The organism is Siculibacillus lacustris, from assembly GCF_004328075.1.
Lineage (GTDB): Bacteria > Pseudomonadota > Alphaproteobacteria > Rhizobiales > Ancalomicrobiaceae > Siculibacillus > Siculibacillus lacustris.
On sequence record NZ_SJFN01000017.1, the window covers coordinates 1 to 57,296 of the forward strand.

The window sequence follows — 57,296 nt, forward strand, 5'->3', positions numbered from 1 at the left end:
CGCTCGGCGGCCCGCCGCCGGCTGCCCGCTCGGCGGCCCGCCGCCGGCTGCCGCGCCGGTCGCCGCTGCGCCGAGCCCGGCCGCCGGGGCCTTCCGGACGGTCGCCGAAGCGGTCGGCGCCGCCCTCGACCGCGCCGTCCATGCGTCGCGCGAGGCCGGCCTCGAGACCATCGGCCTGCGCAACGGCACTCTCGAGGTGCTGCGCGCCGACGCCGCCGGCACCGTCCGCCACGTGTTCTTCGAGGAGATCGTCGCCGAGGGCGCAGTCGACGGCCCGGCCGGCGCCCTCGACGTCAACCTGTCGGCGCGCGGCGAGGTCGGCCGTTGGTCGCTGCATCTGGCGCTCGGCGACACCGCCGGCGGCGGCCGCCATCTGGTGTTTTCCGCCGACGACGTCACCCATCGCGACCTGTTCGGGCCGCGCGGGCCGGGCTTCGATCTCGGCATGCCGTTCTATCCGCGCGTCGCCTTCGACTACGATCGCACCGGCCGCCTCGTCGCCGCCGACCTCGACCTCAAGGCCGGGGCCGGCGTGTTCCGCTTCGGCAAGGAACCCGACGACGAGATCCTGGTCGACGAGGGTCAGGCGCGGGTGGTGTGGCGCCCCGATGCCGCCGCCTTCGAGGTGCCGCAGCTGTCGGTGGCGGTCGGCGACACCATCGTCGCTCTCAAAGGGCGAGTGACCCCGCCCGCCGCCGGAATCGGTCCCTGGGGCCTCGCCTTCGCGCTGGATCACGGCGCCCTCCACCCGCGCGACGTGCCGGGCGAAGCGATCCCCATCGATGTCGTCGACGTCGCCGCGACCTTCGATCCGCGCACCCGCTTCCTCGACCTCTTCGATGGACGCATCCGCTTCGGTTCCGCGGCGCTGCAGGCCGCCGGGCGGCTCGACGTGTCGGGGGTCGAGCCGAAGTTGAAGATGGATCTGGCCTTTTCGCCGCTCACCGTCGCCCAGGTCGCTCATGCCTGGCCGCACTGGGTGGCCTCGGACGCCCGCCGCTGGTTCGTCGCCAACGTCGAAGCCGGCCGGATCGCCGACATGACGATCCGTCTCGACATGCCGCGCTTCGACCAGTTCGAGACTTGGCCCGCCAACGCGGTGCAGGTCGCGGCGCGTTTCGACGGGGTGCGGTTCCGCATCTTCGGGGCTCTGCCGACCATTGCGGGCGCCGAAGGCCGCCTCGGCCTCGCCGAACGGCGCTTCGAGGTGGTGGTCGACCGCGGCGCGGTGGCGACCCGGGCGGTCAAACACCCGAGCGTCGACAATCTGCGCTTCTTCGTGCCCGACGTCTTCGTCAAGCCGCCCAAGGGATCGATCACCGCCAAGGTCTCGGGCGAGGTCCCGGCGCTCGCCGAGATCGCCAATGCCGACCCGCTGTTCGTGCTCGACCAGTCGGGCGTCCGGGCCGAGGGCCTCGCCGGCACCGCCTCGGTTTCCACCCAGATCGACGTGGTGTTCACCAAGCTCATCGATCCTGCGACGATCGAGTGGAAGGTCGACGCCCAGATCGACCGCTTCTCCAACCAACAGCCGATCCAGGGCCGGCGTTTCCAGGACGGCAAGTTCCGCGTCGTCGCCGATCCGCGCGGCCTCAAGGTCACCGGGCGGGCCCAGATCGACGGGGTCGGCACCGACATCGACCTCTATGATCCGCGCGGCGCGGCGCGGACCGGCGAAAAGCGCGAGTTCCGGATGGTCCTCGACGAGGCCGCCCGCCAGCGCATGGGCCTCGACCTCGGCGGCCTGGTCCAGGGCGCGGTGGCGCTGACCGTCTCGCAGCCGTCGCCGACCGACACCCGCCGCCACATCGAAGCCGACCTCGGCCCGGCCCGGTTGGTGCTCGCCCCCTTCGGCTGGACCAAGGGCAGCGGCGTTCCGGCCAAGGCGACATTCGATCAGATCGACGACGACAAGGGCAGCCGTATCGAAAATCTGACGATCGAATCCGAAGGTCTGTCGGTGCGCGGAACGCTGCAGTTCGACAAGGAGCACAAGCTCGCCGGCGCGGACATCACCAAATTCGCGCTGCGCAAGGGCGACGACGCCCGGTTCAAGGTCACGCGCAGCGGCGAGCAGACGCTGGTGGTCACCTTCGACGCCAGTTCCTTCGACCTGCGCGGCCTGATGCTCGCCCAGCGCAAACCGGGGGGCGGGTCGTCGGCTGACGGCGAGCGCGGCCCCGACATCAACCTGCGTCTGCGCGCCGCCCGGGTGATCGGCTTCAACGACACCAATCTCGGCGACGTCAGCGTCGACGGCCAGATCCGCAACGGCGTGCCGACGAGCCTCCAGGCCAGCGCGCGGGCCTCCGGCGGGCGCTCGGTGACCGCCTCGCTGAAGCCGGAGGGCGGCGGCCGGCGGCTGGTCTTCGGCTCCGACGATGCCGGCGCGGTGCTGAGCTTCCTCGACCTGTTCGACCGCATCAAAGGCGGGACTCTGGCCATGCAGGCGTCGCTGCCGGAGCCCGGGTCGTCCGCCGGCACGGTGCGGATCTCCGACTTCCAACTGGTCGAAGAGCCGAAGTCCGGGCGCCCGGTGGCCCCCGAGACCGCCTCGGACGGCACCCGCAAGATCCCGGTACGCCGCGTCGAGATCGACCGCTCGACCGACTTCGACCGCGCCTCGGTACGCTTTTCGCTGCACGACGGGGTCATCGACGTCGCCGAAGGCATCGCCAAGGGCAAATCGGTCGGCGCCACCGCCGCCGGCCAGCTCGACCTCGCCAGCCAGCGCATCGCCCTGTCGGGGACCTACATCCCGGCCTTCGGCCTCAACAACCTCGCCGGCCAGATCCCGATCCTCGGGGCGATCACCGGCGCCGGCTCCAACGGTGGCCTGCTCGGCGTGACCTTCCGCGTCTCCGGGCCGATCGAAGATCCGATTCTGCAGATCAATCCGCTGTCGGCGATCGCCCCGGGCATCTTCCGGCGGATCTTCGAGTTCCAGCCCGAGGAAGCCGGGCCGCGCGGCGATCCCAACGCGCCGACCAAGATCACCCCCTGAGACCGTCGCCCGCCGCTTCCGGGAGCGGGCAGGGGTCGGCCGCCTGCGGTCGCGCACAGGCCTCCGAGACCTTCGCATCCTCGGCGAGCCCGAGCCACGGCGCGATCACGTCGCGTTCGAAACCGACCGCCCGGCGCCCGCCGCTCTCCAGGAGCGGCCGGCGGATCAGCAGCGGGTCGGCGAGGAGCAGGGCATAGGCCGCCGCGGCGTCGAGGGTCTCGGGGACGATCTCGCCGGACTTGACCCGCGGACTCGCGCGGTTGAACCACGCCGCCGGCGGCCGGTCGCCGAAGAATGCGGCCAGCCGCTCCGCGGTCCAGGGCTCGGCGAGGAGGCTGCGGATCTCGAGGACGTGGCCGGCGCGTTCGAGTTGCCGGCGCTGTTCGGCGTTGCCGGCACAGCCTGGCTTCTCCCAGAAGGTCACCTGCGCCATCGCCGTCTCCCCGTCTTCGGTCCGCGCGCGCCGCGTCCGGGCCTGCCGCCCGTCGGTCGCCGATCGTCGCGACCGAGGGTAGCTCGTCGCGCGGGCCCGGCCGTGCCGATTTCCACGGCAGCGCGCGGATTCCTGCGGCAGACGACGTCGTCCCGGCGACCGCCGATCCTGCGGCGGTGCGCCATTCTCAAATTTCAATCAAACGTTTGACTGAATCTCCGAAGAGCGTAGGATCGCGCCATGACCGATCCGCACGATCCCACCGGCGCCGCGGCGTCCGCCGCCGATGCCCCCGCCACCACCGACGCCGGGGTGAACCCGCCCGCGTCGCCCGCCGCCGCCGCGCCGCCCGTCGCGGGGGTCGATCCGCCGCCGCCGTCGCCGGGGGAGGGGACGCGCGGCCAGTTGCTGCGCGCCGGGCTCGATCTGTTCGGCCGCCAGGGCTTCGACGGTACCTCGATCCGCGACATCGCCCGCGCCGCGGGGGCCAACGTCGCCGGCATCGCCTATCACTTCGGCGGCAAGACCGGCCTGCATCGCGCCTGTGCCGAGCTGATCGCCGCGACCCTCGGCGGCTTCTTCGCCCTGGCCGACACCGCGTCGGACGGTCCCGACGAGGCGCTCGATCCCGACGCGGCGCTCGCCCGCTTCACGGCGATCGGCGGCGGCTTCGCCCGCTTCCTTCTCGCCCGCCCCGAGGCCGAGGCCATCGCCCGCTTCATGGTGCGCGAGCAGATGGATCCGAGCCCGACCTTCACGATCATCTACGAGGCGCTGATCCGCCCCCGCCACGAACGCATGTGCCGGCTGTGGGGTCGGGCGGTCGGCGCCGATCCGGCGAGCGAGACGGTGATCCTCACCGTCTCGGCGATCCTCGGCCAGATCATGTTCTTCCGGGTCGGCCGCGCCACCGCGCTACGCCGGCTCGCCTGGGACACCATCGACGCCGATCGGGTCGAGCGCATCCTCGCCGTCGTCCGCACCACCATCGACGCCACCGCCGCGGCGCAACGCACTCGGAGTCGCACATCATGATGGACTGGGCCTGCACGGTCGCGCTCCTCGCCTCGCTGGTTCCCGGCTGTGCCCCCACGGTCGCGGTCTACGGCTACGTCGAAGGGGAATATGTGGCGATGGCACCGCTCGAGGTGGCGCGCATCGCCGCCGTCACGGTCAAGCGCGGTGACCGCGTCGAGGCCGGCGCGCCGATCGCCACCATGGAGGCGAGCGACGCCACCCTCGCCGTCGCCGATGCTCGCGCCCGCCTCGCCCAGGCCGAGAGCGAACTCGCCGACCTGCGCCGCGGCCGCCGCCCCGAGGAGATCGAGGTGATCGCCGCGGGCCTGCAGTCGGCCGAGACCCAGGTCGCCGACACCGAGCGGGCGCTCGCCCGCCGCCGCGATCTGTTCAACCGCGGCTTCGCCGCCCAGGCCGAGCTCGATCAGGCGCTGACCGCCCGCGACGTCGCCGCGGCGCGGGTGCGCGAGACCGCCGCCAATCTCGCCGTCGCCCGCCTGCCGGCCCGCGACGACGCCATCCGCGCCTCCGAGAGCCGGGTCGCCCAGGCGCGCACGGCGCTCGCCACCGCCGAATGGCGGCTCTCCGAGCGGTCGCTGACCGCCAAGGTCGCCGGCCGCATCACCGACCTCGTGCGTCGCCCCGGCGAGGTCGCCGGGCCCCAGGCGGCGGTTGCGACCCTGCTCCCCGACGGTGCGGTCAAGGTCAAGCTGTGGGTGCCCGAACGGCTGTTCTCGCGCTTTGCGCTCGGCGACGAGATCACCGTCGGCTGCGACGGCTGCGGCCCGGAGATGCGCGCCCGCATCACCTATGTCGCCGCCGAACCGGAGTTCACCCCGCCGGTGATCTATTCGGTCGAAACCCGCCAGAAACTCGTCCACCTCGTCGAGGCCCGGCCGATCGGCGCCGGCACGCGGCTCCAGCCCGGCCAGATCGTCGACGTGCGCGTTCCGGAGGGCCGCCGGTGAGCGTCGTCGCGGTCGAAGGACTGACCAAGCGCTTCGGCGACCGCACCGTCGTCGACGATGTCTCGATGACCATCGAGAAAGGCGAGATCGTCGGCTTCCTCGGCCCCAACGGCTCGGGCAAGACCACCACGATCCGCATGATCTGCGGGTTGCTCACCCCCGACGCCGGGTCCGGCACGGTGCTCGGCTTCGACGTGCTGAAGGACAGCCGCGAGATCAAGCGCCGGGTCGGCTACATGACGCAGAAGTTCTCGTTCTACGAGGACCTGACCATCGAGGAGAACCTCGACTTCGTCGCCCGCCTCTACGAGCTCTCGCCCCGCCGACTCTACGTCGACCGCACCCTCGATAGCCTCGGCCTGACCTCGCGCCGGGCGCAACTCGCCGGCACGCTTTCGGGCGGCTGGAAGCAGCGGGTGGCGCTCGCCGCCTGCATCATGCACGAGCCCGATCTGCTGCTGCTCGACGAGCCGACCGCCGGCGTCGATCCCAAGGCCCGGCGCGAGTTCTGGGACGAGATCCACCTGCTCGCCGCCGGCGGCCTGACCGTGCTGGTCTCGACCCATTACATGGACGAGGCCGAGCGCTGCCATCGCATCAACTACATCTCCTACGGCCGACTGCTCGCCTGCGGCACCGTCGACGAGGTGGTGGCCGGGGCAGGGCTCGCGACCTTCGTCGCCCGCGACGCCCCGCCGGAGCTGGTCGCCCGCATCGCGGGGCTGCCGGGCGTCTCCCAGGTCGCGCCCTTCGGCACCACGCTGCACGTCGTCGGCGCCGATCTGGGCCTGCTGACCGCCTCGCTCGCCGCGCTGACCGCCGAGACCGGGGTCGCCTTCACCCGCGGCGAAACCAGCCTCGAGGACGTGTTCATCCAGTTCATGTCGCGCGCCGAGGACAACATGGACGGCGCCGCGGCGAAGGCGAGGGCAAAGCCATGATCGACTTCTCGCTGTCGCGGCTGTGGGCGATCCTCGCCAAGGAAATGGTCCAGATGCGGCGCGACCGCATCACCTTCGCGATGATGCTCGGCGTGCCGATCATGCAGCTCCTGCTGTTCGGCTACGCCATCAACACCGACCCCAAGCGCCTGCCGGCGGCGATCGTCGCCGTCAGCCAGGATCGCTACACCCGCGCCGTGGTCACGGCGCTGGAGACCACCGGCTATTTCCGCTTCGAGGCTCAGCCGTCGAGCCTCGCCGAGGCCGATCTGCTGATCGAATCGGGCGCCGTCGCCTTCGTGGTGACCTTGCCGGCCGACTTCGGCACCCGGGTCGAACGCGGCGACCATCCCGAAATCCTGATCGAGGCCGACGCCACCGATCCCGCCGCCGCATCGGGGGCGATCGGCACGCTCGGCACCGTCGCCCAGCGGGCGCTGACCCGCGAGCAGGGCCAGGAGGCCGAGGTCGAGGCGCGCCAGGACAAGATGCTCTCCGTGGTCGTCCACCGCCGCTACAACCCGGAAGGCATCTCGCAATACAACATCGTCCCCGGCCTGCTCGGGGTGATCCTGCAGATGACCCTGGTGATGATGACCGGCATGGCGCTGACGCGAGAGACCGAGCGCGGCACCATGGAAAATCTGCTGGCGATGCCGGCGACGCCGATGGAGATCATGCTCGGCAAGATCCTGCCGTTCCTGGGTGTCGGCGGCGTCCAGGTGGTGGTGGTGCTGACCGCCGCCAAGATCCTGTTCGGCTTGCCCTTCCTCGGCTCGCTGACCCTGCTGATCTCGGCGGTGCTGACCTTCGTGCTGTCGTTGGTGCTGATGGGCTATTTCATCTCGACGTTCGCCCGCACCCAGATGCAGGCGATGCAGTTGACCTTCTTCTTCTTCCTGCCGTCGCTGATGCTGTCGGGCTTCATGTTCCCCTTCGCCGGCATGCCCGACTGGGCCCAGGCGATCGGCGAATGTTTCCCGCTCACCCATTTCCTGCGCATCGTCCGGGCGGTGATGCTGAAGGGCGCCGAGATGCCGGCGATCGCCTGGGAGATGGCGATGCTGGCGGTGTTCATCCTCGCCTATGGCGGCATCGCGCTCGCCCGCTTCCGCCGCACCCTCGACTGAGCGCCGCCGCCGTTCCCCCTGCACATCTGCATCGCTGCCGCAGCGATCGAACGGATGCGCGCCGCCTTGACGTGGCGTAGGCTCGCCCTCGCGCCCCGGCGCGACCCCGGACGACGTCCGGTGCTCGCTCGGGAGCCCGTCGAGGAGTCGTTGCCCGTGACCCACAGTCCCAATTCGCCCGAAGCCCGTGACGTCGCCCATCATCTCCACGGCTACACCGACGCCCGTCGCCACGAAGAGGTCGGACCGTTGGTGATCGACCGCGGCGAGGGCGTCCACGTCTTCGACATCCACGGCAAACGCTATCTGGAGGCGATGGCCGGGCTGTGGAGCGTCGGCGTGGGCTTCTCCGAGCCGCGCCTCGTCGCCGCCGCGACCAAGCAGATGAGCCGACTGCCATTCTACCATACCTTCGGCCACAAGGCGCAGGGCCCGGTGATCGACCTCGCCGAGCGCCTGATCGGCCTCGCACCGGTGCCGATGTCCAAGGTCCACTTCACCAATTCCGGGTCGGAAGCCAACGACACGGTGATGAAGCTGCTGCGCTACCGCTCGAACGCGCTGGGCGAGCCGGCGCGCAAGACCTTCATCGCCCGCGCCAAGGGCTACCATGGCGTGACCCTGGCCTCGGCGAGCCTGACCGGTCTGCCCAACAACCACCGCTCGTTCGATCTGCCGATCGCCGGCATCCGCCACACGATGTCGCCGCACTGGTGGCGCGAAGCCCTGCCCGGCGAGACCGAGGAGGCCTTCGCGACGCGCTGCGCCGACGAGCTCGAGGCGCTGATTCTCGCCGAGGGTCCGGAGACCGTCGCGGCCTTCTGGGCCGAGCCGGTGATGGGGGCCGGCGGCGTGATCGTGCCGCCGGCGACCTATTGGCCGAAGATCCAGACGGTGCTGCAGAAATACGGCGTGCTGCTGGTCGCCGACGAAGTGATCTGCGGCTTCGGCCGCACCGGCAACTGGTTCGGCTCGACCACCTACGGCATGAACCCCGACGTGATCGTGGTGTCCAAGCAGCTGTCCTCGTCCTATCTGCCGATCTCGGCGATCCTGATCAACGAGCGCGTCTACGGCCCGATCGCCGACGAGAGCAAGCGGATCGGCACCTTCGGCCACGGCTTCACCGCCTCGGGCCATCCGGTCGCCGCCGCGGTGGCCCTGGAGAATCTGGCGATCATCGAGGAGCGTGATCTGATCGGCAACGTCCGGCGGGTCGGCGCCCATCTGCGCGCCCGGCTCGATGCGCTCGCCGGCCATCCGATGATCGGCGAGATCCGCGGCGTCGGATTGATCGCCGCAGCCGAGCTGGTGATCGACAAGCCGGCCAAGACGGCGCTCGACGTGCCCGGCCGGCTCGGCGGGATGGTCGCGGGAATCATGCAGGACAAGGGGGTGATCAGTCGGGCGATGGGCGAGGCGATCGCCTTCTGCCCGCCGATGATCATCACCGAGCTCCAAGTCGACGAGATGGTCGCGGTCTTCGCGGCCAGCGTCGACGAGGCCAAGGTCCGCCTGGGCTTGTGAGGGAGCGGCGACGGCGGCGGGCTCAGTGCCGTTCGCCGTCGCGCAGCGCCAGCGTCTCGCCGATCGGCAGATCGGCCCAGGCCTCGTCGCGGGTCAGCGGCCGGGTGGCGATCACCGTGACGACGTCGTTCGGGGTGGTCTCGGCGGAGAAGTCGACGGCGAGATCGTCGTCGATCAGGGTGGCACGGCCGAAGGGCGCGCGTCGGGTGATCGCCGACAGGCGCTTGCCGCAATGGGCATAGAGCGAGCGGCCGTCGCTCATCAGGACGTTGAACACCCCGAGGTCGGCCAGACGCGCGAACAGGTCGGGCAGGGCCGCGTCGAGGCGGCGCGGCGGCGGCAGGGCGGTCCAGCGGTCGGCGATGGTGCCGAGGATCCAGCAGAAGGCATGTTCGCTGTCGGTGGTGCCGATCGGCCGGAAGCGCCCGAGCGGCAGCTTCTTGACGCCCTTGAGCTGGCCGTTGTGGGCGAAGCTCCACGACCGGCCCCACAATTCGCGGGTGAAGGGATGGGTGTTCTCCAGCGACACCGCGCCGCGATTGGCGCGGCGCACGTGCGCCACCACCACCCGCGAGCGAATCGGATAGGCCCGCAGCAGGCGGGCGAGGTCGGAGCGGGCGCTGGGTTCGGGATCGTGGAAGGTGCGGCAGCCGCGGCCTTCGTAGAAGGCGATGCCCCAGCCGTCGCTGTGCGGACCGGTGTCGCCGCCGCGCCGCGCGAGACCCGCGAAGGAGAAGCGGATGTCGGTCGGCACATTGGCGCTCATGCCGAGGAGTTCGCACATCGGATCGCAGTCCGTTCGGTCGAGGGGAGGGCGGGCCACCGGCCCGACACTAACTCACCCAAAGACCGACGTCTCGACCAGCAACGCCTTTGCGTAGTTCGCCGCAGAGGCGGAATATCGATGCGCGGACGACGGGGCTCCGGCGGCCGGAGGCGTCGTCCGAGCGGGCGCGCGAGACCGCGCGCCGGCGGTTTCAGTTCACCGCTTCGCGGGCGACCCGCGGGATGTCGTAGCGGTCGATGCCGAGATCGGCGAGTTCACGATCGTCGAGCAGCTGCAGCTCGGCGACGGTCTCGCGAATCAGACGGAAACGGGTCCAGCTGCGGGCGATCGATTCGGCGACACGGGCGACGGACATGGGAGGCTCCTTTCGGCGGGGTGACCCGCCAGCAGTTCTTGTCTCGATTGCAATTTCTGGCAGGAAACATACTTCGCGCCGCAACATGCCGGTAGAGCGGATCTCGGTGTTCTGTCATGCCAAGGTAGCATGACTAAAGTCTAAGACGGGCACGACGCGAGGTCAGGGGTCTTCCGGCCATCGTGTGGAACCGATTGGGATTTGTCCCGGTGCGGGCGAATCCGGACGGCGGTCGCGGCGGCGTTCGACGCAGCGATGCGGCGCAACATCAAAGTGCAATCGATGCCGATGGCGCGAGAGATCGCCGCTTCGACGCGGTCGATACGCGCGCCCGATCGGATGAAATTTGCCGAAGATGCGCCTCACCCGGAAGAACCTAGCGGAAATTGCGTAGACGGCGGTCGAATCAGGAAGCCTTTCGCCGCCGAGCCGGGAGATCCTGTTCGTCGGAGCGAGGCGCCGGGCCTCGCGCGGCGGAGGCGACGCCATGCTCTGGGTCCATCTCGCGGTGCTGTTTTCCGGGGCGATCGCCGCCGGGGCGATCAATGCCCTGGCCGGTGGCGGCTCGCTGGTCACCTTGCCGATTCTCCTGGCGCTCGGCCTGCCGCCGGCTGCCGCCAACGCCACCAACGCGGTCGCCGCCTGGACCGGCCTGATGGGCGGCGCCCTGCGCTATCGCGGCATGCTGCGGCCCCACCGCCGCGCCGTCGCCCACATGGCGGTGATCTCGGCGGTCGGCGGTCTGATCGGCGGCGGATTGATGCTGACCACCCCGGCGCCGTTGCTGGCGGGGTTGCTGCCCTGGCTGATTCTGATCGCCACCCTGTGCTTCCTCGTGTCGCCCTGGGTCGATCGCGCCCTGCGCCGCGACGGCGCTTGGGGTCTCGACCGCACCGCCGATCTCGCCGGCTGGCGCGGTGTCGTCCTCTTCGCGGTGTCGGTGGCGACCGGCTATTTCAACCCGTGCGGCGGCGTCGCCATGGTCGCGGCCTTCGCCACCTTCGGCATCGACGACCTGCGACTCGCCAACGGCCTCAAGATCGTCCTCGGCATGACCATGACCGGCGCCTCGGTGGCGCTGTTCGTGGCGGCGGACGCGGTCGTGTGGCCCTGGGCCCTGGTGATGGTCGCGGGCACGCTGCTCGGCGGCTGGCTCGGCGCGACGCTGGCGCTCAGGATCGACCGGCGCCTGTTGCGCGGCCTGATCCTGACCTGGGGCGGGGTGATGTCGGCGGTGTTCCTGGCCCCGAGCTGAGGGGCGCCGCAGGGCAGGGAAGAGGACCGCTAGAACGACGAAAGCCGCTGCGGCATGGTGCCGAGCGGCTTTTCGTGGGTCTTTCGTTTCACACTTCTTCTGGAGAGAAGAAGTGGCGGGAGTGACGGGGCTCGAACCCGCGACCTCCGGCGTGACAGGCCGGCACTCTAACCAACTGAGCTACACCCCCGCGGGTGCCGCGTCCGGAGCGAACCCCGTCGGCGATGGAGGGTCGTTTAAGGTGCGAGGCGAGGCCTGTCAAGCACATCGCGGAACGATGAACCGGTCGGGGCGGTCCCCCCCTGTGGAAAACCCCGAGGCGCTCGCACCCCCGATCGGGCGATCCGTGGCCGCCGGCCGCCCCGCCGCGCTGTCGGACGGGCGACCACGGGGGCCATCCGGCCTACGTCGTAGCGCGAAGCGGTTTCGCCCCGGTGTCGCGCACCGGGCGAACCGCGTGTCGCGACCGGTCCGCCGTCGAATCGATGAGATCCGCGCGAGGTCCGGGGATTCATTGGAATTTCTCTGATGAAAACGAAAAACGGCTTCTGTACGAAGCGGATGGACAGGTCGCCGGATGTGTCCACACCGACCAAAGACCGAACCGAGATGCTTGCGTCGGGGGATGGGCTGAGCTAAGCGTGCCACGGTGACGAACCGACGCAGCGCGTGTCGTCGTCGCGGCGCCGGGGGCTCCCGTCGTCCTGCGGCCGGGGGGCGCGGGACCGGACTGCGGTACCGATCGGGACGGGTTCGCACGGGCCCTGCTGGGGCCGCCCACGGCTCTCGCCGGGGCGGAGATGAGAACGAGGTCGCCATGCACGGCTTGCTCAGCGAATATCTGCCGATCATCGTGTTCATCGCCCTGGCGGCGGTGATCGGGATCGTGCTTCTCGTGGCGCCGTTCCTGGTCGCCTACAAGAGCCCCGACCCGGAAAAGCTGTCCGCCTACGAGTGCGGCTTCAACGCCTTCGACGACGCCCGCATGAAGTTCGACGTGCGCTTCTATCTGGTGTCGATCCTGTTCATCATCTTCGATCTCGAAGTGGCCTTCCTGTTCCCGTGGGCGGTCGCCTTCGGGACGATCGGCTGGTTCGGCTTCTGGTCGATGATGATCTTCCTCGGTGTCCTCACCGTCGGCTTCGTCTACGAGTGGAAGAAGGGAGCTCTGGAATGGGATTGATCCCGCAACCCGGTCCGCTCGTCGCCACCGCCCCGCGCGGCGTGATCGATCCGAACACCGGCAAGCCGGTCGGTGCGAACGACCCGTTTTTCCTGGAGGTCAACGAACAGTTGGCCGACAAGGGTTTCATCGTCACCGCCACCGACGAGCTGATCACCTGGGCCCGCACCGGTTCGCTGATGTGGATGACCTTCGGTCTCGCCTGCTGCGCGGTCGAGATGATCCAGATGGCCATGCCGCGTTACGACTGCGAGCGCTTCGGCTTCGCGCCGCGCGCCTCCCCGCGCCAGTCGGACGTGATGATCGTCGCCGGCACCTTGACCAACAAGATGGCCCCGGCGATGCGCAAGGTCTACGACCAGATGCCGGAGCCGCGCTACGTCATCTCGATGGGCAGCTGCGCCAACGGCGGTGGCTACTATCACTTCTCCTATTCGGTGGTGCGCGGCTGCGACCGGGTCGTCCCGGTCGACATCTACGTGCCGGGCTGCCCGCCCACCGCCGAGGCGCTGCTCTACGGCGTTCTTCTGCTCCAGAAGAAGATCCGCCGCACCGGGACCATCGAACGCTGACGTCGCCGGACGGCCGGCTCGCCCGACGGGCGGGGGCCTGACGGGAACGGATCAACGGTGCCGCGGTCCGCGGTGCCTTCGGGAAAGGGTCGAGGACGCCCATGGCTCACACGCTGCAATCCCTCGGCGAGTCGATCGCGGCCAAGCTCGGCGACAAGCTCTCCGGCTGGTCGATCGGCGTCGACATGGTGACGCTCGAGGCGACGCCCGAGACCCTGATCGACGTGCTCGCCCTGCTGCGCGACGACGGCGCCCTGCGCTTCGTCTCCTTCACCGACGTCTGCGGCGCCGACTATCCGGCCCGCGAGAAGCGCTTCGACGTGGTCTATCACCTGCTCTCGCCGACCCTGAACGAACGCGTCCGCATCCGCGTCCAGACCGACGAAGTGACGCCGGTGCCCTCGGCGACCGCGCTCTATCACGGCGCCGACTGGTTCGAACGCGAGGCCTACGATCTGTTCGGCATCCTGTTCACCGGGCACCACGACCTGCGCCGGATCCTCACCGACTACGGCTTCGACGGCCATCCGCTGCGCAAGGACTTCCCGACCACCGGTTTCGTCGAGGTTCGCTACGACGAAGTCGAGAAGCGGGTGATCTACGAGCCGGTCAAGCTCGTCCAGGAATTCCGCAACTTCGACTTCCTCAGCCCCTGGGAAGGGCCGGACGCCGTCCTGCCCGGCGACGAGAAGGCGAAGACCAACTGAGGCGCCGGACGGGCGGCGACGGACCTCGGGTCCGGCCTCGCCCAACCTGTGCCGCTCCGCGATCGGTCGCTTCGAGACCGAGGGAGCCGAAACGAAGGGTCGACCCGATGCCGTGACGGCGCCGGGGCGATCGGGTCGGTGGCCGAGCGATCGGCCGCCAGGGTCGGAACACTCCTCGTGTGACGGGGAGGGCGAAGGATCGAGGGACCGCGATGGGCGCCGAAGCGACCGTACGCAACTTCAACATCAACTTCGGTCCGCAGCACCCGTCTGCCCACGGCGTGCTGCGCCTGGTGCTGGAGCTCGACGGCGAAGTCGTGACCCGGGTCGATCCCCATATCGGGCTCCTCCATCGCGGCACCGAGAAGCTGATCGAGACCAAGACCTACGCCCAGGCGACGCCCTATTTCGACCGGCTCGACTACTGCGCGCCGATGAATCAGGAACACGCCTTCGCGCTGGCGGTCGAGAAGCTGCTCGGCATCACCGTGCCGAAGCGTGGCCAGTTGATCCGCGTGCTCTATTGCGAGATCGGCCGTCTCCTGTCGCATCTCCTCAACGTCACCTCGCAGGCGCTCGACGTCGGCGCGCTCACCCCGCCGCTGTGGGGTTACGAAGAGCGCGAGAAGCTGATGATCTTCTACGAGCGCGCCTGCGGCGCCCGCATGCACGCCAACTATTTCCGGGTCGGCGGCGTCCACCAGGACATTTCCGACCAGTTGGTCGAGGACATCGGCACCTTCTGCCAGACCTTCCCGAAGGTCCTCGACGATCTCGAAGGGCTGTTGACCGAGAACCGTATCTTCAAGCAGCGCAACGTCGACATCGGCGTGGTGACGCTCGAGGACGCCTGGAACTGGGGCTTCTCCGGCGTGATGGTGCGTGGCTCGGGCGCCAAGTGGGATCTGCGCAAGTCGCAGCCCTACGAGTGCTACGACGAGATGGATTTCGACATCGCGATCGGCAAGAACGGCGACTGCTACGACCGCTACCTGATCCGCATGTACGAGATGCGCCAGTCGACGCGGATCATGAAGCAGTGCGTCGAGCGGCTGCTCGGGCGCGAGCGGATCGGGCCGGTGTCGGCGACCACCCACAAGGTGGTGCCGCCCAAGCGCTCCGAGATGAAGCGCTCGATGGAGGCACTGATCCATCACTTCAAGCTGTTCACCGAAGGCTTCCACGTCCCCGCCGGCGAAGTCTATGCCGCGGTCGAGGCGCCCAAGGGCGAGTTCGGCGTCTATCTGGTCGCCGACGGCACCAACAAGCCCTATCGCTGCAAGATCCGGGCACCCGGTTTCGCCCATCTCCAGGCGATGGATCATCTCTGCCGCCATCACCTGCTCGCCGACGTGTCGGCGGTGCTCGGCTCCATCGACATCGTGTTCGGAGACGTCGATCGATGAGGATCCGCGGGTTCGCGCTCACCCTCGCCCTGATCGGTTCGGCCGGCGCCTGCGCTGCGCAGGCCCTGTCGGGTCCCGGGGCCACGCCGATCGCCGGCCTGCTCGGCGACGGGTTCACCGTCGCGGCGGCGTCGCCGAACGGTCGGGCCGGCGAGGTGGTGCTGATCCTGCGCAAGGACGCCAAGGTCTATGCCTGCGTCCTGTCCGACGTCCGCGCCGAACTCTACGGCGAGGCCAAGGCCAAACCCACCGCGCAGCCCTGTCTGCCGCTCGACTGAGGAAGGGAGATCGACCGATGACGCATCCGATGTTCGTCTCCACCGCCGCCGCGCGCGCCGCCGAGGGCCCGCGATGAAGGAGTTCGACTGTCCCAACCACGGCGCCCAGCGCGTCGCCATCGCCTGCACGGCCGTCAAGGCCACGCTGGTGCACGGCGAATCGCCCGGCTTCCACTGGTTCGAGGACGATCGCGAGATTCCGTGCGCCCTGTGTGACGACTGTCGGCAGGCGACGGAAGACGATACGCAACGGCCGCATGCCCTCGAAGTGATGTGTGGGGCCTGTTTCGAGTCGATCTGGAACATGAACGATCAGCCGCCGAGGATTTCATGAGCGTCCGCAGGCTCGCCGCCCCCGAGGTCCAACCGGCCTCCTTCGCGTTTTCGCCCGACAACGAGTCCTGGGCGGCCACGGTGATCGCCAAGTTCCCGGCCGGGAAGCAGGCCTCGGCCGTGATTCCCTTCCTGATGCGTGCGCAGGAACAAGAGGGCTGGGTGTCCAAGGCGGCGATCGAGTGGGTCGCCCAGCGCCTCGGCATGAAGCTGATCCGCGTCCTCGAGGTCGCGACCTTCTACACCCAGTTCCAGCTCGCGCCGGTGGGCTCTGTCGCCCACATCCAGGTCTGCGGCACCACGCCGTGCATGCTGCGCGGCTCCGACGAGATCATCAAGATCTGCAAGAACCGCATCGCCCATCACGCCCACGAACTGTCGGCCGACGGCAAGTTCTCGTGGGAAGAGGTCGAGTGCCTCGGCGCCTGCGTCAACGCGCCGATGATCGCGGTCGGCGCGGACACCTTCGAAGACCTGACCGCCGAGACCTTCACCGCGGTGCTCGACGCCTATGGCCGCGGCGAGACGCCGAAGTCGGGTCCGCAGAACGGCCGCATCGGCGGCGAGGCCGAGGGCGGCGCAACCACGCTCCTCGATCCCGGCCTCGACGACGGGTCCTTTCGCGTCAACATCCTGACGTCGTCCGACGCCACGCCGACCAACGGGTGAACGCCATGCTCCACGACAAGGACCGCATCTTCACCAACCTCTACGGCTTTCGGGACAAGAGCCTGAAGGGCGCGCAGGCGCGCGGGCTGTGGGACGGCACCAAGGCGATCATCGATCAGGGTCGCGACTGGATCATCGACCAGATGAAGGCCTCGGGCCTGCGCGGCCGCGGCGGCGCCGGCTTCCCGACCGGCCTGAAGTGGTCGTTCATGCCCAAGGTCAACGACGGCCGGCCGCATTATCTGGTGGTCAACGCCGACGAATCCGAGCCCGGCACCTGCAAGGATCGCGAGATCCTCAGGAACGATCCCCATCATCTGGTCGAAGGCTGCTTCCTCGCCTCCTTCGCGATGGGCGCCAACGTCGCCTACATCTACGTCCGCGGCGAGTTCATCCGCGAGCGCGAGGCGCTGCAGCGGGCGATCGACGAGGCCTACGAGGCCCGTCTGATCGGCAAGGACAACATCCACGGCTATCCCTTCGATCTCTACGTCCATCACGGTGCCGGCGCCTACATCTGTGGCGAAGAGACCGCGCTGCTCGAGAGCCTCGAAGGCAAGAAGGGCCAGCCGCGGCTGAAGCCGCCGTTCCCGGCCAATGTCGGTCTGTGGGGCTGCCCGACCACCGTCAACAACGTCGAATCGATCGCCGCCGCGCCGACCATCCTGCGCCGCGGCGGCGCCTGGTTCGCCGGCCTCGGCCGCGCCAACAACACCGGCACCAAGCTGTTCTGCGTCTCCGGCCACGTCAACAAACCGGCGACCTTCGAAGAAGAAATGGGCGTGCCGTTCCGCGAGCTGATCGACAAGCACTGCGGCGGCATCCGCGGCGGCTGGGACAATCTGCTCGCCGTGATCCCCGGCGGCTCGTCGGTGCCGGTGGTGCCGGCGGCCGACATCGTCGACGCGCCGATGGACTTCGATGGTCTCAGGACCGTCGGCTCCTCACTCGGCACCGCGGCGGTGATCGTCATGGACAAGTCGACCGACATCGTGCGGGCGATCGCCCGGCTCTCGGCCTTCTACAAGCACGAGAGCTGCGGCCAGTGCACGCCGTGCCGCGAAGGCACCGGCTGGATGTGGCGGGTGATGGAACGGCTGGTCGAAGGTCGGGCCGAGAAGGCCGAGATCGACATGCTGTTCCAGGTGACCAAACAGATCGAAGGCCACACCATCTGCGCGCTCGGCGACGCGGCGGCGTGGCCGATCCAGGGACTGATCAAGCATTTCCGACCCGTGATCGAAGCGCGCATCGATGCCTACAAGGCGTCCGGTGCCCGTGCTGCGGCGGAGTGAGGGGCACGGCATGGCCAAGATCAAGATCGACGGCAGAGAGATCGACGTCGCACCGGAAGCGAGCCTGCTCCAGGCCTGCGAGGCGGCCGGCGCCGAGGTGCCGCGCTTCTGCTTCCACGAACGCCTGTCGGTCGCCGGCAACTGCCGCATGTGCCTGGTCGAGGTGAAGGGCGGTCCGCCGAAGCCGCAGGCCTCCTGCGCCATGTCGGTCAAGGACCTGCGCCCCGGCCCCAACGGCGAGCCGCCGGAAGTGTTCACGACCACGCCGATGGTCAAGCGCGCCCGTGAGGGCGTGATGGAATTCCTGTTGATCAACCATCCGCTCGACTGCCCGATCTGCGATCAGGGCGGCGAATGCGATCTGCAGGACCAGTCGATGGCCTATGGCGTCGACGCCTCGCGCTTTTCCGAGAACAAGCGCGCCGTCGAAGACAAGTACATCGGCCCGCTGGTCAAGACGGTGATGACCCGCTGCATCCAGTGCACGCGCTGCGTCCGCTTCACCGCGGAAGTCGCCGGCGTCGGCGATCTCGGGCTGATCTCGCGCGGCGAAGACGTCGAGATCACCACCTATCTCGAAACCGCGATGACCTCGGAGCTCCAGGGCAACGTCGTCGACCTGTGCCCGGTCGGCGCCCTGACCTCCTTGCCCTACGAATTCAAGGCGCGGCCCTGGGAACTGACCAAGACCGAATCGATCGACGTGATGGACGCCCTCGGCTCCAACATCCGCGTCGACAGCCGCGGGCGTGAGGTGCTGCGCATCCTGCCGCGTCTGAACGAGGACGTGAACGAGGAGTGGATCTCCGACAAGACCCGCCATGTGGTCGACGGGCTCAAGGTCCAGCGTCTCGATCGGCCCTATGTGCGCACCGCCGGCAAGCTCAAGCCCGCCACCTGGCCCGAGGCTCTCGGGGTCGTCGCCGCCCGGATCAAGGCCGCGCCGAAGAAGACGGCGATCCTCGTCGGCGACTTCGCCACTGCCGAAGAGCTGTTCGCGATCAAAACGCTCGCCACCAACCTCGGCATCGCCGACGTCGACGCCCGCGCCGACGGTTCGGTGATCGATCCCGCCTGGGGGGCGGCCGCCTATCGCTTCAACGCCACGGTCGCCGGTATCGAGAGCGCCGATGCACTGCTGATCGTCGGTTCCGACCCGCGGCTCGAGGCGCCGGTGCTCAACGCCCGGATCCGCAAGCGCTGGCGCAAGGGCGGGTTCCCGATCGGGGTGATCGGCGACGAGGCCGACCTGACCTATGCCTACAACTATCTCGGCGCCGGGCCGGACTCGCTCGCCCGTCTCGCCTCCGGCGAGAACGGCTTCCTCGAGGTCCTGAAGGGTGCCAAGCGGCCGCTGATCCTGGTCGGCAACGCCGTCACCACCCGTCCCGACGGCGCGGCGATCCTCGGCACGGTGGCCAAGCTCGCGGTCGACGTCGGCGCGGTCGGACCCGACTGGAACGGCTTCTCGGTGCTCCACACCGCGGCCAGCCGCGTCGCGGCGCTCGATCTCGGCGTGGTCCCGGGGGAGGGTGGTCGCTCGACCGCCGCGATCCTCGCCGCCGCCGAAAAGGGCGAGATCGACACGCTGATCCTGTTCGGCGCCGACGAGATCGACACCTCGCGGCTCGGTTCGACCTTCGTGGTCTATGTCGGCACCCACGGCGACAAGGGGGCCTCCGTTGCCTCGGTGATCCTGCCGGGGGCGGCCTACACGGAAAAGAGCGGCACCTTCGTCAACACCGAAGGCCGGGTCCAGGTCGCCGATCGTGCGGTCTTCCCCGTCGGCGACGCCCGCGAGGACTGGGCGATCCTGCGCGCGCTCTCGGCGCTGGTCGGGGCGACGCTGCCCTTCGACAGCCTGACGGAACTGCGCGCCGCGCTCCACGCCGCGCATCCCACTTTCGCCGGGGTCGACGAGACCGCCCCCGGCCGCCATGAAGACGTCGTCGCACTCGCCGGCCTCGCGGGGGCGGCCGATCACGCGGCCTTCGTCAGCCCGATCGGGGACTTCTATCTGACCAACCCGATGACCCGGGCGTCGAAGGTACTGGCCCGGTGCTCGCAGCTGCGCTCGTCGCGGCTGGCGGCGGCAGCGGAATGAGGGGGAGAGCGTGATGTCCGTTTTCTGGGCCGACTATCTCTGGCCTCTCATCATCATCGTGGCGGAGTCGCTGCTGATGATGGTCGTGCTGCTGATCATCATCGCCTACATCCTCTATGCCGACCGCAAGATCTGGGCGGCGGTGCAGATGCGCCGCGGGCCGAACGTGGTCGGACCCTGGGGCCTGTTCCAGTCTTTCGCCGACTTCATCAAGTTCGCGCTGAAGGAAGCGGTGATCCCGGCCTCGGCCGACAAGGTGATCTTCCTCCTGGCGCCGCTGCTCAGCGTCACCGTGGCGATCTCCGCCTGGGCGGTGATCCCGGTGGCCAGCGGCTGGGTGATCTCCGACATCAACGTCGGCGTGCTCTACATCATGGCGATCTCGTCGCTCGGCGTGTACGGCACGATCATGGGCGGTTGGGCGTCGAACTCGAAATATCCCTTCCTGTCGGCCCTGCGCGCCGCGGCCCAGATGGTCAGCTACGAGGTCTCGATCGGCTTCGTGATCATCACCGTGCTGCTCTGCGCCGGCTCGCTGAACCTCTCCGACATCGTCAAGGCTCAGGCCCATCACGGGCTGGCGACGTCGCTCGGGGTGCCGTGGCTGGCCTTCCTGAACTGGTACTGGCTGCCGCTGTTCCCGATGTTCGTGATCTTCTTCATCTCGGCGCTGGCGGAGACCAATCGTCCGCCGTTCGATCTGGCGGAAGCGGAATCCGAACTGGTCGCCGGCTTCATGGTCGAATACGGCTCGACGCCCTATGTCATGTTCATGCTGTCGGAATATGTGGCGATCGCGCTGCAGTGTTCGATGGCGACGATCCTGTTCATGGGTGGATGGCTGCCGCCGTTCGATTTCGCACCCTTCACCTGGGTGCCGGGAATCGTGTGGTTCACGTTGAAGGCACTGCTGGTGTTCTTCATGGTGGCCATGGCGAAGGCGATGGTGCCGCGCTATCGCTACGACCAGCTGATGCGACTCGGGTGGAAGGTGTTCCTGCCGATCTCGCTGGGCATGGTGGTGGTGGTCGCGGGTGTGTTGAAGGTGACGGGGTGGGCGCCGTGAGCGGCGTGCCTCGGATCCTGCGGCGCGGCGCGATCGACGGCGCGCTTCCCGGGCCGGGGCAGACGACGGAACCGACCTCGCGCCAGCGGGGTCCTTCGAGGGCGGGTAGACCAAGATGACACTCGATCGGGCGGCGAAGTCCTTGTTCCTGAAGGAGTTCGTATCGGCGTTCTTCCTGTCGATGCGCTACTTCTTCGCGCCCAAGGCGACCCTCAACTATCCCTTCGAGAAGGGACCGCAGAGCCCGCGTTTCCGCGGCGAACATGCGCTGCGTCGCTATCCCAACGGGGAAGAGCGCTGCATCGCCTGCAAGCTGTGCGAGGCGATCTGTCCGGCCCAGGCGATCACCATCGAGGCGGCACCGCGCGGCAACGATCAGACGCGGCGCACCACCCGTTACGACATCGACATGGTCAAGTGCATCTACTGCGGCTTCTGCCAGGAAGCCTGCCCGGTCGATGCCATCGTCGAGGGACCGAACTTCGAGTTCGCCACCGAGACGCGCGAAGAACTGTTCTACGACAAGGCCAAGCTCTTGGCCAACGGCGAACGCTGGGAACGCGAGCTCGCCCGCAACATCCGCCTGGACGCGCCCTACCGCTGACGACTAAGGCGCCCTTCCGCCGACGCGAGAGCATCGGGGGAGCGGGCGATCGGGGATGACCGATGATCGTGCAAGCCATATTCTTCTATATCTTCGCGGCGGTGTTGGTCGGCTCGGCCTTCGCGGTGGTGTCGGCCCGCAACCCGGTCCATTCGGTGCTGTTCCTGATCCTCGCCTTCTTCAATGCGGCGGGTCTGTTCGTACTGATGGGCGCCGAGTTCCTGGCCATGCTGCTGGTCGTGGTCTACGTCGGCGCGGTCGCCGTGCTGTTCCTGTTCGTGGTGATGATGCTCGACGTCGATTTCGCCGAGCTGCGCCGCGGCGGCCTCGATTATCTGCCGATCGGCACGGTGATCGGCGGGCTGCTGCTGGTCGAGATGCTGATGGTGGTCGGCGGTTGGGTGCTCGACCCGACGCTGATCGGCAAGGGCGCCTCGCCGGTCGCGGCGGCTTCGACCAACGTGGCGGCGATCGGCGCGCTGCTCTACACCAAATACGTGTTCTTCTTCCAGGCGGCGGGTCTCGTCCTCCTGGTGGCGATGATCGGCGCGATCGTCCTGACGCTCAGGCACAAGCCGTTCGTCAAGCGCCAGAACGTCGCCGACCAGGTCGCGCGCGGACCGGCGACGTCGATCGAATTCGTCTCGGTGGAGACGGGCAAGGGCATCTGAGGTCCAGGACCGGCGCGAGCCGGACGGGCAGGGGCATCGCGCCTCGGACAAGACGGGGGAAGTCCATGGTAATCGGCTTGTCGCACTACCTGTCGGTGGCCGCGATCCTGTTCACGCTGGGGGTGTTCGGCATCTTCCTCAACAGGAAGAACGTCATCATCATCCTGATGTCGGTCGAGCTGATCCTCCTCGCCGTCAACATCAACCTCGTGGCCTTCTCGACCGCGATGGGTGACATGGTCGGTCAGGTGTTCGCGCTCCTGGTGTTGACCGTCGCCGCCGCAGAATCCGCCATCGGCCTGGCCATCCTGGTCGTGTTCTTCCGCAACCGCGGTTCCATCGCGGTGGAAGACGTCAACGTGATGAAGGGGTGAGCGTCATGTTCACGGCGATCGTCTTCCTCCCCCTGCTGGGCTTCCTGATCGCGGCCGCGATGACGCTGTTTCCGTATCCGGCCGCGCCCGTGGGCGCCGCGTCGGGCGGACACGGCGACCATGGCGCCGACGCCCACGCCCATGCGTCCGACGCCCATTCCGACGACCACGGCCACGGTCACGACGCCGATCACCGCGAGGCCCCCTTCGCGCGTCCGGCCGAACTGGTGACCTCCGGCTTCCTGCTGATCGCCGCGCTCCTGTCCTGGGTCGCCTTCGTGCAGATCGGCCTCGCCGAACATGCCGCGACGGTCAAGATCGCCGTCCTGCCGTGGATCCACACCGCCGGCCTGAACGTCGACTGGTCGCTGCGCATCGACACCCTGACCGCGGTGATGCTGGTGGTGGTGACCACCGTGTCGGCGCTGGTCCACGTCTATTCGATCGGCTACATGAGCCACGATCCCGACCGGCCGCGCTTCTTCGCCTATCTGTCGCTGTTCACCTTCGCCATGCTGATGCTGGTGACCGCCGACAATCTGGTGCAGATGTTCTTCGGCTGGGAAGGCGTCGGTCTCGCCTCCTATCTGCTGATCGGCTTCTGGTTCCAGAAGCCCTCGGCCAACGCCGCGGCGATCAAGGCCTTCGTGGTCAACCGGGTCGGCGACTTCGGCTTCATTCTCGGCATCTTCGGGGTGTTCTGGCTGTTCGGATCGATCGATCTCGACACCATCTTCGCCTCCGTCGGCACGATGAAGGGCAAGGAGATCGTCTTCCTCGGCGGTCACGTCGATGCCATGACGACGCTGTGCCTGCTGCTGTTCCTCGGCGCGATGGGCAAGTCGGCGCAGTTCCTGCTCCACACCTGGCTGCCCGACGCGATGGAAGGCCCGACCCCGGTCTCGGCCCTGATCCATGCCGCGACCATGGTCACCGCCGGCGTGTTCATGGTGGCGCGCCTGTCGCCGCTGTTCGAACAGGCCCCCGCGGCGCTCGCCGTGGTCACTCTGGTCGGCGCCGTCACCGCCTTCTTCGCGGCGACCGTCGGTCTGGTCCAGAACGACATCAAGCGGGTGATCGCCTATTCGACCTGCTCGCAGCTCGGCTACATGTTCGTGGCGCTCGGCGTCGGCGCCTACGGCCCCGGCATCTTCCACCTGTTCACCCACGCCTTCTTCAAGGCGCTGCTGTTCCTCGGCGCCGGCTCGGTGATCCACGCCGTGTCGGGCGAACAGGACATGCGCAAGATGGGCGGCCTCGGCCCCCACATCAAACTGACCTACGCGCTGATGATCATCGGCACGCTGGCGCTGACCGGCGTCGGCCTGCCGATGACCGAGATCGGCTTCGCCGGCTACAACTCCAAGGACGCGATCATCGAAGCGGCCTATGTCGGTGACAACATCTTCGCCAGCCTCGCCTTCGGCCTCCTGGTGATCGCCGCGCTGTTCACCTCGTTCTACTCCTGGCGGCTGATCTTCCTGACCTTCTGGGGCGCACCGCGCGCGCCGAAGGACGTCATGGATCACGTCCACGAGAGCCCCTCGGTAATGACCGTGCCGCTGATGGTCCTGGCGCTCGGCGCCGTGATCGCCGGCATGGTGTTCTCGAGCGTGTTCATCGGCCACGGCTACGGCGAGTTCTGGAAGGGGTCGATCTTCACGTCCGGCGGCAACCATGTGCTCGAGCACATGCATCACGTGCCGGTGGCGGTGAAGTTCGCGCCCTTCGTGGCGATGCTGCTCGGCCTCGGCACGGCCTACGTGTTCTACGTCGCCAAGCCGGAACTGCCGGGGCAGCTCGCCGCCAGCCAGCCCGGTCTCTACCGCTTCCTGCTCAACAAGTGGTACTTCGACGAGCTCTACGACTTCCTGTTCGTGAAGCCCGCCAAGGCCTTCGGTCGCTTCCTGTGGAAAGAGGGCGACGGGCGGGTGATCGACGGCTTCGGTCCGGACGGCGTGTCGGCGCGGGTGGTGCAGATCACCGGCCGGGTCGTGGCGCTGCAGTCGGGATATCTCTACCACTACGCCTTCGCCATGCTGATCGGCGTGGCGCTGCTGGCGACCATGGTGATGTTCGGGGGAGTTCGGTGATGGGCAACTGGCCGTTACTCACGATCGTCACCTTCCTGCCGCTGGTCGGCGCGGTGTTCCTCGGGCTGGTGCGCGGCGACGACGACGTCGCCAAGCGCAACATCCGCCGCATCACCCTGCTGACCACGGTGGTCACCTTCCTGCTCTCGCTGCTGGTCTGGGCGCGCTTCGATCCGTCGAACGCCGGCTTCCAGCTCGAAGAGAAGGCCGAGTGGCTGAAGGGCCTGTTCACCTACCACGTCGGCGTCGACGGCATTTCCGTCGCCTTCGTGATCCTGACCGCGTTCCTGATGCCGTTCTGCATCCTGGCGAGCTGGGAGAGCATCCAGAACCGCGTCAAGGAATACATGATCGCCTTCCTGATCCTGGAGACGCTGATGATCGGCGTCTTCACGGCGCTCGATCTGATGCTGTTCTACGTGTTCTTCGAGGCCGGCCTGATCCCGATGTTCATCATCATCGGCGTGTGGGGCGGACCGCGGCGGGTCTATGCGTCGATCAAGTTCTTCCTCTACACCCTGCTCGGCTCGGTGCTGATGCTGATCGCCATGCTCGCCATGTACTGGCAGGCCGGCACGTCGGACATCCCGGTGCTGCTCACCCACGACTTCCCGGGGACCCTGCAGACCTGGGCGTGGCTGGCCTTCTTCGCCTCCTTCGCGGTGAAGATGCCGATGTGGCCGGTCCACACCTGGTTGCCCGACGCTCACGTCGAAGCGCCGACCGCCGGTTCGGTGATCCTGGCGGGCATCCTCTTGAAGATGGGCGGGTACGGCTTCCTGCGCTTCTCGCTGCCGATGTTCCCTCTGGCCTCCGAGCACTTCGCGCCCTTCGTGTTCACCCTGTCGATCGTCGCCATCATCTACACCTCGCTGGTGGCGCTGGCGCAGGAGGACATGAAGAAGCTGATCGCCTATTCGTCGGTCGCCCACATGGGCTTCGTGACCATGGGCATCTTCTCGATGAACGCCGCCGGCGTGCAGGGCGCGGTGTTCCAGATGGTCAGCCACGGCTTCGTCTCGGCGGCGCTGTTCCTCTGCGTCGGGGTGATCTACGACCGCATGCACAGCCGCGAGATCGCCACCTACGGCGGGCTCGTCAACCGCATGCCCTGGTACGCCGTGGCCTTCATGGTGTTCACCATGGCCAATGTCGGCCTGCCCGGCACCTCCGGCTTCGTCGGCGAGTTCCTGACCCTGCTCGGCGCCTATCGCGCCAACACCTGGGTCGCGTTCTTCGCGGCGACCGGCGTCATCCTCTCGGCCTGCTATGCCCTGTGGCTGCTCGCCCGGGTGATGAACGGCAAGCTCGACAAGCCGTCGCTGGCCGGCATCCTCGATCTCGACTGGCGCGAGCGGATCGTCCTGATCCCCCTGGTGCTGGTGACGATCTTCTACGGCGTCTACCCGACGCCGATCCTGAACGCGTCCGAAGCGTCGGTCCAGGCGCTGGTGACCAAGGCGCAGGCGGCGATCGCCGCGGGGGCGAAGCTCGCCCTCGTGGTCGGCGCCAACTGAGCCGACGACCCTTCGCCGCGCGGCCTTCGGGTCGCTGCGGGGAGGGGTGAGAACGGAACCGAGGGTCGGATCAGGACGAGCGCCGCTCGTTCCGCCGGCTGAGACGACTGGGGCTGAGAGTCCGTGACCATGACACCCGATCTGTTGCCGGCCCTGCCGGAGATCCTCCTGGCGATCGGCGCCCTGGCGCTCCTCATGTACGGCGTCTTCGTCGGCGAGAAGTCGATCGGCACCGTCACCTGGGGCGCGGTCCTGCTGCTGGTCGCCGCGGCGATCGCGGTCCTCGCCGGGCCGAAGCTCGCCACCACCTTCGGCGGCGCCTGGGTGATCGATCCCTTCGCCCGCTTCATGAAGGTCCTGGCGCTCGGCGGCTCCGCCGTCGCCGTGGTCCTGGCGGCGCGACCGTCGGTCGCCGACCGCTATGCCCGCTTCGAGTATCCGGTGCTGGTGGTGCTCGCCACCGTCGGCATGATGATGATGATCTCGGCCGGCGACCTGATCTCGCTCTATCTCGGCCTGGAACTGCAGTCGCTGGCGCTCTACGTGCTCGCCGCGATCGATCGCGACAACCTCAAGTCGACCGAAGCCGGCTTGAAGTATTTCGTCCTCGGGGCGCTGTCCTCCGGCCTGCTGCTCTACGGCGCGTCGCTGACCTACGGTTTCACCGGGCATACCGGCTTCACCGACATCGCGGCCTATGTGAAGGCCCATGGTGCCTCGACCGGCGTGGTGTTCGGTCTGGTGTTCATCCTCGCCGGCCTGACCTTCAAGATCTCGGCGGTGCCGTTCCACATGTGGACGCCCGACGTCTACGAGGGCTCGCCGACCCCGATCACCGCCTTCTTCGCCTCGGCCCCCAAGGTCGCCGCCTTCGCCCTGGTGATCCGCGTCACCGCGGAAGCCTTCGGCCCGGCGGGACACTCCTGGCAGCAGATCATCGCCTTCGTGGCGCTGGCCTCGATGGTGCTCGGCGCCTTCGCCGGTATCGGGCAGAAGAACATCAAGCGCCTGATGGCCTATTCGTCGATCGGCCACATGGGCTACGCCCTGGTCGGGCTGGCCGCCGGTACCGCCGAAGGCGTACAGGGGGTGGCGATCTACCTCGCCATCTACGTGGTGACGACGCTCGGCACCTTCGCGATGATCCTGGCGATGCGGCGCGACGGCCATCCGGTCGAGGAGATCGGTGATCTCGCCGGCCTGTCGCGGTCGCGGCCGCTGGTCGCCGCCGGCTTCGCGCTCTTGCTGTTCTCGCTCGCCGGGATCCCGCCGCTCGCCGGCTTCTTCGGCAAGCTCTACGTGTTCATGGCCGCCGTCCATGCCGGCCTGATCCCGCTGGCCATCCTCGGCGTGATCGCCTCGGTGATCGGCGCCTACTACTACATCCGCATCGTCAAGGTGATCTACTTCGACGAACCGGTCGCCGGTCTCGATCCGCTGTCGATCGAGCAGTCGGTGGTGTTCGGCGTGGCGAGCCTGTTCGTGCTGGTGTTCATCGTGTTCGGCAACGGACTGGTGACCGCGGCCGACGCCGCCGCGAAGTCGCTGTTCTGATGGGGGAGCGAAAGTCCGCCGGCGATCGCTGGACGATCGCCGGGGGCAGAGGCTCCTGGCCCGTCCTACGCTTTCCCGAGATCGGCTCGACCAACGACGAAGCGCTCGCCCGCGCCCGAGCGGGCCTTTCCGGCGAGCGTTGGTTCGTCGCCGACCGCCAGACCTCCGGTCGCGGTCGGCGCGGGCGTGTCTGGACCTCGGAGATCGGCAATCTCTACGCCTCGGCGCTCTTGATCGACCCTTGCGCGCCCGAACATCTGCCGGAAATCCCCTTCGTGGCGGCGGTTGCGGTGCATGCCGCGGTCGCCGGCCGCAGTGCCGCCACCTTGCCGGCGCTCAAGTGGCCCAATGATCTGATGTTCGCCGGCCGCAAGGTCGCCGGGCTCCTGTTGGAATCGTCGCGGCTCGACGACGGCCGCATGGCGGTGGCGATCGGTTTCGGCGTAAACTGCATTTCTTTCCCGGCCGGCACCGAGACGCCGGCGACCTGTCTGCTCACCGAAGGCCTCACGATCTACCCCGAAGTGCTGCTCGCCGACCTCGATGCCACCCTGCGGGCGACCCTCGCGGACTGGGACCGGGGTCGTGATTTTGCGGCGATCCGTCGACGCTGGCTCGCAGCGGCGACCGGTCTCGGCGGTCCGATCCGGGTGCGGCTCGCCGACGGTGAACGAAACGGACTTTTCGAAGCGATCGACGAGACCGGTCGACTGGTACTCGTCGAGGAGGACGGTCGACGCCGCCTCGTCTCGGCGGGAGACGTGTTCTTCCCGCCCGTGGGCGGCAACGAGGTGAAATGATGGCGAAGCGGACCCGGATCAAGGGTGACGAATTGGTGTTCCTGCCGCTCGGCGGCGTCGGCGAAATCGGAATGAATCTGGCGCTCTACGGTTTCGGACCGGACGGCGACCGCAAATGGCTGATGGTCGACTGCGGCATCACCTTCGCCTCGGAATTCGACGAACCGGGCGTCGATCTGATCTTCCCCGACGTGCGCTTCGCCGAAGCCGAACGCAAGAACATCGTCGGCATCGTGATCACCCACGCCCACGAAGACCATTTCGGCGGACTGCTCGCGCTGTGGCCGAAGCTCAAGCTGCCGGTCTACATGACGCCCTTCGCCGCCGGCCTGCTCGAGGCCAAGGCGGCCGGCGAGAGCGGCGCGCCGACCATCCCGATCACCCGCTTCACTGCCGGGTCGCGGCTGCAGCTCGGCCCCTTCGCGATCGAGGCGATCGCCGTCGCCCATTCGATCCCGGAAGCCGTGGCGCTGGCGATCACCACGCCGCTCGGCACGGTGATCCACACCGGCGACTGGAAGATCGACCGTACGCCGGTCGGCACCTGGGCGACCGATCTCGCCCGCTTCGCCGAACTCGGCGACGCCGGCGTGCGCGCCCTGATCTGCGATTCGACCAATGTCCTGCGCGAGGGCTCGAGCCCGTCGGAGCGCGACGTCGCCGTGAGCCTGACGCGGCTGATCGCCGAGGCTCCCGGTCGGGTCGGGGTGACCACCTTCGCCTCCAACATCGGCCGCATCCGCGCCGTGGCCGAAGCCGCGGTCGCCAACGACCGCAGCGTCGTGGTGCTCGGCCGCGCCATGCAGCGGGCGATCGCGGTGGCCCGCGAGCTCGGCCTGCTCGACGGCCTGCCCGATTTCCACGACGATCAGGCCTACGGCTACCTGCCGCGCGAGAAGGTCGTGGCGCTGCTCACCGGCAGCCAGGGCGAGGCGCGCGCCGCGCTCGCCCGCATCGCCTCCGGCGAGCATCGCCATGTGGCGCTGTCGCCGGGCGACCGGATGATCTTCTCGTCGCGAACCATTCCCGGCAACGAGAAGGCGGTCAACGCCATCCAGAACGCGCTGGCCAAGGTCGGGGTCGAGATCCTCACCGACCGCGACGCCCTGGTCCACGTCTCCGGCCATCCCCGCCGCGGCGAGATGGCCGAGTTGTATGCGGCGGTCCGTCCCCAGGTGGCGGTGCCGGTCCATGGCGAAGCCCTGCATCTCTCGGTGCATTCGCGCTTCGCCAAGTCGCTCGGGGTGCCGGAGATCGGCAATGCCCTCAACGGCCGCATGCTGCGCCTCGCCCCCGGCCCGGTGGCGGAAGTCGACGTGGTCTATTCCGGGCGGCTGTTCCGGGACGGCACGCTGCTGGTCGAGCCCGACGAGTCGGGCGCCGAACAGCGGCGCAAGGCGTCGTTTGCCGGCGTCGTGGTGGTGACCCTGGTGGTCGACGAGAAGGGCTCGGCCCTGATCGATCCCCAGGCGGTGCTGGTCGGCCTGCCCGACGAGGACGCCCGCGGGACGACGTTCCTCAAGACCGTCGAGACGGCGGCCCGCACCACCCTCGAGGGCCTGCCGCGTCCGCGCCGGCGCGATCCCGATGCGGTCGCCGATTCGGTCCGGCGCGCCGTGCGCGGGGCGATTCACGAACGTTGGGGCAAGAAACCGATCGTCGAGGTGCTCATCTCGGTGGTCTGACGTGGTAGTGCGGATTGTCCCGCCGCGCCGGCGGGACTAATCCTCATGGCGTGAAATTCGACCAAATCGACGGACGGAGCAGCAAGATGATCGGACGCCTCAATCACGTGGCCATCGCCGTGAAGGATCTCGCGGCGGCGACGGCGGTCTACCGGGACACGCTCGGCGGCAAGGTCTCCGAGCCGCACGCGATCCCCGAGCACGGCGTCACGGTGGTCTTCGTCGAACTGCCCAACACCAAGATCGAGCTGTTGCAGCCGCTCGGCGAAGCCTCGCCGATCGCCGCCTTCCTCGAGAAGAACCCGGCCGGTGGCGTCCATCACGTCTGCTACGAAGTCGCCGACATCATCGCGGCGCGCGACCAGCTCAAGGCGGCCGGCGCGCGGGTGCTCGGCAACGGCGATCCCAAGATCGGTGCCCACGGCAAGCCGGTGCTGTTCCTGCACCCCAAGGACTTCCTCGGCACCCTGACCGAGCTCGAGCAGGCCTGAGGGCCGGCCGGTCTTTCGCCGACGACCCCAGGGCCGCCGGCATCTTCGGAGGAAACGACGCAGCGCCGCCTTGGCGGACGCTCGCGCGAGGGCCATGATGGGAGGCGCCGTCGGGAAACCGATCGGCGCCTTCGTCGTCGCGCGATCCCCGTGCGGCCGCCCCGTGAGGCCCGCGCATGCGCATCGGAACCGCCATCGCCGTCTATTTCGTGATCTGGTGGACGGTCTTGTTCCTGGTGCTGCCCTTCCGGGTGCGCACCCAGGGCGACGCCGGCGCCGTGGTGCCGGGCACGCCGTCTTCGGCGCCGGTCCGCCCGGCGCTGCTCGCCAAGGCGCTGTGGACCACGGTTCTGTCGGCGATCGTCTTCGCCGGCCTATGGGCGCTGCTCCACTCGGGTTTCTCGCTCGACGACGTGCCGTTCCTGCCGCGCTACGGCAACGGTTCCTGAGCCCCCGCGCGTCGCGGGCGGTCAGCCGAGCACGTGGTACTGGGCGTAGCCGCGATGAAGCTCGAGGCTTTCCAGCGTCCGGCCATGCGCCCGGGCCGCGCGGGCGAGTTCACGCGCCAGATCGAGCCGCGGCGTGACGTGGAACAGCCGCAGCCAGGCCCACAGCAGGCGCCGCAGCGGTCCCGGCAGACCGCGCCCCGCGCCGAAGTCGACGACATGGAGCCGCCCGCCGGGGCCGAGCAGGCGTACCGCCTCGTCGATCGCCGCCGTCCAGGCCGGCACCATCGACAGGGTGTAGGAGAAATAGATCCGCTCGTAGCCGCCGACCCCGAAGATCGTCGCGGCGTCGAAGGCGGTGGCGTCGCCCTGGGCGAGGGTGATGCGCTCACTCAATCCGGCGCGGGCGACGTTGGCGCGCGCCGTCTTGAGCATTTCCTCGGAGATGTCGAAGCCATGGAAGCGCGCGGCCGGGTGGCGGCGCGCCGCGGCGATCAGGTTGCGGGCGGTGCCGCAACCCATCTCCAGGACGGCCCCACCGGGCGGCGGCGCCAGATCGGCGATCAGCCGGTCGCGCCCGAGCAGGTAGTATTTGCGCGAAAGGTCATAGACGTGCCGCGTCAGGCGGTACATCCGATCCATCGCCTGCGCCTGAGGGCCGATCGCCGCCCCGCCCTTCGCCGCCGCGGTCATCGCCGTCAGGCCGCCCGATAGAGGTGGAAGGCGCCGTAGATCGACGAGCGATCGCGCGCGGTGTGGCCGATCGAGGCCTCGCGCTCGTAGGTCCAGCGCGCCATGATCTCCGGCGCCAGGGTCGTCTCGAGGGCGCTGTCGTCGCCGGCGGTGCGGAAGATCACCCGCGCGCCGGGCCGCGCGGTCCGGGTGATCTCGGCCCACAGCGCCCGCATCTGGTCGGGGGTCATCCAATCCTGGGCGTCGAGCAGCACGTAGCCGTCGAGGTCGTTCTCGGGCCGGGCGGCGAGATGCTCGGTCATCGAGGCATGGGTGACGGTGGCGCGGGCGGCGTTGGCCTTGACCGTCTCGTAATTGTCGCGGGCGAGATAGAGCGGCACCGCCACCCGGTTCTCGCGATCGTAGCCGCGGCCGAAGGCCTGCCAGGCGAAATAATTGTCTTCGACGGGGAAGTCGCAGGCGAGTTTCTCGAGACGCCCGCGCAGCAGCCCGGCCATGTCGCCGCCGGAGGCCGCCGAGAGATAGGCGAACTGCGCCGGGGGGATGCCGAGGCCGTAGAGCGAAACCGGCATGCGGGTCAGCCAACGCACCAGACGCGTCTCGAACACCGGAGCGAGGGTTTCCTCGAACAGGCGGCGCTGCTCTTCCAGGCTCTCGGCCTTCAGCATCAGGGCCGGATTCTTGCCGTAGATCCGGGCGAGGAGATGGACGGTGCCGATGAAGCGGCCGAGCAGGCCGAAGCGATAGACGTTGCGCGCGAAGAGATCGATGCGGCGGCCGCCGAAGGGGCGCCGGGCGTCCCAATAGGCGCGGCTGACCGGGTCGAGCGCCGGGGCGACGAAGCGATCGTAGAGCGCGACATTGGCCTTCTCGTCGGCGTGGCCGAAGAAGCGGAAGAACTGCTCGTGGCCGGGCAGGGCGACGATCGCCGCCAGCTTCAGCCGCAAGAGGGCGACATGCGCCGGGTTGAGGTCGACCGCGGTGATGTTCTCCGGATCGGCGGTCAGGTAGTTCATGACGTTGCAGCCGCCCGAGGCGATCGTCACGATCCGCTTGCCGGGGCCGAGATCGAGGGCGGCCATGTCGACCGCCGGATCTTCCCAGATCTGCGGATAGACGAGACCGGAGAAGGCCAGCGTGAAGAGGCGCTCGAGCAGCCCGCGCCCGGAGGCGAACGGGTTGGCATGGACGGCGTCGGAAAGCAGGTCGTTGGCCAATGCGGTCTCCCTGGGTCGAGGACCCGCGCGCGGCGGAGATTCGCCATCGCGAGGTTGGGGCGAGCACAGAGCACTCTTCGGCAACGGTTTTGCGACATCGCGGCGCGGCAGAGCATGGATTGGCCGAAGGTCGCGGAATTTCGGCTCCGTGTTGCGTCGCCGAGGCCCCGGGAATTTCTTCGCGCCGGTCCGGCCGCGACCGTCGCGGAGCGCGTTCGACTCTGAGATACTGCGCCTCCGTCCGGTTCGGCCCCGGGTCGGCCGGCGCCGTCGCGGCGCCGCGGATCTTCGGCCGAAACAGCGAGAACGACGCCCCATGAATCGTCCGTCGCCCGTGCGGGTCGCCCGCACCACCTGTCCGCACGACTGCCCGTCGACCTGTTCGCTGGAGGTCGAGGTGCTCGACGCCCACACCATCGGCCGGGTGCGCGGATCGACCGAGAACACCTATACCGCCGGGGTGATCTGCGCCAAGGTCGCCCGCTACGCCGAGCGGGTCCATTCCCCGAAGCGCCTGCTCAAGCCCCTGCTGCGCACCGGCCCCAAAGGCTCCGGCCAGTTCCGCGAGATCGGCTGGGAGGAGGCGCTCGACCGGGTCGCCGAGGCTTTCCTCGCCGCGGAAGCCGCCCATGGCGCGGAGAGCGTGTGGCCCTATTTCTACGCCGGGACGATGGGGCAGGTGCAGCGCGACGGCATCAACCGGCTGCGCCACGCCAAGAAATATTCCGAGGAATTCGGCTCGATCTGCACCAATCTCGCCTGGACCGGCTGGATCGCCGGCACCGGCCGGCTGACCGGCGTCGATCCGCGCGAGATGGCCAAGTCGGATCTGGTGGTGATCTGGGGCACCAATGCGGTCGCCACCCAGGTCAACGTCATGACCCACGCGATACGCGCCCGCAAGGAGCGCGGCGCCCGCATCGCGGTGATCGACGTCTACCGCACCGCCACCATGGATCAGGCCGACATCGGTCTGGTGCTGCGCCCCGGCACCGATGCGGCGCTGGCCTGCGCGGTGATGCACGTGCTGTTCCGCGACAACCTCGCCGATCGCGCGTTCCTCGCCAGCCATTCCGACGTGCCCGAAGAGCTCGAGGCCCATCTCGCCACCCGCACGCCGGAATGGGCGGCGGCGATCACCGGGCTCACGGTCGGAGAGATCGAGGGCTTCGCCCGCGCCATCGGCACCACGCCCAAGACCTTCTTCCGCCTCGGCTACGGGTTCTCGCGCCAGCGCAACGGCACGGTGGCGATGCATGCGGCGAGTTGCGTCCCGGTGGTCGCGGGCTCGTGGCGCCACGAGGGGGGAGGGGCCTTCCACAACAACGGCGCGATCTTCAAGATCGACAAGTCGCTGGTCGAGGGCTCGGACCTGCGCGATCCCTCGGTTCGCCGGCTCGACCAGTGCCGCATCGGGGCGATCCTGAACGGCGATTCCGTTTCGCTCAAGGGCGGCGCGCCGGTCAAAGCGATGCTGATCCAGAACACCAATCCGCTGTCGGTCGCGCCCGATCAGGAGAAGGTGCGCTCGGGCTTCGCCCGCGAGGATCTGTTCGTGGCGGTCCACGAGCAGTTCATGACCGACACCGCGAGAATGGCCGACGTGGTGCTGCCGGCCACCATGTTCCTCGAGCACGACGACCTCTATCGCGGCGGCGGCAACCAGTACCTGCTGCTCGGACCGAAGGTGATCGAGCCGCCGGGCGAAGCGCGGGAGAATCACCGGGTGATCTGCGATCTCGCCGGCCGGCTGGGGGCGAGCCATCCCGGCTTCGACATGACGGCGCGCGAGCACGTCGACTGGATGCTGCGCAAGGGCGGCTACGGCACCTTCGAAGGGCTGGTCGACCGGCCGCTGATCGATTGTCAGCCGGAATATGAGACGGCTCACTTTCTCGGTGGATTCGGCTATCCGGACGGACGGTTCCGCTTCGCGCCGAACTGGACCGAGGTCGCCGCCAGCAACGACGGGCCGATGGGGCCGTGGCGCGACATGCCGCGGCTGCCCGACCAGTGGGACGTGATCGAGACCGCCACCGACGCCCATCCGTTCCGTCTGGTGACCCCGCCGGCGCGCAATTTCCTCAATTCCTCCTTCGCCGAGACCGCGACCTCGGCCGCCAAGGAGGGCGCGCCGACGGTCAAGATGCATCCCGCCGACCTCGCCCGCCTCGGCCTCGCCGACGGCGAGACGGTGCGGCTGGTCAACGAGCGCGGCGCGGTGACGCTGGCGGTCAAGTCCTACGATGGCTTACAAATCGGCGTGCTGGTGGCCGAAGGGATCTTTCCCAACACCGCCTTCGTCGACGGCCGCGGCATCAACACCCTGACCGGCGCCGACCAGCCGGCGCCCTATGGCGGCGCCGCCTTCCATGACGTCAAAGTGAGGGTGGAGCGGGCGATTCCGGCCGAGGTGTTGCCGTTCGGCCCTTGAGCGGGACGGCGCACGCGGTTACCCAACGGACGAATTTCCAACCGTCGCCTCGGTGCGGACTCCCGCACCGTCTTTTCCGGAGTCTCGTCCCGATGTCCGCTCTCGCCGCCGCCCGTTCCGCCGTTCTCGCCGCCGTCCTCGCCTCGGTCGCCGCCCTGCCGGCCTTCGCCGCCGGAGCCTCGACGGAAGCCGAAGCGGCCCGCGATCAGGTCCGCCGTCTCGTCCTCGACAGCTGCGTCTATACCGAATCGGCCAAAGACGTGGTCAAGAAGGACAAGATCGTCGACGCCTGCCAGTGCGCCGCGACCCGCGCCCTGAAGGGGATCAAGACGGAAGAGTTCACGCCGATCGCCGAATCCAAGAACGTGCCCGATGCGTGGCTGACCGCCGCCGGCGAAGCCTACGCCGCCTGCCTGCGCTGAGGCACGGCGCATCCGCCATCGGTCTCGGCGTCACAGCGGCGCGATCAACGCGCCGTCGCCGCCGGCGCCGGTGGTGATGACCCGCTCGCGGCCCTCGCCGTCGACCACCACCCGCGCCGCGCCGCTCGCCACCCGGGCGAGCGCCAGGGGATAGATGCGGTGCTCCTGCACCAGCACCCGCGCGGCCAAAGTCTCGGGCGTATCGTCGTCGAGCACCGGCACCGCCGCCTGGACGATGATCGGCCCGACGTCCATCTCCGGCCGGACGAAATGCACCGTGCAGCCGGTGATCTTGACGCCGTCGGCGAGGGCGCGAGCATGGGTGTGCAGGCCCTTGTAGGCGGGCAGCAGCGCCGGGTGGATGTTGATCAGGCGATCGGGCCAGCGCTCGATGAACCACGGCGTGAGCAGCCGCAGGAAGCCGGCCAGCGCCACGATCTCGACGCCGTGCGCCTCGAGCACCGCCTGCACCGCCTCTTCGAATGACCGCCGGTCGGGGTAGGCCTTGTGATCGACCACCGCGGTGGCGATTCCGGCGGCCTGCGCCTTGGCGAGCCCGCCGGCGTCGGCGCGGTTCGACACCACCACGACGATCTCGGCCGGGTGATCGGGAGCGCGTGCCGCGGCGATCAGCGCCGCCATGTTGGAGCCGCCGCCGGAGATCAGCACGCCGACCCGTCGACGGGCCGGCGCCGGATCGCCCGCCCTCACGACGCCGACCAGGCGAGGTCGAGCTTGCCGCGGGTGTCGACCCAGGCGCGCTTGCCGTGTTCGACCGCGTCGCGGCCCGAGCCGTCCTGCAGCCAGCCGAGAGTCACGCAACGCTCGCCCATGCCGCGCAGCGCCTCGGAAATGTCGTGGGCCTTGTCGGCCTCGACCACCAGCACCATGCCGATGCCGCAGTTGAAGGTGCGCAGCATCTCCTGCGGCTCGATGTGGCCGATCGTCGCCATCCAGCGGAACACCGCCGGCACCGCACAGGCGTAGAGATCGATCTCGGCGACGCAGAGGTCGGGCAGCACCCGCGGCATGTTCTCGAGGAAGCCCCCGCCGGTGATGTGGGCCATCGCCTTGATGCCGCCGACGGTGCGGATCGTCTCGAGGATCGGCTTGACGTAGAGCTTGGTCGGGGTCAGCAGGGCGCGGGCGAGCGAGGTGCCCGGCTGGAACGGCGCCTCGTCGTCCCAGGCGAGCCCTGCCTCGCGGACCAGACGACGGACCAGCGAATAGCCGTTGGAATGGACGCCCGAGGAACCGATGCCGAGCAGCACGTCGCCGGGGCCGGTGTTCTTCTTCGGCAGCACGTCCTCGCGTTCGACCGCACCGACCGCGAAGCCCGCGAGGTCGTAGTCGCCGGCCGCGTACATGTCCGGCATCTCGGCGGTCTCGCCGCCGATCAGCGCGCAGCCGGACTGCCGGCAGCCCTCGGCGATGCCTTCGATGACCTTGGCCGCGACGTCGAGATCGAGCTTGCCGCAGGCAAAATAGTCGAGGAAGAACAAGGGCTCGGCGCCCTGGACGACGAGATCGTTGACGCTCATCGCGACGAGGTCGATGCCGATCGTCTCGTGCAGGCCGGTCTCGATGGCGATCTTCAGCTTGGTGCCGACGCCGTCGTTGGCGGCGACCAGCACCGGATCGCGATAGCCGCAGGCCTTGAGATCGAACAGACCGCCGAAGCCGCCGATGTCGCTGTCGGCGCCGAGCCGGCGCGTCGCCTTGACGATCGGTGCGATCCGCGACACCAGCGCGTTGCCGGCCCCGACGTCGACCCCCGCCTGAGCATAGGTCCAACCGTTCTTCGCATCGGTCATGGTGGCAGATCCCCGCACGTTGCCTCGACCGCGGGAATGGACGATCGGCCGCCGATTTGCAAGCCCACAACAGGTCGAGCGGCATCGGCGCCGCCGTCGATCGCCCCGCCCGGCGGCGCCCGGCGACGCGGAATTCGACCCGCCGGCGACACAAATCGTCGCCCCGCGGGCTTGCGGCCGCGTTGCCCCTTGGGTTCGGCCGTCCGAAGGGCCACATTGAGAGGCGAAGGGGGGCAAAGGGCGATCGGGAGGCGCCGCGATGCGATCCAACGTCACGATTCCCAACATGATCTCCCTGTTCCGGCTGGTGCTGGTGCCCGTCGCCATCGACGCGCTGGTCGCCGGGCGCTTCGACGTGGCGTTCTGGGTGTTCCTGATCGCCGGTCTGTCCGACGGGGTCGACGGTTGGATCGCCCGCTGCTTCGATCAACGGTCCGAACTCGGCGCCCATCTCGATCCGGTCGCCGACAAGGCGCTGCTCGTCTCGATCTTCGTCACCCTCGGCATCTTCGGCACCTTGCCGGGCTGGTTGGTGCTGGTGGTGGTGACCCGCGACGTGGCGATCGTCGGGGCGATCGTCTTGTCCTGGATGCTCGGCCGCCGGGTGCCGATCCGCCCCAGCCTGGTCTCCAAGGCCAACACCTCCGCCCAGATCGCCTTCGTCGCCCTGGTGCTCGGCTCGCGCGCCTTCCAGATCGACGTCGGCCGGCTGTGGGATGTGGGGGCGTTGGTGGTGGCGGTCTTGACCGTCGTCTCCGGGACCTCCTATGTCCTGGGCTGGTTGCGGATCATGTCGTCGAACCCGGGCGATCCCGGGCGCCCGGGCTGAGCCCGCGGCAGCCCCCCGAGCGGAGTGACGTAACGTGACACTCGGTCGCCAACTCGGATTCTGGCTCGGGACCCTCGCCGGGTTCCTCGCCTTTCTCTGGCTGTTCTCCGGCGTGCTTCTGCCCTTCGTCGCCGGCATCGCGCTCGCCTATCTGCTCGATCCGGTCGCCGATCGGCTCGAGCGCATCGGCGTGCCGCGCTGGGCCGCCGCCGCCGGCATCGTCCTCGGTCTGGTGGTCGCCCTGATCGTTCTGCTGATCCTGGTGGTGCCGCTGCTCGGCGCCCAGACCTCGGCGCTGATCGAGCGTGTCCCGAGCCTGATCGCCCGCGTCCAGGTGATGGTCGCGCCCTATTTCGACGGCCAGTTCGGCCGGCTGCTCGGCGGCGACACCAAGAACCTCTCCGGCGGCGTCACCGCTGCCCTGACCCAGGGCGCCAGCTGGGTCAGCGGCGTCGTCCAGTCGCTGTGGAACGGCGGTCAGGCGATCGTCTCGATCGTCTCGGTGCTGGTCATCTCGCCGGTGGTCGCCGCCTACATGCTGATCGACTGGGACCGCATGATCGCCCGCATCGACGGTTGGCTGCCGCGCCGCCATCGCGCCACGGTGCGCGGTCTCGCCGCCGAGATGAACGCCGCGGTGTCGGGCTTCGTCCGCGGTCAGGTCTCGGTGAGCGCCGCCATGGGCCTGTTCTACGGGCTCGGCCTCGCCCTGGTCGGGCTGGAGTTCGGCCTGCTGATCGGCCTGATGGCCGGCGTCCTCGGCATCATCCCCTATCTCGGTTTCGGCACCGGCCTGATCGTCGGGCTCGCCGTCGCGCTGGTGCAGTTCTGGCCGGATTGGCACGGCATCGCCCTGGTCGGCGCGGTCTTCGCCGCGGGACAGGCGCTCGAAGGCTGGGTGCTGACCCCCAACTGGGTCGGCCGCTCGGTCGGGCTGCATCCGGTCTGGCTGCTGTTCGCGCTGTTCGCCTTCGGCTCGCTGTTCGGCTTCGTCGGCATGCTGGTGGCGGTGCCGGCCGCCGCCTCGGTCGGCGTGCTCGCGCGGTTCGCCCTCGAGCAGTATCTGGCGAGCGGCCTCTACGCCGACGGCGACCCGGAGGGGATCCGCCACGATCCGGACGTGCCGCATGAGTGAGACGCCGGTGCAGTTGACCTTCGATCTGCCGCCGGCCACCCGGCGCGACCTCGCCGCCTGGGTGGTCTCGGAGGGCAACCGTGCCGCCTTCGAACTGGTGATGCGCTGGCCCGATTGGCCGAGCCGGGTGGTGCTGCTCATCGGTCCGGAGGGCGCCGGCAAGAGCCATCTCGCCGGCATCTTCGCCGAACGGGCGGGCGCCGCGGTGCTGGCGGCGTCGGATCTGTCGAGCGTCGATCCGCTCGGGCTCGCCGCTTCCGCCCCCCTGGTGATCGAGGACGCCGGCCCCGGGGTCGACGAACGCGCCCTGTTCCATCTCCTCAACGCCTTCGGGCAGGCCGACCGGGCGCTGCTGATCACCGCCCGCCGTCCGCCCGCCGGCTGGAACCTGAGCCTCGCCGATCTCGCCTCGCGGCTACGCGCCGCTACGCCGGTGGAACTCGCCGAGCCCGACGATCACCTGCTGGAAGCCGTGCTGGAGAAGCTCTTCGCCGATCGTCAGTGCGTGGTCGAGCCGGCGGTGGTGAATTTCCTGGCCCGGCGGATGGTACGCTCCTTCGCCGCCGCCCACCGGCTGGTCGACGCCCTCGATCGCGCGGCGCTCGCCGCCAAGGGGCCGATCACCCGCGCGGTCGCCGCCCGCGTCCTCGCCGAAGGCCACGACGGCGCTCCGCGACTGCCGGGACTGGACGAAGGCCGCGACGAAGAGAACAATCCGTCATGAAGCGCGCCTATGTAAGAGAATCGGTCGACCCGCCCATCGGCGAGAGGAGAATGCCCCGTGAACGTTCGTGCGCCGAAGCCCACTTTCGCCGAGGGTGAAGTCATTCCCGACATCGCCACGAGCCCCTATCGCTTCGTCAATCGCGAGCTCTCCTGGCTGGGTTTCAATCGCCGGGTGCTGGAGGAGACCGCCAACGCCGATCACCCCGTGCTCGAGCGCCTGCGCTTTCTGTCGATCTCGGCCAACAACCTCGACGAATTCTTCATGGTGCGCGTCTCCGGCCTGGTCGAGCAGCATCGCGCCGGCCTCCAGGCCCGCTCCGACGACGGGCTGACCCCGGCCGAGCAGCTCGCCGAGATCGACCATGCGGTCGCCTCGCTGACTGCCGAGCAGCAGCGCCTGTGGTGCGAATTGCGCGGCGATCTGACCGCCGCGGGGGTGACGCTGGTCGACGGCGACGGCCTCGAACCGGCCGAGCGTAGCTGGCTCGACGGCCATTTCCTCGCCCATATCTTCCCGATCCTGACGCCGCTCGCCTGCGATCCGGCCCATCCGTTCCCGTTCATCCCCAATCTCGGCTTCTCGCTGGTTCTCGACCTCGCCCGGGTCGGCGGCGGCGAGGGGATGACGGCGCTGATCCGCATGCCCTCGACGCTGACCCGCTTCATCGAACTGCCGACGCCGGAAGGCGCGCGCGGGGCCCGCCGCTTCATCGCCCTCGAGACGGTGGTGCGTCTGTGCATCGGCGGGTTGTTCCCCGGCTACGTGGTCAATGCCGAGGGTGCCTTCCGGGTGATCCGCGACAGCGACATCGAAATCGAGGAAGAGGCCGAAGACCTCGTCCGGGTGTTCGAGAGCATGCTGAAGCGCCGCCGCCGCGGTTCGGTGATCCGGCTGGAGATCGAATCGTCGACGCCGGAGAAGCTGCGCGCCTTCGTCGCCGAATCGCTGATGGTCGAACCCGACGGGATCTTCCTGGTCGACGGCCTGCTGGCGCTCAACGAGCTGTCGCAACTGGTCGGCGTCGATCGGCCGGAGCTGAAGTTCGTGCCCTACGAGCCGCGGTTTCCCGAGCGCATCCGCGAATTCGGCGGCGACTGTTTCGCGGCGATCAAGGCCAAGGACTTCGTCGTCCATCACCCCTACGAGAGCTTCGATGTCGTCGTGCAGTATCTGATGCAGGCGGCGCGCGACCCGGACGTGGTGGCGATCAAGCAGACGCTCTACCGCACCTCCAAGGACAGCCCGATCGTCAAGGCGCTGTCGGAAGCCGCGGAAGCCGGCAAGTCGGTGACTGCGGTCGTCGAGCTCAAGGCGCGCTTCGACGAAGAGGCCAACATCCGCTGGGCGCGCGACCTGGAGCGGGCCGGCGTGCAGGTGGTGTTCGGCTTCATGGAGCTGAAGACCCACGGCAAATTGTCGATGGTGGTGCGCCGCGAGCAGGGGCAATTGGCCACCTACTGCCACATCGGCACCGGCAACTACCACCCGATCACCGCGCGCATCTACACCGACCTCAGCTATTTCACCGCCGATCCGGCGATCGGCCGCGACGTCGCGCGGATCTTCAACTTCATCACCGGCTACGCCCAGCCGCAGGAGCTGGAGCGGCTGGCGGTCAGCCCGCTGTCGGTGCGCTCGCGCATCGTCGACCACATCGACGCCGAGATCGAACACGCCAAGGCCGGCCGCCCGGCCCAGATCTGGATGAAGATCAACAGCCTGGTCGATGCCCAGATCATCGACAAGCTCTACGAGGCGAGCCGTGCCGGGGTCTCGGTCGACATCATCGCCCGCGGCATCTGCTGCCTGCGGCCGGGGGTGCCGGGGCTTTCCGACAACATTCGCGCGAAGTCGATCGTCGGCCGTTTCCTCGAGCACAGCCGGGTGTTCTGCTTCGGCAACGGCCATGGCCTTCCCTCGGCCGAAGCGATCGTCTACATCGGGTCTGCGGACATGATGCCGCGCAATCTCGATCGCCGCGTGGAAGTGCTGGCGCCGCTCACCAACCCGACCGTCCACCAACAGGTCCTCGAACAGATCCTGGTCGCCAACCTGAAGGACAACCAGCAGAGCTGGCGCCTCCTTCCCGACGGTGGTCACGAGCGCATCCGCCCGGCGGAGGGGGAACAGCCCTTCAACGCCCACAAGTTCTTCATGACCAACCCGTCGTTGTCAGGCCGTGGAAAATCCTCCAAGTCCGTCCAGCCGCGTAACATCGTCCGTGCCCCGCGTTCGTGACGCGGGGTCGGAGACGCTCGTCTCCGACCCGCGCGCCGCCGGGCGACTGGCCGGTTACGGTCCGGTCGCGGTCATCGACATCGGCTCCAACTCGGTCCGCCTCGTGGTCTACGAGCGGCTGACCCGTTCGCCGACGGTGGTGTTCAACGAGAAGGTCCTGGCCGGGCTCGGCAAGGGCCTGTCCAAGACCGGCCATCTCGCCGAGGCCTCGCTGCGTCAGGCGCTGGCCGCGGTGAAGCGCTTCAAGCACATCGCCGATCAGGCCGGCGCCGTGTCGCTGCACGTGCTGGCCACCGCCGCCGCCCGCGAAGCCGCCAACGGCCCGCCCTTCGTCGCCGAATTGGAACGCATCTGCGGCGTGCCGATCTCGCTGCTGACCGGCGCCGACGAGGCGCGGCTCGCCGCGCTCGGCATCGTCTCCGGCATGTGGCAGACCGACGGGGTCGCCGGCGATCTCGGTGGCGGGTCGCTCGAACTGGTCGACATCCGCGGCGACGTGATCGGCGAGGGCCTGACCTATCCGCTCGGCGGCATCCGCCTGTCGGAATCCGCCGACGGCTCGATCCGCCGCGCCGAGCGCATCGCCCAGCAGGTGCTGGAGACCTCGCCGACCCTCGAGAATTTGGCCGGCCGGTCGTTCTACGCGGTCGGCGGCACCTGGCGGTCGCTCGCCAAGCTGCACATGCATCAGACCGACTATCCGCTGCACGTGATGCAGAACTACGCGATCCCGGCGGACGAGGCGCTCGAGCTGTGCCGGCTGGTCGGCCGCGGCGCCGTCGACGCCCTGCCGCGGATCGAGACGATCTCCAAACAGCGCCGCGACCTGTTGCCCTACGGCGCCGTGGTGCTCGCCCAGGTGATCCGCGCCGGCCGGCCGAAGGAGATCGTCCTGTCGGCCCTTGGGCTGCGCGAAGGCCATCTCTACGAGCTCCTCGACGGCACCGAGCGCGCCCGCGATCCGCTGATCGAGGCGGCGCGCGAGCTCGCCTTCCTGCGCTCGCGCTCGCCCGCTCACACTGCGGAGATGGGTCCCTGGACGGCCGGCGTGTTCGACGCCATGGGCATCGACGAGACCGTCGAGGAGGAACGTCTGCGGCTCGCCGCCTGCCATCTCGTCGACATCGGCTGGCGGGCGCATCCCGACTATCGCGGCGAGCAGAGCCTCAACATCATCGCCCATGCCGCCTTCATCGGCGTCGACCATCCCGGCCGCGCCTATCTGGCGCTCGCCAACTACTATCGCCACATGGGCCTGATCGACGACGCCCTGTCGCCGCGCATCGGCATGCTGGCGCCGCCGCGGCTGCGCGATCGCGCCCGCGCCCTCGGCGCCGCCTTCCGAGTCGCCTTCGTGCTGTCGGCGGCGATGCCCGGCATCGTGCCGACCACCACCATCGAACGCCGCGGCGACTTCCTGGTCCTCGACCTGCCCGGGCGGCTCGCCGATCTCGACGGCGAGGTGCTGCAGCGCCGCTTCCGGCAATTGGCCCGCCTCGCCGGGCTCGACGTCGCGATCCGCACCTCATGAGCCGCCGCGACGACCTGCGCCGGCCCGAAGAGCTGGTCGCGGCGGGACTGATCGATCCGACGCGGCTCACTGAGATCGCCCGGGTCGCCGAGCGCTTCGCCCTGGCGATCACCGCGCCGGTCCTCGACCTGATCGATCCCGACGATCCGAACGATCCGATCGCCCGCCAGTTCGTGCCGTCGGAGGAGGAGCTCGCCGCCGCGACGGACGAGGTCGCCGACCCGATCGGCGACGGCCCCTATACGGTGATGCCCGGGCTGACCCATCGCTATCCCGACCGGGTGCTGCTCAAGCCGACCCATCTCTGCCGGGTCTATTGCCGCTTCTGCTTCCGCCGCGAGACGGTCGGCCACGGCGAAACGACCCTGTCGGAGGCCGAAATCGACGCGGCGATCGCCCATGTCGCGGCTCGGCCCGAGATCTTCGAGGTGATCCTGACCGGCGGCGATCCGCTGGTGCTGTCCGACCGCCGGCTGGCGGCGATCCTCGATCGGCTGGAAGCGGTGCCCCATGTCGAGGTCGTGCGGTTCCATTCGCGGGTGCCGGTGGTCGACCCGGAGCGGATCACGCCGGAGACCGCCCGGTCGATGCGCCGGCGCTTCGCCACCTGGATGGTGATCCACGTCGATCATCCCCGCGAATTGACCCCCGGGGCGGCGGCGGCGATCGGCCGGCTGGTCGACGCCGGCGTTCCGGTCCTCGCCCAGACCACGCTGCTCGCCGGGGTCAACGACGATGCCGCGGTGCTGGAGGCGTTGTTCCGCCGCCTCGTGGCGCTGCGGGTCAAACCCTACTACCTCCATCATCTCGACCGCGCCGAGGGTACCGCCCGGTTCCGCACGCCGGTCGCCGCGGGCCAAGCGCTGATGCACGCCTTGCGCGGTCGACTGACCGGCATCGCCCAGCCGACCTATGTCCTCGACATCCCCGGCGGCGCCGGCAAGGTGCCGATCGGCCCGACCTGGATCGTCCCGGAACCGGCCGATCCCGCCGCTGATCCGGCCGTCGCGGCGCCCGAGGGCGCGCCTCGCCGCTGGTGCGTCGAAGACCCTGCGGGCCGGCACCACGACTACGAAGATTGATCGACATCGCGACACGGTGTCGCAGGGGCCTGTCCGAGGCCGAATCGGCTGTGCCCACCATGAGTTGGCTACGCGGCGGAAAGGCAAATACAAACTCGGCGAATCTGCCACATACGTAATACCCCGCTCCCTGGGGCCGACCCTGCTCGTTAAGGTCTCGTCAACGATCGCGAGGACCGCGCTTTCGGGCCGGCGACGATCGGTGGTTCTGGGGAGGATCACATGTTGCGTGCGCTGACGGTCGGTTTCCTGGTGGTGGGGCTGGGGGGAGCGGCCATCGCCGCCGATGTGCCGAGTGGCCCGCTCGCCGCTCCGGTGGCGGTTCCGGGCGGCTTCGACTGGACCGGTTTCTATTTCGGCGCCCAGGTGGGCGCGGGTTGGGGCTCCTCGTCCTGGACCACCCCGAGCACCCGCTATTCGATCGATTGGGACCAGCGTGGCTTCTTCGGCGGCCTCCATGCCGGTTACAACCGGCAGGTCGGCGCCTTCGTTCTCGGCGTCCAGGGTGACGTCGACTTCGCCGGTCTCGACGGCGACAAGCGCGACGTGAACTACAACGTGCGGTTCAAAACCGACCAGAACTGGCTCGCGTCGATCGACCTCAGGGCCGGCTGGGCGCTCGACCGCACCCTGATCTACGGCATCGGCGGCGCGGCCTTCACCACCGCGAGCCATTCGATCGCCAACCTCTCGGGTGTGCCCTCGCACCAATACGACGGCAACCGCATCGGCTGGAACCTCGGCGGCGGCGCCGAATATGCGCTCGATCCGAAATGGTCGTTGCGCGCCGAATATCGCTACACCGATTTCGGCAAGGCGGACTTCGCCCAGGTGCAGATGGGCAGCGGCGTGGTCTACGCCCACGACTATTCGGTTCGCGCCCAGACCGTCCGCGCCGGCGTCTCGTATCACTTCTGAACCGCCGGTGGTGCGGCTGCGACGTGCCGAGCCTCGGACCGATTTCGGCACGAGGCTCGGGAGGTCCACACGGGACGACCGCCGCAGATCACCGATCAGACGGCGCGGACCCGGGCGAGGAACCGTTCGACCTCGTCCTTCAGGCGATCGGATTGACCGTTCAGGGCGGTCGACGCCGTCAGAACGTGGTTCGCCGCGGCATCGGTGTCGCCGGCCGCACGCGTCACTTCGGCGATGTTGCTCGACACCTCCATGGTGCCGGTCGAGGCCTGCTGGACGTTGCGGGCGATCTCGCCGGTCGCGGTCAGCTGCTGCTTCACCGCGTCGCCGATCGATTCGCCGATCGTGTGCATCTCGCGGATGGTTTCGCCGATGCCGCGGATCGCCTCCACCGAGGCTTCGGTGGCGACCTGGATCTCGTTGATCTGCGAAGAGATCTCGGCGGTGGCGCGCGAGGTCTGCTCGGCGAGTTGTTTGACCTCGGATGCGACCACCGCGAAGCCGCGGCCGGCGACTCCGGCGCGGGCCGCCTCTATCGTCGCATTGAGGGCGAGGAGATTGGTCTGGGCCGCGATGTCGTTGATCAGGCCGGTGACCGCACCGATCTTCTGGGCCGACTGCACGAGCATTTGGACCTTGCCGTTGGTCGCGTCGGCATCGGTGACGGCGCGCGCCGCGAGGCCGCTCGACTGCGACACCCGGCGCCCGATCTCGCGCACCGATTGGGTCAGTTCCTCCGCCGCCGCGGCGACGGTGTTGACGTTGGCGGAGGCCTGTTCGGCCGCCGCCGAGACGGTCAGCGACTGACGCGCCGTCGCATCGGCATTGACCGTCAGGGTCTTCGCCGCGCCCTGCAACTGGCCGGAGGCCGAGGTCACCGTCGCGACGATGCCACCGACCGCCGCTTCGAAGCCGGCGGCGAGATCCTGCATGGTGGACCGCCGTTCGTGGGCGTTCAGTTCGACCGCCGCCGCGCGCTCCTCTTCGAGGCGCCGCTTGTCGATGCCGGCGGTGCGGAACACCAGCGCGGTGCGTGCCACGTCGCCGACCTCGTCCCGCCGTTCGGTCTCGGAGATCTCGACCTCGAAACGGCCGGCCGCCAGGGCCTGGAGCACCGCCGTGATGCGGCCGATCGGCCGGACGATGCCGAACTGGGCGACGGCCAGACCGATGAGCACGCCGCCGGCCACACCGAGCACCGAGACGATGGTCATCAGCCACGACGATTGCCGGTATTCGCCGGCCTGGGCCTGTGACAGAGCGGTGATGCGGGCGCCGACGTCGTCGGTGAGCCCCTTGATCGCGCGGCGCAACTTTTCCACCGCGGCGTCGCTGCGATCGGCGGAGGCGCGCGCCGCACTGCCGGCGCCCGTCGATCCGGCACTCGCGGTGACGGTCGCATCGAGCGAGCGGGCGTAGTCTTCCCAGATGCGGGCGACTTCGGCGACCTTGTCGCGACGGGAGTCGCCGACCAGGCCGGCGAGCAGATCGAGCCGTTGGCGGACCAGTTTGGTCTCCGACTCGATCATCTTGCGGGCCGCCGCAGTCTTTTCGGCGCGCGTGTCGGTGACGAGATCGATTTCGGCGCGGTTGATCGCCAACACGTTCGCGGCGACTCGCGTCGCCACCAGCGAGGCCTCGGACAGGCCCTCCATCTGCGTGCCGGTCTCGCTCAGGCTCCGCAGCGCGGCGATGCCGTGCCAGGTGACGAAGCCGTCGATGGCGCAGAGCAGCGCGATGATGGCCAGGATCTTGGGAAGGATACGAATGTTCGACAGAAAGGACATGGTCACCCTCGTGGAGCCTTCGGCACGGCGGGATCCCGGGCGCGACGTCCGGCGATCGCACTGCGCGGCAGACGCGGTCGGTACCGACCCCGTGCGTCGACGGAGCCCGGCTGTCGACGACGTGAAGTCAAACACGACGCGACTTGACGGTCGGTTAAAATATTTCGAGATCATCGATGATGATCTGTTCGGCAATTCTTGTATTTGAAAAAGCAATGACACCAAAAGCTGAGCTTATGGAAGTCGTCGGCACGACGCTCCCGACGCGGCACGAACCACCGCCGGCGTCGTCTCGGCGCGGCCACAGCGCCAGACCGCCGTGCTTGAGCTTCAGGGCTTCCGCCCCGAACAGCTCGCGCCGCCAACCCTTCAGCGCCGGCACGTCGGCCTCGTCGTCGGCGGCGATCGCCTCGAGCTCGTCGACGGTGGCGACCACCTTGGAGGCGACGGCGTTCTTCTCGCAGACCAGCTTGAGCAGCACCTTCATCAGATCGACCGCGGCGCCGGCGCCTTCCGGCACCGGTTTGCCGCGCGGGATCGACGGCAGCTGTTCCTTGGGGATTGCCAGCGCCCGGCGGACGCAGGCGAGGATCTCTTCGCCGGCCCGCGAGCGCTCATAGCCCTTGGACAGCGAACGCAGATTGGCCAGCGCCGAAGCCTCCTTGGGCTGATCGGCGGCGATCTCGAAGATCGTCTCGTCCTTCAGCACCCGCGAGCGCGGCACGTCGCGGGCCCGCGCCTCGGTCTCGCGCCAGGCGGCGAGCTCCTTGAGGATGGCGAGTTCGATCGGCTTGCGCACCCGGAGCTTCAGTCGTTCCCAGGCGTTCTCGGGCTTGAGGTCGTAGGTCTCCGGCGAGGTCAGGACCTCCATCTCCTCGGCGACCCAGTCGGCCCGGCCCTGCTCTTCGAGGCGCTTGGCGAGATGGTGGTAGACGTCGCGCAGATGGGTCACGTCGGAGAGCGCGTAGTCGAACTGCTTCTCGGTCAGCGGCCGCCGCGTCCAGTCGGTGAAGCGCGACGACTTGTCGATGTGGGCGCCGGTGATCCGCGCCACCAACTGGTCGTAGGAAATCGAATCGCCGAAGCCGCAGAYCATCGCCGCGACCTGGGTGTCGAACACCGGATGGGGGACGAAGCCGCCGAGGTTGTAGACGATCTCGATGTCCTGGCGTCCCGAATGGAACACCTTCATCACCGCCTCGTTGCGCATCAGGTCGAGGAACGGCGTCATGTCGAGCCCCTCGGCGAGGGCGTCGACGACCACCGCCGTGTCGGGTCCGGCGAGTTGGACGACACAGAGTTTCGGCCAGAAGGTGGTCTCCCGCAGGAACTCGGTGTCCACCGCCACATAGGGGTGGGCAGAAAGGCTGCGACAGGCGGCGGCGAGGTCTTCGGTCTTGGTGATCGGCTGCATGGGAAGGGTCTATAGCGCGCTTCGCGCGACTTGTCGCGGGGGCAGGGCTCACCGTTTCGTCGCCCCCGGCACGCGGCCCGGTCGGGGCCGAACGGCGCGACCCGCACCGGGCGGCGTCAGGCGAGGTGAAAGCCGATCTCGGCGAAGCGGCGCTTGACCGCCTCGCGGCGATTGGCGGCCGGTGTCGCGAGGTGGAGATCGCCGATCGGCAGCACGTATCCGAACGGCGCGCCCTCGTGGCCGCCGCGATCCTGCCAATAGCTGTCGTAGTCGGCGAGCTTGAGCAGGCGGCGGCGTTGGCGGCGGCGGTTGATGACGTGGGTGGCGTTGGAGACCGCGTAGAGCTCCTGAGCGCCCATCCGCGCCGCCAGCCCCTTGAGCACCAGGAGCAGGGCGTCCTTGGGCCGCAGCCCGCCGAGATCGCGGGTGGCGGCGACCATCGCCGCCTTGGCGTCGTCGAGGCCGGAGCCCTGGAGGCCGCCGATCACCACCGTCGAGCGGCCGCGACCGGAACGATAGAGGGTGAAGGTCACCCGGAACAGCGGCCGCGGCAGCGTGCCGTCGGAGATCGCGACGGTCAGTTCGCCCTCGTGGCGGGCACCGGCGCAATCGGCGCGACACAGATCCACCCGATAGACGGCACGCTTGCCTTCGATCCGGGCGATCGCCACCGTGTCGCCGTTCCACAGCGCCCGGCGCAGGTCCTGTCCGAAATAGGCTTCGGCGACGAACAGATGGTTGCGCAGCAGGGCAATGGTGCGGTCGGGGCTGGCGCCGTGGACCAGATGGGTCGACAGCGACTTGCGCACCACGTCGAGCGGCGGCGCGCCCAGCCCATATTTGACGCCGTAATATTCGAGGAAGCGGATCCAGCGGATGGTCGCGCGGAAATAGATCATCGCCCGCAGCACGAACACCACGCAGCGCTTCGGCGTCGAATGCCGCGCCAGGGCCACCGCATATCGAAAGATCGACGCGAATGCCGCTGCACAGCCCCCGCTCGCGATAGTCCGCAGGCGTTCGGCACCACCGATGGTCACCGGCGAAGAAGGTACCGGCTCGGCGGTCGGGGAGTGGGACATCCGGAGATACATGCGGGCTCGATCGTTCTTCTGTCGCGGCCTCGACCGCTCGGCGACCTGTCCCGCCGCGAGGGATCGGTGCGGCGGGCTCGCTCGGCTTCTACAGGATCACATTCCCCGGGGGGAGCGGAAAATCAGAATGATTCGAATTGTCGTCGAATTTCGATCGTTTCCGCACTGCGTGCACGGCATTCGCGCTATGGAGCGCGAAGATGATCGAGACGGCGGCGCCCGGGCGTGTGCCGAAGGCGGGACGGGGTACGATGACGGCGAATGTGACGCTCTTGGGGACCTTCGGCGCCGGCGTGCTGTCCTTCGTCTCGCCCTGCGTCCTGCCCCTGGTGCCGCCCTACCTGGCCTTCATCGCCGGGGCGAGCCTCGACGAACTGGCCGGCGTCGGCTTCGATGCGGCGCGGCGACGCATCTTCGCTTCGGCGCTGGCCTTCGTCGCCGGCTTCTCGACGGTGTTCGTGGCGCTCGGCGCCTCGGCCTCGGTGTTCGGGCAGCTGATCCATCGCCACTTCGAGACCCTGTCGCTGGTCGCGGGGTTCGCGGTGATCGTGATGGGTCTGCATTTCCTCGGCCTGTTCCGGATCCCGCTGCTCTACCGCGAAGCGCGGGTCACCGTCACCCGCCGCCCGGCCGGGCCGATCGGCGCCTATGGCATCGGGCTCGCCTTCGGCTTCGGCTGGACGCCGTGCATCGGACCGGTGCTGGCGGCGATCCTCGGCATCGCCGCCGGTCGCGACACGGTCGGGGAGGGCGCCGGGTTGCTGGCGGTCTATGCCGCCGGGCTCGGCGTGCCGTTCCTGGTCGCCGCCGCTTTTTCACAGCCGTTCATGGTGATGATGCGCCGATTCCGCGCCCATATGGGCCGGGTCGAACAGGTGACCGGCGGGCTCCTGGTGCTCACCGGCGTCGCCTTTCTCACCGACGGCTTCCAGCGGGTGTCGTTCTGGCTGATCGAGACCTTCCCGATCCTGTCCGACATCGGCTGAGCGACGCCGCCGGACACGGCAGTCGCGCGAGCCGGCCCCCGACGGGCCGGGCCGGCCGGTGCTCACGCGCCGCAGCGGACGCCGGCGCTCACTTCAGCCCGACCAGCGCCTGACCGCTGTAGGTGGTGACCGAGCAGCCGATACCGGCGGCGCGCAGGCGCATGCACGACTTGGCCGCCTCGGCCTGGGACGGGTAGGGGCCGGCGAGCAGGCGCGCCTCCATGCCGGTGTCGGATTCGCGCAGCCGCGCCAGCGGTTCCAGGCCGCGGCCGAGTTCGGCGTGGCGCCCGGCGAGGTCGGTCCACGAGCGCCGCAGCGAGGCGAGCGAGCGATAGCCGCCGAGATCGATCGCCGCGGATTCGCTGCCGGTCGCGGCGGCGGCGACGGCGGTCGCGTCGCTCTTGACCAGCGCCGGCGGGGTCGCGTCCGACCGGTTGGCGCCGGCGTCGAGCGGGTTCACCACCGGCGGCTTGACCACGATCGAGCTCGACCGCGCCACCGTGCCGGTGGTCGCCGGCCCGTCGGCATCGGTCGGCGGCAGGCCGCCCGGACCGCCCGGCACCACCGCGGCGATCACCGCCGGCGGCGCGGGCGGGGTAGCCGGCGGCATCTCCACCAGCGGCTTGGGATTGGGCATCGGCAGCCGCTCGGGCAGGGCGCGATCGGTCTTCTCGGCGGCCGGCTTGTCCGGTGTCGCGGGCTTGTCGGGTGCCGCGGGCTTGTCGAGCGCGGCGATCCGGTCGGCCTTGTCCGCCGCGGCCTTGTCGCCGGTGGCCTTGTCCGCGGCGATCTTGTCGGCCGCAGCCTTGTCGGCGGCCGGCTTGTCGCCCGGCTTGGCGGCACGCGGGTCGATCGGCGGCATCTGCGCCAATTGATCGCGGGCCACGGCGGGGTCGCCGGCGAGCTTCTCCTCGATCTTGTCGAGGCGGCGCGACAGGCCGTCGCCCGACAGGCCGACCTGGAACATCCGCCGCTGCAGATCGCGGATCTCGGTGCGCAGCTGCTCGATGTCGCGAGAGGTCGCGGGCGATTCGTTGGTGGCCAGCGGCATCGGCGAGATGCGCTCGGCCCCGACGATCCGCGAGGCCGGCACCGCCATCGGGGCGCGATCGCCGCGGCCGATCGAGCCGGTCACCTCGGTCGGATCGGGCAGCGCGATTTCGGCCTTGGCGATCTCGGTGGTGGCGCTGCGCGGCGGCGCGTATTGCCAGGAGGCGACGCCGAGCACCAGGGCCACGACGGTTGCAAAGCCCCAGGCCACGAAGGCGAGGCCACCCGAGGTCGTCTCGTCGTCGAGGAGCGACGAGGGGGAGGTGTCGGGTCCGCTCTTCCTGGCCACGTTCGGCAGTCTCTCGGTCTGTGGGCTCGAATCGATGGTTCAGAGTATCATCAAGCCGCGGCCGACGGGCAGTCGCCGTGGTCGCGCCGGCCGAGGATCCCGCCCGACGGCGCGCAGACTTGACCGCGACCCTTCGGGGATGTTCTGACCGAGGCACTGTGACGAGGACGGTGCGACCGCGCCTCGTCGGCCCAGACCGCAACGGAGCCCGTGGACCATGACCGATCGCTCTTGCCTCGCCATCGTGCTCGCCGCCGGCGAGGGCACGCGGATGCGCTCGAAACTTCCCAAGGTTCTGCACGAGATCGGCGCCCGACCGATGGTCGCCCATGCGGTGGCCACCGCCCGCGCCGCCGGCGCCGACGCGGTGGCGGTGGTGGTCGGCCCCGGCCACGACAAGGTCGCCGAAGTCGCCGGCCGTGCCGGCGCCGGCGAGACCTTCGTGCAGAGCGAACGCCGCGGCACGGCCCACGCGGTCTTGTGCGCCCGCGCCGCCCTGGAGCGCGGGCCGGACACCGCGATCGTGCTCTACGGCGACACGCCGTTGGTCCGTCCCGCGACCATCGGCCGCGTCCGCGAGGCACTGGCGGCGGGCGCCGACGTAGTGGTGCTCGGCTTCCAGGCGTCCGATCCGACCGGCTACGGCCGCCTGATCCTGCGCGACGGCACGCTCGAGGCGATCCGCGAGGAGCGCGACGCGACCCCGGCCGAGCGGGCGGTCGATCTGTGCAATTCCGGCATCATGGGCTTCCGCGGATCGGTCGCGCTCGCCCTGCTCGAGGCGATCGGCGACGCCAACGCCAAGGGCGAATATTATCTGACCGACGCCGTCGAGATCGCCCGCGCCCGCGGCCTCGCCACCGCCGTGGTGATCGGCGGCGAGGACGAGTTCCTCGGCGTCAACGATCGGGTCCAGCTCGCGACCTGCGAGGGCGTATTCCAGAAGCGCCGCCGCGCCGAGGCCCTGGCCGCCGGCGTCACCCTGGTCGCCCCCGACAGCGTGATCTTCGCCGCCGATACCGAGATCGCCGGCGACGTGGTGATCGAGCCCAACGTGGTGTTCGGCCCCGGCGTGACGGTGGCGAGCGGCGCCCGCATCCGCGCCTTCTCCCATCTCGAGGGGGCGACGGTCGGCGAGGGGGCGATCGTCGGTCCCTATGCCCGCCTGCGCCCCGGCGCCTGGCTCGGCCGCGACGTCCACGTCGGCAACTTCGTCGAGATCAAGAACGGCCGCGTCGAGGACGGCGCCAAGGTCAACCACCTGACCTACATCGGCGACGCCCGCATCGGCGCCAAGGCCAACATCGGCGCCGGCACCATCACCTGCAACTACGACGGCTTCGGAAAGTACCACACCGACATCGGCGCCGGCGCCTTCGTCGGGTCCAACGCGTCGCTGGTGGCACCGGTGGCGATCGGCGACGGCGCCTGGGTCGGCTCCGGCTCGGTGGTGACCAAGGACGTGCCCGCCGATGCGCTGGTGGTGGCGCGTGCCCACATGATCGTGCGGCCGGGCTGGGCGTCCGCCTTCCGCGCCCGCAAGGCCGCCGAACGCGCCGCCAAGAAGTGACCGCCGTGGCGGCGGGCCCGAGAGGCGTCACCGGCCGGTGATCGGCGGATTCGCAACAATTCGACACGCAATGTGATTTCTACCGAGGCCGCCCGGTCCGGTAGTAAGGTCGCAGACAACAACGATCGAGGTCGTTCTCATGTGCGGAATCATCGGCATCGTCGGGCGTGAGCCGGTCGCGGGACATCTCGTCGACGCGCTGAAGCGGCTCGAATATCGCGGCTACGACTCCGCCGGTCTGGCCACGCTCGAGACCGGCGGTGTACTCACCCGGCGCCGCGCCGAAGGCAAGCTGCGCAATCTCGAGATCCGCCTCGCCAAGGAGCCGCTCGAAGGCGTCATCGGCATCGGCCACACCCGCTGGGCGACCCACGGCGCCCCGACCGAGGCCAATGCCCATCCCCACGCCACCAAGCGGGTGGCGGTGGTCCACAACGGCATCATCGAGAATTTCCGCGAGCTCAAGGACGAGCTGATCGCCGCCGGCCACCATTTCGAGTCGGAGACCGACACCGAGGTCGTCGCCCAACTGGTCGATCGCAAGATGGAACTCGGGATGAGCCCGGCCGACGCGGTCGCCGCCGCGCTCAAGCGGCTGACCGGCGCCTTTGCGCTGGCCTTCCTGTTCTCCGGCGAGGAGGATCTGCTGATCGGGGCGCGGCGCGGGTCGCCGCTGGCGGTCGGCTGGGGCACCGGCGAGATGTTCCTCGGCTCCGACGCCATCGCGCTGGCGCCGTTCACCGACCGCGTCGCCTATCTCGAAGAGGGCGACTGGGTGGTGGTGACGCGGGCCGGCGCGGTGATCCACGACGAGACCGACGCGATCGTCCAGCGGCCGATCGTCACCGTCTCGGCCGCCGCCTTCCAGGTCGACCGCGGCAACTACCGCCACTTCATGGCCAAGGAGATCCACGAACAGCCCGAGGTGATCGGCCATACGCTGGCTCACTACCTCGATCTGACCGCCGGCTGCATCCGTCTGCCGGTGACCCCGTCGTTCGATTGGGCCAGCCTCGACCGCCTGTCGATCGTCGCCTGCGGCACCGCCTATTACGCCGGGCTGGTCGCCAAATACTGGTTCGAACGCCTCGCCCGGCTGCCGGTCGAGATCGACGTCGCCTCGGAGTTCCGCTACCGCGAACCGCCGCTGCCGAAGAACGGGCTGGCGCTGTTCGTGTCGCAGTCGGGCGAGACCGCCGACACGCTCGCCGGCCTGCGCTACTGCAAGGCCCACGGGCAGCACGTCGCGGCGGTGGTCAACGTGCCGACCTCGTCGATCGCCCGCGAAGCCGACGTGGTGTTCCCGACCTTGGCCGGTCCGGAGATCGGCGTCGCCTCGACCAAGGCCTTCACCTGTCAGCTGGCTGTGCTGGCTTCGCTGGCGGTCGCCGCCGGTCGGGCGCGCGGCCATCTCGGCATCGACGACGAGAAGCGTCTGGTGCGCGCCCTCGGCGACCTGCCGGGGCTGGTGGTCAAGACGCTGCGGCTCGAGCCGCGGATCGTGCGGCTCGCCCGCGAGATCGCCAAGGTCGAGGACGTGCTCTATCTCGGCCGCGGGTCGAGCTATCCGATCGCCCTCGAGGGCGCCCTGAAGCTCAAGGAGATCTCCTACATCCACGCCGAAGGCTATGCCGCCGGCGAGCTCAAGCACGGCCCGATCGCTCTGATCGACGAGGTGATGCCGGTGATCGTCATCGCACCCTTCGACGCGATCTTCGAGAAGACCGTCTCCAACATGCAGGAAGTGGCGGCGCGCGGCGGCCGCATCATCCTGTTCACCGACTCCCGCGGTGCCGCGGCGGCCTCGGTGCCGACCCTCGAGACCATCGTCCTGCCCGACATGCCGAGCGAGATCGCACCCTTGGTCTATGCCGTGCCGGTGCAGATGCTCGCCTATCACACCGCGGTGTTAATGGGCACCGACGTCGACCAGCCGCGCAACCTCGCCAAGTCGGTGACCGTCGAGTGACGGCCCCGACGGGCAGGTGAGGCCGGCGCCGGCGTCCGTCAGGCGGCGTCGGCGACCCGCCGGTGATGGCCGCCGCCGTGGCGGTGGCTGTCGAGATAGCGCCTGAGCCGGGCGGCGACGTAGTTGCGCGCCAGCTGCAGCCGCAGCACGGCGGCGCCCTGGGCGTCGAAGGCCTCGGCGAGCAGGGTCATCGGCTCCGGTTCGACGCCGAAGTCGAACTTGTAGGGCTCCGCGCCGATGGTGAAGTCGAATTCGCGGAAGCCTTCGCCGACCGCCCAGGCGATGGCGTCCTCGACGATCAGCAGCCCGGGCGACCAGTTGTTGAACCGGGCGTCGTGGCCGAGCGCCAGCAGGCGGAAGCCGTCGGCGTCGCCGATGCCGAAACAGGCGGCGATCGGCGCACCGTCGAGGGTGAGCCACAGCACGCGGGCCGGATCGCCGGCCTCGGTCAGCCGCCGATAGAAGCAGGTGGTCTCGGGCTGCGCCCCGTAGCGTTCGTCGCGCCAGGTCATCAGCCGATCGAGCGCGACGCGTGCCTCCGGGCCGTTGCCGGCATGGAAGGCGAGGTCTCCCTTGCGACCGAGCTTGCGGCGTTTGCGCGCCAGACTGTGGACCATCGACGGCGCAAAGCGGGTGGCGCGCAGACTCTCGAAGTCGCCGTCGAGCGGCAGCGGGTGGCGCACGACCTGCGACCGGCGTGTCCCCGCGAGATCGGCGAAGGGCGTCGGCCGGCCGCCGACCATCGCCGGCATCTTGTCGATGAGGAGATAGGCGGCGCCGCTCGGCAGGGCCGCGACGATGCGATGCCACAGGGCCGCGGCCTCGCGCGGGG

At 69.1% G+C, this 57,296-nt stretch carries 51 protein-coding genes and 1 tRNA gene (1 of these 52 running past the window's edge); 39 read left to right on the forward strand and 13 right to left on the reverse strand.

What is annotated here, in order from left to right:
* Positions 1-3,004 (forward strand): YhdP family protein (locus EYW49_RS12270; protein ID WP_131309876.1); only part of this gene is annotated, 3,004 nt, incomplete at its 5' end.
* On the opposite strand, the gene EYW49_RS12275 is transcribed toward EYW49_RS12270, so the two are convergent.
* Positions 2,994-3,437, reverse strand: a complete 444-nt coding sequence (locus EYW49_RS12275; RefSeq protein ID WP_131309877.1) for an ArsC/Spx/MgsR family protein — start codon at positions 3,435-3,437, stop codon at positions 2,994-2,996. The genes EYW49_RS12270 and EYW49_RS12275 overlap by 11 nt on opposite strands.
* 240 nt (positions 3,438-3,677) lie before the next feature.
* Between EYW49_RS12275 and EYW49_RS12280 the strand changes: the two genes are divergently transcribed.
* The 5 genes from EYW49_RS12280 to EYW49_RS12300 all read left to right on the forward strand — a co-directional run bounded on the left by EYW49_RS12280 (position 3,678) and on the right by EYW49_RS12300 (position 9,020).
* Positions 3,678-4,472 (forward strand): CerR family C-terminal domain-containing protein, encoded by a 795-nt coding sequence (locus EYW49_RS12280; RefSeq protein ID WP_131309878.1) that lies wholly within the window; start codon positions 3,678-3,680, stop codon positions 4,470-4,472.
* Positions 4,472-5,422, forward strand: a complete 951-nt coding sequence (locus tag EYW49_RS12285; RefSeq protein WP_131310003.1) for an HlyD family secretion protein — start codon at positions 4,472-4,474, stop codon at positions 5,420-5,422. The genes EYW49_RS12280 and EYW49_RS12285 overlap by 1 nt, the downstream gene beginning before the upstream one ends.
* A complete protein-coding gene (locus tag EYW49_RS12290) occupies positions 5,419-6,363 on the forward strand; it encodes an ABC transporter ATP-binding protein (RefSeq protein WP_131309879.1) in 945 nt (314 codons plus the stop codon). The genes EYW49_RS12285 and EYW49_RS12290 overlap by 4 nt, the downstream gene beginning before the upstream one ends.
* Positions 6,360-7,493, forward strand: a complete 1,134-nt coding sequence (locus EYW49_RS12295) for an ABC transporter permease (protein ID WP_131309880.1) — start codon at positions 6,360-6,362, stop codon at positions 7,491-7,493. Before EYW49_RS12290 ends, EYW49_RS12295 begins: the two co-directional genes overlap by 4 nt.
* A gap of 156 nt (positions 7,494-7,649) precedes the next feature.
* A complete protein-coding gene (locus tag EYW49_RS12300; protein ID WP_131309881.1) occupies positions 7,650-9,020 on the forward strand; it encodes an aspartate aminotransferase family protein in 1,371 nt (456 codons plus the stop codon).
* A gap of 22 nt (positions 9,021-9,042) precedes the next feature.
* On the opposite strand, the gene EYW49_RS12305 is transcribed toward EYW49_RS12300, so the two are convergent.
* The gene (locus EYW49_RS12305; protein WP_131309882.1) at positions 9,043-9,804 is read right to left on the reverse strand and encodes a class II glutamine amidotransferase; all 762 of its coding nucleotides are present in this window, start codon (positions 9,802-9,804) and stop codon (positions 9,043-9,045) included.
* Positions 9,805-9,997: 193 nt separating this feature from the next.
* Positions 9,998-10,162, reverse strand: a complete 165-nt coding sequence (locus EYW49_RS12310; RefSeq protein ID WP_131309883.1) for a DUF1127 domain-containing protein — start codon at positions 10,160-10,162, stop codon at positions 9,998-10,000.
* A 487-nt stretch (positions 10,163-10,649) separates the two neighbouring features.
* On the opposite strand from EYW49_RS12310, the gene EYW49_RS12315 reads away from it, so the two are divergent.
* Positions 10,650-11,417 carry a sulfite exporter TauE/SafE family protein gene (locus EYW49_RS12315; RefSeq protein ID WP_131309884.1) on the forward strand — a complete coding sequence of 256 codons (768 nt, stop codon included), beginning with the start codon at positions 10,650-10,652 and terminating at the stop codon, positions 11,415-11,417.
* A gap of 113 nt (positions 11,418-11,530) precedes the next feature.
* On the opposite strand, the gene EYW49_RS12320 is transcribed toward EYW49_RS12315, so the two are convergent.
* Positions 11,531-11,607: transfer RNA gene (locus EYW49_RS12320), tRNA-Asp, on the reverse strand.
* 627 nt (positions 11,608-12,234) lie between these two features.
* On the opposite strand from EYW49_RS12320, the gene EYW49_RS12325 reads away from it, so the two are divergent.
* The 20 genes from EYW49_RS12325 (at position 12,235) to EYW49_RS12420 (ending at position 31,268) form a co-directional block, all read left to right on the forward strand.
* Entirely contained in the window at positions 12,235-12,600 is a 366-nt protein-coding gene (locus tag EYW49_RS12325; protein WP_131309885.1) for an NADH-quinone oxidoreductase subunit A, read from the forward strand.
* Complete coding sequence (locus tag EYW49_RS12330; RefSeq protein WP_131309886.1) at positions 12,591-13,172, forward strand: NuoB/complex I 20 kDa subunit family protein; 582 nt, start codon at positions 12,591-12,593, stop codon at positions 13,170-13,172. Before EYW49_RS12325 ends, EYW49_RS12330 begins: the two co-directional genes overlap by 10 nt.
* A gap of 101 nt (positions 13,173-13,273) precedes the next feature.
* Positions 13,274-13,879 (forward strand): NADH-quinone oxidoreductase subunit C, encoded by a 606-nt coding sequence (locus tag EYW49_RS12335; protein WP_131309887.1) that lies wholly within the window; start codon positions 13,274-13,276, stop codon positions 13,877-13,879.
* A gap of 212 nt (positions 13,880-14,091) precedes the next feature.
* Complete coding sequence (locus EYW49_RS12340; RefSeq protein ID WP_131309888.1) at positions 14,092-15,285, forward strand: NADH-quinone oxidoreductase subunit D; 1,194 nt, start codon at positions 14,092-14,094, stop codon at positions 15,283-15,285.
* Positions 15,282-15,563 carry a hypothetical protein gene (locus EYW49_RS12345; RefSeq protein ID WP_131309889.1) on the forward strand — a complete coding sequence of 94 codons (282 nt, stop codon included), beginning with the start codon at positions 15,282-15,284 and terminating at the stop codon, positions 15,561-15,563. Before EYW49_RS12340 ends, EYW49_RS12345 begins: the two co-directional genes overlap by 4 nt.
* A gap of 73 nt (positions 15,564-15,636) precedes the next feature.
* Positions 15,637-15,897: a hypothetical protein gene (locus EYW49_RS12350; RefSeq protein WP_131309890.1), complete on the forward strand. Its 261-nt coding sequence runs from the start codon at positions 15,637-15,639 to the stop codon at positions 15,895-15,897.
* Positions 15,894-16,565 (forward strand): NADH-quinone oxidoreductase subunit NuoE, encoded by a 672-nt coding sequence (gene nuoE, locus EYW49_RS12355; RefSeq protein ID WP_131309891.1) that lies wholly within the window; start codon positions 15,894-15,896, stop codon positions 16,563-16,565. Before EYW49_RS12350 ends, nuoE begins: the two co-directional genes overlap by 4 nt.
* A 5-nt stretch (positions 16,566-16,570) precedes the next feature.
* Positions 16,571-17,860: an NADH-quinone oxidoreductase subunit NuoF gene (gene nuoF / locus EYW49_RS12360; protein WP_131309892.1), complete on the forward strand. Its 1,290-nt coding sequence runs from the start codon at positions 16,571-16,573 to the stop codon at positions 17,858-17,860.
* Positions 17,861-17,870: 10 nt separating this feature from the next.
* Positions 17,871-19,964, forward strand: a complete 2,094-nt coding sequence (gene nuoG, locus EYW49_RS12365; protein ID WP_131309893.1) for an NADH-quinone oxidoreductase subunit NuoG — start codon at positions 17,871-17,873, stop codon at positions 19,962-19,964.
* A 13-nt stretch (positions 19,965-19,977) separates the two neighbouring features.
* The gene (gene nuoH / locus EYW49_RS12370; protein ID WP_131309894.1) at positions 19,978-21,030 is read left to right on the forward strand and encodes an NADH-quinone oxidoreductase subunit NuoH; all 1,053 of its coding nucleotides are present in this window, start codon (positions 19,978-19,980) and stop codon (positions 21,028-21,030) included.
* 115 nt (positions 21,031-21,145) lie between these two features.
* The gene (nuoI, locus tag EYW49_RS12375) at positions 21,146-21,634 is read left to right on the forward strand and encodes an NADH-quinone oxidoreductase subunit NuoI (RefSeq protein ID WP_131309895.1); all 489 of its coding nucleotides are present in this window, start codon (positions 21,146-21,148) and stop codon (positions 21,632-21,634) included.
* A gap of 62 nt (positions 21,635-21,696) precedes the next feature.
* Entirely contained in the window at positions 21,697-22,305 is a 609-nt protein-coding gene (locus EYW49_RS12380; protein WP_131309896.1) for an NADH-quinone oxidoreductase subunit J, read from the forward strand.
* A 65-nt stretch (positions 22,306-22,370) separates the two neighbouring features.
* Positions 22,371-22,679, forward strand: coding sequence for an NADH-quinone oxidoreductase subunit NuoK (gene nuoK, locus EYW49_RS12385; RefSeq protein WP_131309897.1), 309 nt, complete (start codon positions 22,371-22,373; stop codon positions 22,677-22,679).
* Positions 22,680-22,684: 5 nt separating this feature from the next.
* Entirely contained in the window at positions 22,685-24,772 is a 2,088-nt protein-coding gene (gene nuoL / locus EYW49_RS12390; RefSeq protein WP_131310004.1) for an NADH-quinone oxidoreductase subunit L, read from the forward strand.
* A complete protein-coding gene (locus EYW49_RS12395; protein WP_131309898.1) occupies positions 24,772-26,289 on the forward strand; it encodes an NADH-quinone oxidoreductase subunit M in 1,518 nt (505 codons plus the stop codon). The genes nuoL and EYW49_RS12395 overlap by 1 nt, the downstream gene beginning before the upstream one ends.
* A gap of 129 nt (positions 26,290-26,418) precedes the next feature.
* On the forward strand, positions 26,419-27,843 hold the full coding sequence (gene nuoN, locus EYW49_RS12400; protein ID WP_131310005.1) for an NADH-quinone oxidoreductase subunit NuoN: 1,425 nt from the start codon (positions 26,419-26,421) through the stop codon (positions 27,841-27,843).
* Positions 27,843-28,643 carry a biotin--[acetyl-CoA-carboxylase] ligase gene (locus EYW49_RS12405; protein WP_131309899.1) on the forward strand — a complete coding sequence of 267 codons (801 nt, stop codon included), beginning with the start codon at positions 27,843-27,845 and terminating at the stop codon, positions 28,641-28,643. Before nuoN ends, EYW49_RS12405 begins: the two co-directional genes overlap by 1 nt.
* Positions 28,643-30,328 carry a ribonuclease J gene (locus EYW49_RS12410; protein ID WP_131309900.1) on the forward strand — a complete coding sequence of 562 codons (1,686 nt, stop codon included), beginning with the start codon at positions 28,643-28,645 and terminating at the stop codon, positions 30,326-30,328. The genes EYW49_RS12405 and EYW49_RS12410 overlap by 1 nt, the downstream gene beginning before the upstream one ends.
* A gap of 86 nt (positions 30,329-30,414) precedes the next feature.
* Positions 30,415-30,819 carry a methylmalonyl-CoA epimerase gene (mce, locus tag EYW49_RS12415; RefSeq protein WP_131309901.1) on the forward strand — a complete coding sequence of 135 codons (405 nt, stop codon included), beginning with the start codon at positions 30,415-30,417 and terminating at the stop codon, positions 30,817-30,819.
* Between the two features lie 176 nt (positions 30,820-30,995).
* The gene (locus EYW49_RS12420; RefSeq protein ID WP_131309902.1) at positions 30,996-31,268 is read left to right on the forward strand and encodes a DUF1467 family protein; all 273 of its coding nucleotides are present in this window, start codon (positions 30,996-30,998) and stop codon (positions 31,266-31,268) included.
* Positions 31,269-31,289: 21 nt separating this feature from the next.
* Here EYW49_RS12420 and EYW49_RS12425 read toward each other — a convergent pair whose 3' ends face one another.
* Both EYW49_RS12425 and EYW49_RS12430 read right to left on the reverse strand, forming a co-directional pair.
* Positions 31,290-31,958: a class I SAM-dependent methyltransferase gene (locus EYW49_RS12425; RefSeq protein WP_206365458.1), complete on the reverse strand. Its 669-nt coding sequence runs from the start codon at positions 31,956-31,958 to the stop codon at positions 31,290-31,292.
* A 5-nt stretch (positions 31,959-31,963) separates the two neighbouring features.
* The gene (locus tag EYW49_RS12430; RefSeq protein ID WP_228259597.1) at positions 31,964-33,175 is read right to left on the reverse strand and encodes a DUF3419 family protein; all 1,212 of its coding nucleotides are present in this window, start codon (positions 33,173-33,175) and stop codon (positions 31,964-31,966) included.
* Between the two features lie 316 nt (positions 33,176-33,491).
* Here EYW49_RS12430 and EYW49_RS12435 point away from each other — a divergent pair, with 316 nt between their 5' ends.
* Both EYW49_RS12435 and EYW49_RS12440 read left to right on the forward strand, forming a co-directional pair.
* The gene (locus tag EYW49_RS12435; RefSeq protein ID WP_131309904.1) at positions 33,492-35,609 is read left to right on the forward strand and encodes a molybdopterin oxidoreductase family protein; all 2,118 of its coding nucleotides are present in this window, start codon (positions 33,492-33,494) and stop codon (positions 35,607-35,609) included.
* Between the two features lie 92 nt (positions 35,610-35,701).
* The gene (locus tag EYW49_RS12440) at positions 35,702-36,031 is read left to right on the forward strand and encodes a hypothetical protein (RefSeq protein WP_131309905.1); all 330 of its coding nucleotides are present in this window, start codon (positions 35,702-35,704) and stop codon (positions 36,029-36,031) included.
* A gap of 30 nt (positions 36,032-36,061) precedes the next feature.
* Here the strand turns inward: EYW49_RS12440 and purN are convergent, their stop codons facing one another.
* Positions 36,062-36,700: a phosphoribosylglycinamide formyltransferase gene (gene purN, locus EYW49_RS12445; protein ID WP_265937396.1), complete on the reverse strand. Its 639-nt coding sequence runs from the start codon at positions 36,698-36,700 to the stop codon at positions 36,062-36,064.
* Between the two features lie 38 nt (positions 36,701-36,738).
* The gene (gene purM / locus EYW49_RS12450; RefSeq protein WP_131309906.1) at positions 36,739-37,845 is read right to left on the reverse strand and encodes a phosphoribosylformylglycinamidine cyclo-ligase; all 1,107 of its coding nucleotides are present in this window, start codon (positions 37,843-37,845) and stop codon (positions 36,739-36,741) included.
* Positions 37,846-38,104: 259 nt separating this feature from the next.
* On the opposite strand from purM, the gene EYW49_RS12455 reads away from it, so the two are divergent.
* The 7 genes from EYW49_RS12455 (at position 38,105) to EYW49_RS12485 (ending at position 46,305) form a co-directional block, all read left to right on the forward strand.
* Positions 38,105-38,674 carry a CDP-alcohol phosphatidyltransferase family protein gene (locus EYW49_RS12455; RefSeq protein ID WP_131309907.1) on the forward strand — a complete coding sequence of 190 codons (570 nt, stop codon included), beginning with the start codon at positions 38,105-38,107 and terminating at the stop codon, positions 38,672-38,674.
* Positions 38,675-38,708: 34 nt separating this feature from the next.
* Complete coding sequence (locus EYW49_RS12460; protein ID WP_131309908.1) at positions 38,709-39,809, forward strand: AI-2E family transporter; 1,101 nt, start codon at positions 38,709-38,711, stop codon at positions 39,807-39,809.
* Complete coding sequence (locus EYW49_RS12465) at positions 39,802-40,533, forward strand: P-loop NTPase family protein (protein WP_131309909.1); 732 nt, start codon at positions 39,802-39,804, stop codon at positions 40,531-40,533. The genes EYW49_RS12460 and EYW49_RS12465 overlap by 8 nt, the downstream gene beginning before the upstream one ends.
* A gap of 57 nt (positions 40,534-40,590) precedes the next feature.
* On the forward strand, positions 40,591-42,774 hold the full coding sequence (locus EYW49_RS12470) for an RNA degradosome polyphosphate kinase (protein ID WP_206365459.1): 2,184 nt from the start codon (positions 40,591-40,593) through the stop codon (positions 42,772-42,774).
* Entirely contained in the window at positions 42,758-44,305 is a 1,548-nt protein-coding gene (locus tag EYW49_RS12475) for a Ppx/GppA family phosphatase (RefSeq protein ID WP_131309910.1), read from the forward strand. Before EYW49_RS12470 ends, EYW49_RS12475 begins: the two co-directional genes overlap by 17 nt.
* Entirely contained in the window at positions 44,302-45,387 is a 1,086-nt protein-coding gene (locus tag EYW49_RS12480; RefSeq protein WP_131309911.1) for a lysine-2,3-aminomutase-like protein, read from the forward strand. Before EYW49_RS12475 ends, EYW49_RS12480 begins: the two co-directional genes overlap by 4 nt.
* Before the next feature lie 222 nt (positions 45,388-45,609).
* A complete protein-coding gene (locus EYW49_RS12485) occupies positions 45,610-46,305 on the forward strand; it encodes an outer membrane protein (protein ID WP_131309912.1) in 696 nt (231 codons plus the stop codon).
* Between the two features lie 95 nt (positions 46,306-46,400).
* Here EYW49_RS12485 and EYW49_RS12490 read toward each other — a convergent pair whose 3' ends face one another.
* From EYW49_RS12490 to EYW49_RS12500, 3 genes are all read right to left on the reverse strand, one after another.
* Positions 46,401-48,092 carry a methyl-accepting chemotaxis protein gene (locus EYW49_RS12490; protein ID WP_165498225.1) on the reverse strand — a complete coding sequence of 564 codons (1,692 nt, stop codon included), beginning with the start codon at positions 48,090-48,092 and terminating at the stop codon, positions 46,401-46,403.
* A 154-nt stretch (positions 48,093-48,246) separates the two neighbouring features.
* The gene (gene rnd, locus EYW49_RS12495) at positions 48,247-49,506 is read right to left on the reverse strand and encodes a ribonuclease D (protein WP_131309914.1); all 1,260 of its coding nucleotides are present in this window, start codon (positions 49,504-49,506) and stop codon (positions 48,247-48,249) included.
* A gap of 116 nt (positions 49,507-49,622) precedes the next feature.
* Complete coding sequence (locus EYW49_RS12500; protein ID WP_165498226.1) at positions 49,623-50,462, reverse strand: DUF535 family protein; 840 nt, start codon at positions 50,460-50,462, stop codon at positions 49,623-49,625.
* Between the two features lie 389 nt (positions 50,463-50,851).
* Here EYW49_RS12500 and EYW49_RS12505 point away from each other — a divergent pair, with 389 nt between their 5' ends.
* A complete protein-coding gene (locus EYW49_RS12505) occupies positions 50,852-51,586 on the forward strand; it encodes a cytochrome c biogenesis CcdA family protein (protein ID WP_131309916.1) in 735 nt (244 codons plus the stop codon).
* An 88-nt stretch (positions 51,587-51,674) separates the two neighbouring features.
* Here EYW49_RS12505 and EYW49_RS12510 read toward each other — a convergent pair whose 3' ends face one another.
* A complete protein-coding gene (locus EYW49_RS12510; protein ID WP_131309917.1) occupies positions 51,675-52,925 on the reverse strand; it encodes an SPOR domain-containing protein in 1,251 nt (416 codons plus the stop codon).
* 217 nt (positions 52,926-53,142) lie between these two features.
* Here EYW49_RS12510 and glmU point away from each other — a divergent pair, with 217 nt between their 5' ends.
* Together glmU and glmS are read left to right on the forward strand one after the other, a co-directional pair.
* Positions 53,143-54,495, forward strand: a complete 1,353-nt coding sequence (gene glmU / locus EYW49_RS12515; RefSeq protein ID WP_131309918.1) for a bifunctional UDP-N-acetylglucosamine diphosphorylase/glucosamine-1-phosphate N-acetyltransferase GlmU — start codon at positions 53,143-53,145, stop codon at positions 54,493-54,495.
* A gap of 139 nt (positions 54,496-54,634) precedes the next feature.
* A complete protein-coding gene (gene glmS, locus EYW49_RS12520; protein WP_131309919.1) occupies positions 54,635-56,464 on the forward strand; it encodes a glutamine--fructose-6-phosphate transaminase (isomerizing) in 1,830 nt (609 codons plus the stop codon).
* 38 nt (positions 56,465-56,502) lie between these two features.
* On the opposite strand, the gene EYW49_RS12525 is transcribed toward glmS, so the two are convergent.
* A protein-coding gene (locus EYW49_RS12525) for a GNAT family N-acetyltransferase (protein ID WP_131309920.1) crosses the window boundary here: on the reverse strand, positions 56,503-57,296 show its 3' portion. Its footprint extends 313 nt past the window's final position; only the last 794 of its 1,107 coding nucleotides appear in the window; its start codon lies off the right edge, out of view — the gene reads right to left on this strand; the stop codon is at positions 56,503-56,505.

Coding starts and splice junctions, on each gene's coding strand:
- EYW49_RS12275 (WP_131309877.1), bottom strand. CDS start 3,437: ATGGCGCAGGTGACCTTCTGGGAGAAGCCAGGCTGTGCCGGCAACGCC.
- EYW49_RS12280 (WP_131309878.1), top strand. CDS start 3,678: ATGACCGATCCGCACGATCCCACCGGCGCCGCGGCGTCCGCCGCCGAT.
- EYW49_RS12285 (WP_131310003.1), top strand. CDS start 4,472: ATGGACTGGGCCTGCACGGTCGCGCTCCTCGCCTCGCTGGTTCCCGGC.
- EYW49_RS12295 (WP_131309880.1), top strand. CDS start 6,360: ATGATCGACTTCTCGCTGTCGCGGCTGTGGGCGATCCTCGCCAAGGAA.
- EYW49_RS12305 (WP_131309882.1), bottom strand. CDS start 9,804: ATGTGCGAACTCCTCGGCATGAGCGCCAATGTGCCGACCGACATCCGC.
- EYW49_RS12310 (WP_131309883.1), bottom strand. CDS start 10,162: ATGTCCGTCGCCCGTGTCGCCGAATCGATCGCCCGCAGCTGGACCCGT.
- EYW49_RS12315 (WP_131309884.1), top strand. CDS start 10,650: ATGCTCTGGGTCCATCTCGCGGTGCTGTTTTCCGGGGCGATCGCCGCC.
- EYW49_RS12325 (WP_131309885.1), top strand. CDS start 12,235: ATGCACGGCTTGCTCAGCGAATATCTGCCGATCATCGTGTTCATCGCC.
- EYW49_RS12330 (WP_131309886.1), top strand. CDS start 12,591: ATGGGATTGATCCCGCAACCCGGTCCGCTCGTCGCCACCGCCCCGCGC.
- EYW49_RS12335 (WP_131309887.1), top strand. CDS start 13,274: ATGGCTCACACGCTGCAATCCCTCGGCGAGTCGATCGCGGCCAAGCTC.
- EYW49_RS12340 (WP_131309888.1), top strand. CDS start 14,092: ATGGGCGCCGAAGCGACCGTACGCAACTTCAACATCAACTTCGGTCCG.
- EYW49_RS12345 (WP_131309889.1), top strand. CDS start 15,282: ATGAGGATCCGCGGGTTCGCGCTCACCCTCGCCCTGATCGGTTCGGCC.
- EYW49_RS12350 (WP_131309890.1), top strand. CDS start 15,637: ATGAAGGAGTTCGACTGTCCCAACCACGGCGCCCAGCGCGTCGCCATC.
- nuoE (WP_131309891.1), top strand. CDS start 15,894: ATGAGCGTCCGCAGGCTCGCCGCCCCCGAGGTCCAACCGGCCTCCTTC.
- nuoF (WP_131309892.1), top strand. CDS start 16,571: ATGCTCCACGACAAGGACCGCATCTTCACCAACCTCTACGGCTTTCGG.
- nuoG (WP_131309893.1), top strand. CDS start 17,871: ATGGCCAAGATCAAGATCGACGGCAGAGAGATCGACGTCGCACCGGAA.
- nuoH (WP_131309894.1), top strand. CDS start 19,978: ATGTCCGTTTTCTGGGCCGACTATCTCTGGCCTCTCATCATCATCGTG.
- nuoI (WP_131309895.1), top strand. CDS start 21,146: ATGACACTCGATCGGGCGGCGAAGTCCTTGTTCCTGAAGGAGTTCGTA.
- EYW49_RS12380 (WP_131309896.1), top strand. CDS start 21,697: ATGATCGTGCAAGCCATATTCTTCTATATCTTCGCGGCGGTGTTGGTC.
- nuoK (WP_131309897.1), top strand. CDS start 22,371: ATGGTAATCGGCTTGTCGCACTACCTGTCGGTGGCCGCGATCCTGTTC.
- nuoL (WP_131310004.1), top strand. CDS start 22,685: ATGTTCACGGCGATCGTCTTCCTCCCCCTGCTGGGCTTCCTGATCGCG.
- EYW49_RS12395 (WP_131309898.1), top strand. CDS start 24,772: ATGGGCAACTGGCCGTTACTCACGATCGTCACCTTCCTGCCGCTGGTC.
- nuoN (WP_131310005.1), top strand. CDS start 26,419: ATGACACCCGATCTGTTGCCGGCCCTGCCGGAGATCCTCCTGGCGATC.
- EYW49_RS12405 (WP_131309899.1), top strand. CDS start 27,843: ATGGGGGAGCGAAAGTCCGCCGGCGATCGCTGGACGATCGCCGGGGGC.
- EYW49_RS12410 (WP_131309900.1), top strand. CDS start 28,643: ATGGCGAAGCGGACCCGGATCAAGGGTGACGAATTGGTGTTCCTGCCG.
- mce (WP_131309901.1), top strand. CDS start 30,415: ATGATCGGACGCCTCAATCACGTGGCCATCGCCGTGAAGGATCTCGCG.
- EYW49_RS12420 (WP_131309902.1), top strand. CDS start 30,996: ATGCGCATCGGAACCGCCATCGCCGTCTATTTCGTGATCTGGTGGACG.
- EYW49_RS12425 (WP_206365458.1), bottom strand. CDS start 31,958: ATGACCGCGGCGGCGAAGGGCGGGGCGGCGATCGGCCCTCAGGCGCAG.
- EYW49_RS12435 (WP_131309904.1), top strand. CDS start 33,492: ATGAATCGTCCGTCGCCCGTGCGGGTCGCCCGCACCACCTGTCCGCAC.
- EYW49_RS12440 (WP_131309905.1), top strand. CDS start 35,702: ATGTCCGCTCTCGCCGCCGCCCGTTCCGCCGTTCTCGCCGCCGTCCTC.
- purM (WP_131309906.1), bottom strand. CDS start 37,845: ATGACCGATGCGAAGAACGGTTGGACCTATGCTCAGGCGGGGGTCGAC.
- EYW49_RS12455 (WP_131309907.1), top strand. CDS start 38,105: ATGCGATCCAACGTCACGATTCCCAACATGATCTCCCTGTTCCGGCTG.
- EYW49_RS12465 (WP_131309909.1), top strand. CDS start 39,802: ATGAGTGAGACGCCGGTGCAGTTGACCTTCGATCTGCCGCCGGCCACC.
- EYW49_RS12480 (WP_131309911.1), top strand. CDS start 44,302: ATGAGCCGCCGCGACGACCTGCGCCGGCCCGAAGAGCTGGTCGCGGCG.
- EYW49_RS12485 (WP_131309912.1), top strand. CDS start 45,610: ATGTTGCGTGCGCTGACGGTCGGTTTCCTGGTGGTGGGGCTGGGGGGA.
- EYW49_RS12490 (WP_165498225.1), bottom strand. CDS start 48,092: ATGTCCTTTCTGTCGAACATTCGTATCCTTCCCAAGATCCTGGCCATC.
- EYW49_RS12505 (WP_131309916.1), top strand. CDS start 50,852: ATGACGGCGAATGTGACGCTCTTGGGGACCTTCGGCGCCGGCGTGCTG.
- glmU (WP_131309918.1), top strand. CDS start 53,143: ATGACCGATCGCTCTTGCCTCGCCATCGTGCTCGCCGCCGGCGAGGGC.
- glmS (WP_131309919.1), top strand. CDS start 54,635: ATGTGCGGAATCATCGGCATCGTCGGGCGTGAGCCGGTCGCGGGACAT.